Origin of the sequence: Bradyrhizobium sp. (assembly GCF_035484855.1) — a bacterium.
GTDB lineage: Bacteria > Pseudomonadota > Alphaproteobacteria > Rhizobiales > Xanthobacteraceae > Bradyrhizobium.
In genome coordinates this window covers 113,621-157,678 of the sequence record NZ_DATHOP010000025.1, presented here as the reverse complement: position 1 = coordinate 157,678, position 44,058 = coordinate 113,621, and the positions used below count along the sequence as shown (strand labels likewise).

The window sequence follows — 44,058 nt, the reverse complement described above, 5'->3', positions numbered from 1 at the left end:
CAGCACCAGCCAGCTCAGGTTGAGGAAGAAGACGCTGTAGAGATAGTCCCCGTGTTCGTGCGTCAGCTCAGCCACCATCGCGCTCAACCTCCATAACCTGCGGCACGCGCTTCTTGCGCCGCACCAGCCACCACACGCCGGCAAGATCGAGGATGCCGACCCACAGCCGGTCCCACATGCCGTAATTCGAGACGCCGTGCCGCCGGTCGCGGTCGATGACGTCGACATAGACCACGTCGAAGCCATCGCGCCGCACCAGCGCCGGCAGAAAACGGTGCAACCCGTCGAAATAGGGCAGCGCGAGGAAGACGTCGCGGCGGAACGCCTTGAGGCCGCAGCCGGTGTCGCGCGTGCCGTCGCGCAGGATCGCGCCGCGCACGCCGTTGGCGATGCGCGACTGCAGCTTCTTGAAGCCGGTATCCTTGCGCCCTACCCGCTGACCCGCCGCAAGGCCGGTGCGCTCGCCGCCATGTTCGATCGCCGCGATCAACTGCGGCAGAAACGCCGGATCGTTTTGGCCGTCGCCGTCCAGCGTGGCCACGATGGCGCCACGCGCGGCGCGCACGCCGCTGCGCACCGCCGCCGATTGACCGGCGGACGCCGCGTGACGGATCTGGCGCAGATTGCCGCGTGCCTTCATCTCCACCGCCAGCCGGTCGGCGGTGGCGTCGGTCGAACCGTCATTGACATAGATGATTTCGTAGTTCCACCGGCCGTCGAGCGCGGCTGCGATTTCCGCGATCAGCGGCAAGATGTTTTCGGCCTCGTTGCGCACGGGAACGACGACGGAAACGACCACCGCGGCTGTGTCAGGGGAAGGCAAATCGACACTCAATCGTTGGAGTTGGCCGGCCGCCCGCACCTTCGGGCCGGCGGTTGCGGCGTCCGCTTCTTATGGGGCTGACGGGCCATGGGCAACCCTTTTGAGATGGCGGGAAGCGCTTCGAAACGGCACAATTTCGCCATCCCGCCGGATCGCAAACAACAGGCAGCGCGCGGCGAACCAGTAGCGCACCAGCATGGCGCCGATCACCCCGATCAACGCCCCCGCGACGACGTCGCTCGGATGGTGCGCCAACAGCACCAGACGGCTCGTCGCGATCAGGAGCGCATAGACGACCATTGCCACCCGCGCCCGCGGCCACAGCGCGGCAACCGCGAACGCCAGCGCAAACGCCGTGATGGCATGTGCGGATGGAAAGCTGAAATAGGCCTCGGTGCCGGCGAACGGCCTGAAGTTGAACGGATTGGCCTTGCCGCCCACGAACGGCCGGCCGCGCCCGACCACCCATTTGATCAGTTCGCCGGCCAAGAGCGGCAGCAGCACCGCGAAAAACAGGAACTGCAGTCGCGTGCCGAAACTCAACAGCCGAAGGCGCGACGCTCCCTCAAGCCGCGGAGACACCAGCGCAACGATCAGCAACATCGCCGCCAGCGGACACAGCACGTTGGCGTCCTTGCCGAAGTCGGTCAGGATGCGCACCGGCCACAGACTGGCCGCGCCGCGCGGCGGCATCAGCGCGATCTCGGTTGCGTCGAAGCCAGCCATCAGCGCGATGACGGCAGCGCCCCCGACGGCGGCGATCAGCAGCATCTGTCGCGCGAGCCGTCGTGCCGCGACGGCCCGCCGGGGATGCGACGGCGGGCGCGCCAGTTGGGTGACCGAGCGCCGCGCCAGCGTGAACAAGCCCGCGAGATAATTGGTGGGGTAGCCGATGCCGGCCTGGGCGGACATCCTACTCCGTGCCTTCGGAGCGGAAGATCGCGATCGAGATCGCCTTGCCTTGCGAGATGTTGTAGCCGTCGACCCGGGCGGCAACATTGTAGCGCAGCCCGATCGCCTCGGCGCGCTGAACAAAGCCGCGTTCCGAGCGGCTCTCCACCAGCGCGAAGCGGCAACTGCCCTGCCCCAGGAAATCGGCGGCACCCGAACCGTCCGTCAGCACCGTCGAGGTATCGGTCATGAACACCAGGCTCGGCTCGTGGAAGCCGGCGGCCGCAGCCTTCGGTCCGACGCAGACCACGTTGCGTAGCGCGTGCGCAATCTCCGCGCTTGGGAAGAGTGGTGTCAGCGCCGGCACCACGACGCCGTAGACGGCGACCGCCATGAACATCGCCGCGGCAACCGCGTTCAACAGCGAGCGCTCGGCGCGGTTGTCGTCGTAGAGCCACCAGGCAAACAGGCCGAGGATCAGCGCCACCGCCACGAACGGCCAGGCCAGAAAGACCGGCTGGCGCGTCAGGGTGATCGCGCCGACCACGGCGATCACCGAGGTCACAGCCGGAATCGCAAACCACCAGGCGGCGCCGCGCCGCAGCCACGACCGCGACAGCACGCGCCGCTCCAGCGCGCCGACGGTGAGGATGGCGATCGCCGGATAGAGCGGCAACACGTAGTGGGGCAGCTTGGTCAGCACCAGTTCGAACAGGATCCAGGATGGCACCAGCCACGCCAGCAGAAACTGCGCGCCGGGCTCGCGCCGCGCCCGCCACACCGCCGGCGCCGCCATGGCGGCGAGCGGCGCACCGGGCCAGAACGTGACCCAGAACAGCAGCAGATAGAGGCCGGGCGGCGCACCATGAGATTCCTGGGCGGCGAGCTTGCTCAGCATGTCGCCGCCGATCGAATCCGTGAAAAACGCGTCCCCCGCGCGCCAGAAGATCGCGACGAACCAGGGCAGCACCAGGACCAGCATCCACATCAGGCCCCATACCGGACGCAGCCGCCAGAGCCATGTGGCGGAGCGGTCGAGGATCGCGAGCGTGCCGATCGCCAGCACTACGAACATCAGGATCAACGGCCCCTTGAGCAGGATGCCGCCGGCCAGCGCCGTCCAGAAGATCGCGGGCCAGGTCCAGGGCGGATTCGCCGGATCCTCGCCGCGCTGCCAGGACAGGTAGGCGCGCGCCAGCGCGCCCATCGCCGCGACCACGGTCAAGAGCAGCATGGCGTCGGTCTTGGCGAGCCGTGCCTCGGCGCCGAGCAGAACCGAACTGGCCATCATGAGACCGGCGAAGATGGCGCCGTGCCGGGTCACGAACGCCAGCGCCGTCCAGTAGGTCAGGAGTACCGCGCCAACGGCCCCGATCAGCGAGGGGACCCGGTAAAGCCAGATGCGCAGCTGCGCCTTCGGCAGCCCCATCGCGGATGCGGCTTCGACCGCGGCCGATTGCATCCAGTAGATGCCGACGGGCTTCTTGTAGCGCACGTCATCCTGGAAACGGATATCGACGAAATCGCCGGTTTCGACCATCTGCTTGGTCGCCTGCGCGAACCGCGCCTCGTCGCGGTCGATAGGCGGGATGGTGAAAAAACCCGGCAGGAACAGCAATAGCCCGCACAGGATCAGGAATATGGCGGCGCGGGCATGGCTGCCGGCGGCAAAATCGATCACGCCTGCAAACCTGCTTCCCGGATTCACCCGGTTCTTCGGCTCGCGCGGTTCTCCAAATCGGGGACGGGCATAGGTCTCGGCCATTGGTTCCGCATACGCCGAAACCGCCATTCCGACAACCGCTTAGGGCATCTCTATTGAATTCTTACGACAACTGTGTCCGCCGCACCCGTGGCGTCGATGACGGTCAGCCGGGTGAACCCGGGACCAGGCGAATCGACCAGGCGCTGCCGCCGGCCGTCGATCTCGCCCACGGCGACGCCATTGACCAGCATCGTCATCGGTAAAACGCCGCCGGCGACCTTGACCGGCATCGCGTTCGCCTGCGCGTCGCCGGAGCCGGCAACATCGATCCGGGAACCGTTCAGGGGGAACTGGATATGCGGGGCCTGCTCACCGCCCGACCGGACCAGTTCACCCACTGGGCGAAAGCGACGCAGCGGCAGCGGAAGCTTGGCATTGCTGGCCAAAAGCGTCCCCTTGGGCGGCTTCGGCAGCGGAACCGGCAGCTTTCCGGTCCGGGCGAACGCGTCGAACAAGATCGGAGCCGCGGCGGTACGGCCGATCAGGCCGGGCACCGGGGCGCCATCGGGCCGTCCGACCCAGACGCCGATCGTGAGGCGGCCGTCAAAGCCGACCGACCACGCATCGCGGTAGCCGTAGCTGGTGCCGGTCTTGAACGCGATCCGGTTGCGCGGCGCGTTCTCCGGCGGCGGCGAGCCGATCAGGACGTTGCCGACCTGCCAGGCCGCGACCTGGTCCATCAGCCGCAAGGTATCGCCGGGCTCGCTCGCGGCGAGTTCGCGCAGCGGCCTCGTATTGCCGAGCCTCGCCAGTCCGGAATAAAGCTGCACCAGGTCCTGCAGCGTGATGCCGACGCCGCCAAGGCCCATGGCCAGGCCCGGCACTTCATCCTTCGGCAGCACGAGATTGGCGCCCGCCTGCTTCAGCCGCGATGCAAGCCGGCTCGATCCGACGCGGTCGAGCAGTTCGATCGCCGGCACGTTCAGGGAAAATTGCAGGGCTTTCCGCACCGGAACGGTCCCCTGATAGGTCATGTCGAAATTTTCCGGCGCGTAAGAGCCGAAGCGGATCGGCCGGTCCTCGATCAGGCTTTCCGGATGCACAAAGCCGTCCTCGAAGGCGAGACCGTAGATGAACGGTTTCAACGTCGATCCCGGCGACCGCACCGCGCGGGTCATGTCGACCTGCCCCGCCCGCCGGTCGTCGAAATAATCCGATGAGCCGACCCGCGCCAGCACATCGCCGCTGGCGTTGTCGACGGCGAGGATACCGATCGAAACATTCGGACCCAGTGCGATGGCGCGGTCGTGCGCCAGCGCTTCGAGCACCTTCTGCAGGCTCGCATCCAGCGTCAGCTTGATGATCGGCGCATCTTTCACCGTCGTGATCGCCTGGTCGGCCGAATGCGGCGCCAGGATCGGCATCGGCTTGCGCAGCCGCGGCACCGGCACAGCCTTGGCCTGGACGGCGTCCTCCTCCGTCACGATGCGCTCGTCGACCATGCGGTCGAGCACGCGGTCGCGGGCGTCGCGCGCGGCTTCGGGAAAGCGATCGAGCCGGCGGGTCTCGGGCGATTGCGGCAAGGCCACCAGCAGCGCCGCTTCGGCGGTCGACAGCCGCTTCGGCTCCTTGCCGAAATAGGCGATGGAGGCGGCGCGAATGCCCTCCAGATTGCCGCCATAGGGCGCCAGCGTCAGATACAGATCGAGAATCTGGTCCTTTGACAGTTGCCGCTCGATCTCGATCGCGCGGACCATCTGGCGCAATTTGGCGTAGACCGAGCGCTCCCGCCGCGGCTCCAGCAAACGCGCCAATTGCATGGTGATGGTGGACCCGCCGGATACGATGTGGCCGCGGCTGACGAGCTGCAGCGCGGCGCGGCCCAACGCCAGCGGATCGACACCGGCATGGGAGCGGAAGCGCCGGTCTTCATAGGCGAGCAGCAGTTTCAGGTAGCCGGGATCGACCTCGCTCTTCGCATCGACCGGCAACCGCCAGCGGCCGTCGGCCATGGCATAAGCGCGCAGCAGCTTGCCATTGCGGTCGACGATCGTGGTGGAGACTTGCCGCACCTGCGCCAACGGCAATGGCCCGAGCGAGACGACCCATGCCGCGAAGACGGCGGTGGCAATGAAGATGAATGCGAATGCAATTGCCGCGAACCGAATGACGCGCCGTCTACCAACGCCGTCATGGCAGGGCTTGTCCCGGCCATCCACGTCTTGCTTTGCTGCGGCGACAAAAGTCGTGGATGGCCGGGACAAGCCCGGCCATGACGAGGAGGTATGAGGGCCGACTTCGCTCATTTCGCCGGACGCACCTCGACCGATCCGGTGCTGCTGCGGCCGTAGCGCGAGGGATTGTACATGTCCTCGACATAGGCCTGCGGCAGCACGTATTTGCCTGGAGAAACCGCGCGCACCACATAGGCCGCCGTGAACACCGCCTTGTCGTTGGCGGCGCGATCGATAGCGGCGGTGAAGCGGTCGTCACGGAACTCGGTATTTTCCGGCTTCGCGCCGTCCTCGATCCAGTCCAGCGTGCCGGTATCGCCCGAGGAGACCAAATGCGGATTGTCGATCTCGAAGCCCGCCGGGAGATAGTCCGACACCATGATGTGTCCGAACTCCGGCTTGGCCTCGGTGACTTTCAGCACCACCGCGAAACGGTCGTTCTGCTTCGCCTTGGTGACGTCGGCGGGCTTGCCGTCGAGCGTGAAATAATTCCGCTCGATGACAAAGCCGTTGGACGCCGCGGGCTCCGGCGTGATCGGCGAACCGCTGACGGAGACCACCGCCTGCACCGGCCCATCGCCGGTGTTGGTGATCTTGATCGGCTGGCCGGCCATCTCGGCGGCCTTGTAGCTGCGATAGAGCGCGGTCTTGACCCCCACCCCGTTGAGATCGAGGCTCATGGCCTCCTTCGACAGCGCCCGCGAGGCCAGCACCAGCCAGGCATTTTCCTGGGTCGAGGTGTACGGCGTTAGTCCGCGCGCCACTTCGACGCGGGCAACCGCCTGCGTCAGCGTGGCCCTGGGCGCGCTGCCTTCGCTGGCGAGCGAGACCAGGGCTGCGGCATCGCGCAACGCGCTGCCGTAGTCGACCCGGCCATATTCCAGCACCGGCTTTGGCGCGAGGCTTTCCAGCGCGGCGGCATAGACCCGCTCGGCCCTGTTCTTGTCGCCGACCAGCGCCAGCGCCGCCGCCAGTTGCGATTTTGCGATTGAAGTGGCGAGGTTGTTGAGCTTGGTGTCGGCGAGATAGCGCAGGTCGCCGATCGGAGCGGCGCCATTGCGCGCGAGCACGTAGAGCCCGTAAGCGAGGTCGCGGCCACCGTCCTTCTCGGGTTCGTTGGCGTTGACCACGGAGTTGCGAATGCGATCGAGCGCGCTCTTGAACAGCACGTCCGGCACCGCAAAGCCCTTTTCTCGGGCACGGGTCAGGAAGTCCGTCACGTAAGCATCAAGCCAGGCATCGTCGCCGCCGGCCGACCACAGGCCGAACGAGCCGTTGGAGCCCTCCCGCGCCAACAGCCGCTCGATGGCGTCCTTGATGCGCTGGTCGATTTCGGTGTCCATCGCCAGATGCGCGCCAGCTGCCAGATCGTTGACGTAAAGCAGCGGCATCGCGCGGCTGGTGATCTGTTCCGAACAGCCATGGGGATAGCGGTCCAGCGCCTTCAGGATGGTCGCGGCATCGAGCGCGGTGGACTGGCTGACCGACAGCGAGACGCCGCCGGTGCCCTGCACCAGGTCGGAGAACATGTCGGAGGTGAGTGTCAGGCTCTCGCCTTTGGCGAGGGTACGGATCGAGCGGCGGGCGAGGATTTGGGTGGCCGGCTTGACGTCGAGCGCATAATGCCGCGCCAGCGTCAGTTCGTTCGGCCCCGAAATATCGACGTCGATATCAGCGGTTCCGGCATAGGCGGCATCGAGCGAAAGCGACATCGAGCTGCGCTGTTTCGCGGCCAGTTTGACTGTTGTAGCCGGATTGCCCGATACCTTCACCGGCCCCGTGGTCTTGACGTCGATGGTGTAGTCGCCGGGCGCGCCTTCGACGTTGTCGAGGTCAAAACTCATGGTGCCGTGATCGCCGTTCAGCAAAAAGCGCGGCAGAGTCGCCGTCAGCACCACGGGATCGCGCACCGTGACATCCGATGTGGCGCGGCCGAGCTTGGTCGCGGTCCAGGCTACTGCCATGACGCGCGCGGTGCCCGAAAACTCCGGAATGTCGAAATTGATCTCGGCGGTGCCGTCGGCGGCAACCGTGACGATCCCGGAATACAGCGCGAGCGGCTTTTGCGTCGGCGGGCTGCCCTGCAACTGCGCTCCGGCGTCGCCGCCGGTCTTGAGCTGGCCGCGGGTGCCCTGCATGCCGTCGATCAATTGCCCATAGAGGTCACGGATTTCCGCGCTCATCTCGCGCTGGCCGAGATAGTAGTCATCCGGTGCCGGCGGCTTGTAATTGGTCAGGTTGAGAATGCCGACATCGACCGCGGCAACCACGATCTTGGCGTCCTCGCCCGGGTTCAGTCCGCCGAGTTTCACGGGCAGTTTCAGCGTGGAGTTCGGGCGCACCAGAGCGGGCGGCGACAGGTTGACCTGGAGCGTGCGGGCCTGCTTGTCGATGCCGAACCATTTCAGGCCGATGGCACGGCCGGGCATCCGCGAGGCCGCGACATCGAGCGGGCGGCGGAGCGTCGCCACTACATAGGCGCCGGTGCCCCAATCCTTGCCGACGGGAATCTTGACCTGGGTGGTGCCTTGCTTGACGTCCGATGTCTGGGTCGTCAGCAGCCGGTCGCCGAGCACGTTGATGGTGAGTTTTCCGGCGGTGCGGGCATTGACCGAGACCGTCATGGTGTCGCCGGATTGATATTCCGGCTTGTCGATGGAAGTCTCCAGCAGATCGGGCGTATCGGCGCTGCCGTCGGAATACCAGCCGACATCGAACTGCACCGAGGTCAGGGGACCGTCGGCATCGGTCGATTTGACGTCGAGCCGGTAGCGACCGGGTTGCGGCGACAGCGTGATCCGCGACGGCTTGTCGGCGGCGATGCTCAGATCGCCGTCGGCGACGCGCGTGGTCGATTTGACCGGCTCGAAATCCCACGACGAGTTCTGGCGATACCATTGATAGCGGGATTCGATCTTGAGCAGCTCATAGCGCAACCCGTCGCGCGGCAGCGTCTTGCCGTCGGGCGAGACGAACACGACGTCGAAACCGGCCTTGTCGCCTTCGGCGACGTTCTTGTCGGCGAATAGCGGCTTGACGCCGATCTGCGCCGCTGATGGCGCCACCGGCAGCACCAGTTTGCGCTCGACCGCGCGGCCGCCGGCCTCCGCCATGCGGATGAAGAACTGGGCTTCCTGCGGACGCGTCGAGGTCGGCGGCTTTGAAAGGCTGACCGGGAAGGTGGCAACGCCATTGGCGTCGGTCTCGGGCAGGCCCTCGATCGGGGTACGCTCGTTGCTGGTGGTCTCCTCGTCCTTGACGCCGAACTGGTAGCCGGCAAAGCCCGGTCGCTCGGCGGCCGGCGTGACCAGCATGTCGCCTTCGAGCTGCAGGCTCGAGGCCGGCGCGCCATAGAGGAAATGGCCGTCGACCTTCAGTTCCACTGCTATGTCAGCTTTGATCTGCTTGTCCTTGGCCGACAAGTCGAATTCGATCCGCTCGGGGATATAGTCCTCGACCATGAAGGTGGTTTCGCCGACCGGAGAACCCTTGGGATCGGTGAAGGCCTTCACCCGCCAGGTCCCGGTCGGCACCGCGGAATTCAGCGGCATGGCGAGGCTGCGGCCGCCTGCGCCCTGGTCGGCCAGCATGGCCCGGCGGAATTCGACGCCGTCGGGGCGTTCGATCACCAATGTCAGCGGTCCGCCGGTCACCGCATTGCCCTGGCCGTCACGCAACAGGGCCGTGAGATAGACGGTTTCGTTGGAGCGGTAGACGCCACGCTCGGCATAGACGAAAGCGTCGGCGCCGGCGGGCACTTCCCGCCCCGCCGCACCCCGATCGGATAGATCGAACGCGTTGCTCTTCAGGCTCAGGAAGGCGTAGTCAGTCTTCTCGCCCGACACCGTCAGCATCGCCGGCGACAGGCCGCCCTCGCCGCGCGCCAGCCCCGCCTCGAACAGCACATGACCGGAATCGTCGGTCTTGCGGGTCGCCAAAATCTCGTTGTTGCGCGCCACCAGCCGCACCTCGGCCTTGCCGACCGCATCCGTGGTCGCCAGCGAATTGACGAAGACGTGGATGCCGTCATTGCCGGAGAATGCGGTGATGCCCAGATCGGAAACGATGAACCACTGCGTTGCGAGCGACGAGTCGTCGTCGCTGCCCGGAGTTTTCGGCGCCGCGGTCATGACGTAGACGCCGGGCTGTAACTCGCCGAGCGCCTGGTCGACCGGAAATGCCGTGGTGACGTCCTCGTTCAGCGTGGTCGCGGTGGAAACCTCGCCCGACCAGACCTTGACGCCGCGCTCATCGCCGAGGCTGGACAACTCGTAGCGGCTCAACGCGTGCTGGAAATCGCTGTCGATCACGGTGTTGATCAGGTTGCGGTCGCCGATCCGGAATACGTCCACCTTGACCGCCGGCGTATTGACGCTGACCAGGGGAATGCCGCGCTGGCCGGTGCGCGGCAGCACATAGGCGCGCCCGGTGAAACGCACCAAGGGTTTGCGGTCACGCACATAGATGTTGAATTCGGCCGATTTCGGCAGGCCTTCGCGGACGGTGGAGGGCAGCCCGGCGCGCAGATTGATGTTGTAGCGTTCGCCGTGCTTCAAACCATCGACGCAGAGCTGCTTGCCCTCCGAGGTCAGCGCCGGCTTGTCGTTGCCGGCAAGCGCCAAATACGGCGCGAAATCGGTGCGTTTGGCCAAGTCCTCCGAGAACTGGAAGCAGGCGCGCGGCGAAGCCGAATCGGAATCGACGGTATAATCCAGCAGCCGAAAGCCGTGCTCATCGCGCAGCTTTTCGTATTGGCCGCGGACGTCGGCGACCTCGCGCAGATCGAGCGAGAGCCGCAACGCGTCCAGCGCCGGCCGGAACAAATGGCGCTCGCTCAGGGCGCGGCCGAGCACGGCGAGCGCGTCGGCTTCCTCGCCTGAGTTGCCGGCGCGCTGATAGGCGATATAGGCCGCGGTCGAGGCGCGCTCCAGAAGGAAGGTGTGCTCGCTGGAATTCGCCGGCGAAATCTGGAAAATCACCCGGGCAAGCCTGAGCCAGTTGCCGCTGTCCTCCGGTGCGACGGCGGCGATCTGGCCGAGAATCTGCAGGCCGGTGCGGAAATCGCTGCGCCTGAAGGCGGCATCGGCGTCCGTCTTCAGCGTTGCGGTGGATTTTGCGACGGGGCCCGCCTCGCTCTTGATCTGGGCTTCCAGCTTGATCGCGGAATCGGCGAGATCGTCGCGTTTGAAGGCCTTGTCCGCCGCTAGCGCCGAGCAGAGGCCAAGCGCCAGCGTGGCGCAAAGTATCGCGGCGCGAACCAAACCGATCATGATGGAGCTCCCAGGGCTGCGGACGAACGCCGCATATGATGCAGAAGTGCGCTAAAAGGTGACGGACTGATGGCGGCGGAACCAGCGAGCGAAAAAGTCGCATGCAACATTTGTCGAAAGCCAAAATCCCGTGGCCGCCGCCGGTCAACGGCGGCGCAGCATGATGTCGAGGGCAAACCGAACGGTCCACCACTTACGGCTTTGTCGCGGGAGGCCGGAAAACGGTTCGGGACCGACTTGGCCGGGAAGCGGATATCGTCCCCTGCGTCGCAGGTCCGAAGCTTGCGGGGATCGGCATTCGTCAGGCTCGCTTGTCGGTTTCGGTTGGTCATTGGGAGCAACTTCCTGAAAATGCATTCGTGAACCGAGATCAGGGGCCGAACCTGCGCACCCCCTCGCGCTACGAACCGTGACTGGATGCTTCTGCTTGTTCGCAAGCGACGGCTCCGAGCGGTGCAGACCCATGCTTGGCGTCCGAGGTTTGTCTCGATGCGCGTACGACATCTCGCCGTCCACGCCGCAATCGTAAATTAACCATGTTGATTGCGGCCACCTCAGAGAATGGCGCTTCGCCGCATTGTTCGGATGAATGCGCGGTGAATTCGCAAAAACCGTCCCGCGGCGCCGGCGGCGTAGCCAAATTCTGAAAGTTCGTGCTAGATTTTGATGAATTTTGGGATTGCAGGACATGAAGCAGGAGACGGCGCACGGCTCCAAGCCGGACAAGAAGGCAATCGCCACCGCCATCCAGCGCCATCTCGACGCCAACGGGCTGGCGCGCAAGGATCTCATCCGGGAGCATCTGTCCAAGTCGTCGATCGAAAAACTGTTTCAGGGTGACTTCACGGAACGGACCCTCGACAAGGTCGAGGGCATTCTCAAGGCGAGTTTTCGAAAGCCGTCCGGCAAGGAAACCGCGGACAGATCGGTCGGCGGATACGTCTTCGACGCCGTCGAATATCTGCAGGGCGACTATCTCTGCGTTCGTCCGATGTTCGCCAACGCGGCCAACTTCAACGCCTATCTGGTCACGATTTCCTGGAGCGAGGAGCGGAAATGCCTCGTATTCGAGGAGAAGTCGCGCTTCGACGAAAAATACCGGCAGCAGGGCACGGTCCATATTCCGTTCGGCACCGCCTACATGAATCTGGTCAGTTCGAGCGCCGGCAACGTGCGGACCATCCTGCTGTCGCTGCCGGATTCCGACGACTTGATGCGCGGGATCATCCTGACGCTGAGCAATCCCAAAGGCTCGGTCTACATTCCCGTCGCCTCCCCGATCGTGCTGCGCAAACTTGGCAAGGCGGAAGTGCCGGAGCTCGGCATCATCACGGAAGATCGTCGCTGCCACGGCGAATACCAGTCCTTGCTGGCGACGGTGCTGACCGAGGAGTTCGGAATTTTCGCGGTTCCGCAGTCGTCCGGCCAACGCAAGGGCGGCGCGGGCCGCTAGCGTAGCGCATGATGTGTTGGCGTTGGATCGACCCGTTCCGCAAGCGCGAGGCACGAACGATCGCGTGGCCCGGACCCGGCATAGGGTCCCTCAGCCGGGCACGGCAGGGCCTGCACAAAAAATCGCGAAAACGAGCCCATGCAAAGTAGAGTGCACCCCGGCTCCCAGCCTCTCGCTGCGCTGCGTCCGGAGCAGGAGAAGAAAAAGGCCCTAACCTGATCTCATCCCGCTCTGGCCTCGCCCGGCGGGCGGCTCACCGCCCGAGGCTATCGCAAGATTTCCGGAAAACGGCTCGGAACGGGCTTGGCGGCAAAGCGGATTTTTCATACTGGCAATGGTATAACGCCGCCAACGGTCCCATAGCTCAACTGGATAGAGTAACGGATTTCTACTCCGTGGGTTGCAGGTTCGAATCCTGCTGGGATCGCCATCGGCAAAAAATTGCCGTGGGATTTCCATTACTTGCTTCCCGTTTTGTCCAGCCGGCTCGAAGGGCTGGACAATTCCTGTTCGCGTTCCGCCCCGATCTGCATGCTCATCGCCTGCCGTGCGAGCCGCTGCTGATCGGAGGCGCGCGTGTAGTGCGCAACTTCGGCAAGCGAGCGATGTCCGGTGATGGCGCGTATCTGATCGCTACTGCATCCGGCGTTCGCCAGTCGCGTTGCTGCCGCCTTGCGCAAGCCGTGCGCCGAACATTGCGGCAGGCCCGCTTCGTTGCAGCGGTCGCGAAACCAATTGCCGAAGCCAGCCGACGTGAACGGCGCGCCGCGTTCGGTCGTCAGAAATGTGAGATGCGAGCGCGACGCCGACGCCAGCACTTGCGCTAGATCGGGATGCATCGGGATCGTCAACGCCGTGTCGGTCTTTTCCTGCCGCAACGTGATCGCGTTGTCTTTCATTTGCTGCCAGCCCATGCGAACCACGTCACCGCGTCGCTGCGCGGTGTAGAGCAATAGCGACATCGCGAGCCGCGCCCGCGAACCGATGGGATGGCGTTCTTCGAACTGCGCGATTTCGGCTTCGTTCCAGCTATGGAAGCCTTCGCCACTGGCGCGATACTTCTTCACGCCAATCGCCGGGTTGCTGTCGATCATATCGATGCTGACGGCGTAGCCGAGCAGCACTCGCAGCACCTTGAGCAGATTGTTCGCAGCGTGCGGCGTGTTGGCTTTCGATCCGATGATCTGGATCAGATGCGCGCGGCCCAAACCCTTCACCGACTTATCGCCGTGCGGCTCGCGGAAGTTCTCGATGATGTTGCGGCGCATCACTTGCGTTGACGGCCTCAGCGCGCGGAAATCAGGTGACTTGTAGTAGCTGACAACGAGCGCGTTGATGGTATTCGGCTTGGTGCGCGATGCGCCAATCTCGCCAGCGGTCGCCAGCACCTTGACGCCTTCAAGCGCCGCGGCGTACTGGCGCATGAAATCTTCCGACCACGGCGGGCCGGTCAGGTAGGTGGTGAAGCCATCCTTGCGAAAGCGCACGCGCCGCGTGCCGTGGCGATCCGCGTTCCAGCCGCAATGCTTTGGAAGTCCGCTTCTAGTTCTTAACATTGCTCAGAACCTCATCCCACGGGTTGCTCGCCGTAGCGTCGTCCGCCTGACCGACGATGACGCTAATCTTGCCGGTATCGGGATCGACTTCATAGCGCGCGACCTCAATGCCCGCCTTCGCCACTTGCTTCGCGACGCTGACTAGCGACGGCTTGCGCTTGCGCTTGCGGATGTTCGGCGCAGCAGTCAGCTCAGGGAAAGTTCGTCGGACGGCTTCGTAATCAAGCGGGACAAAACTGGACCTCTCGAATACCACCGTGCGATCCTTGGCTTTTTCTGCCACGTGGTATTGGAAGCCCGGATCGGTCCAGTAATCGAGCAAGATGGCAACCTTTCCCACGCTGTTCATCGGCCTGCCCCGGTTATGTCCGCTCCAACGCGCGGGTCTCGCGGCGCTCGGCGTCCATTCGGCTTCTGACGCTGCGGACAATTTCAGAGTTTTGGGACGCGCCTGTCCGCTGGGCTTCCTTCTCTAGCCATTTCGTCACATCAAGCGGTAATCGGACCGATCGGAACACGACGGAAGCGGCTTTGGCGGCTTTCTGTTTCCTAACCATTTTTTGACTCCCATAATGCCACTGGGATACCCAGATGATACTAGCACCGTTCCGCACCGTGCTGGTAACCGTATTACGTCGGTTTTGACTGATTGGCAATGTTTTTGAGGGGATTTGAGCGTATGGCGAAAAAACAACCGAAACGGCCCGGGCGCGGGTCGGAACAATTTGTTTTGCGTTTGCCAGATGGAATGCGCGACAAGCTGCATGAACTGGCGAATGCCAATGATCGGTCGGTAAACGCGGAAATAGTCAACCGCCTTGAAAAATCCATGGAACACGGCGGCCCATTCCAACAGCTTCAAGAGAGGGTGGAATATCTCGAGGAGCGGCTAGAGAATCTAGAACACGAATTTAAGCACAGATACGACGATCCGAATCCGGACGACTGACGAAAGGCGAGGGTGAAGACGTGTCGCTTATTCACATTCGACAAGTCGCTGTACAATTTCGCCGTGCGATAGAGCGCTGCCGTACACAATTGCCAATTCAATCTAGAGATTTTCCGCATGGCGCATGCGGCGACGCTGTACTTCTGCTCGCAAAATTCCTGCAGGAAAATGGCCATACGGGTTTCTGGTATATTTTAAGGATGCGCGAAGACTGTTCTCATGCTTGGCTGCAACGGGGCGATCTCATCGTGGACATCACCGCAGATCAGTTTCCCGACCAACGTAAATCCGTCATCGTTGCATTGAACCCTGGATGGCATAGGACGTTTGAGCGCGATCTTGACGAAAAGGAACAGGTCGCAGATTTCGAGCAATATGATCCCCGCACGGTGGCGGAGATGCGCCATGCGTATCGTTTATGCATCTCGCGCCTCGAAAGGTAGCGAATCGCGCGGCCCTTCAGGGGGGCCCGCTGGTGCGCGTTTCCCTGAGCCCGTGAGCGGGCCGCCGGGCCACCGGACACGTTTCCGCATCTTCCCGTGCGTCGATCCTGCGCTGCGGCGGAAGTATCGCTATTGCCTTCACCTTCCGGTTGCGAAACAATCCAATCGGTTTTGGGGGATTGCAGAATGCGTATTTTGGGAATCGTGGCGCTAGGCGCCGCGCTGGCAGGCTGCGCCTCATCGGGCGTTCAGGTGACACAGGAACAGGCGCAAAGTTTCCAAGTAGGTAAATCCACCTATGGCGATGTCGTGGCCGCGCTCGGCCAGCCGACCACAACGACAATGAGTTCGGCGGGGCAAAAATATGCGATCTATTCCTACGCCGCCGTCTCGTCGCGGCCTCAGAATTTCATTCCCTACATCGGACCGCTCGTCTCCGGTTACGACACGAAATCAAGCGCAGTTACGTTTGCTTTTGATAACCGCGACGTCCTCGTTAACATGACGTCGACGCAGAGCAATCTAGGAACCGGCGCTAATTTAGCCGCGGGCGCCCCACAAGGTCCGACAGCGCAACCGCGGTAAAAGGGCCGCGTCCAAATCGCAGACAATTGTGTCCCGGCGCGCTGGACCCTTGCAGGGGAATGACGCGGGGCCGGATGACCCGGACCCCGCGCCTCGCTATCCTAGATGGTGCCAACCAACCTAGGGAGCGAAATCATGACGGAAGTGGAAGGGATCATAAGGATTGAGACGCCGTTGAGTGTCGATCACGTAATGACGCGAGAGGGATGGTTCGGGCTGGAAATTGCTCAGGTGTTTCAGGGAGACTCCAAACCAACAATTCTCCGCGTGACGCTGACGAAAGATCGTCTTCTAGCGCTTCTCGCACAAATCGAAGCCACGCGGCAGCAGTTCGATTTCCCGTTGCCCGCAGTATTCTCTCAGCAACAAACGCGCCAATGAATTTCAGCATGACAAGCGCTCCCGTCGTCTGCATTGAAGGCGGCGCGGCGATCGGATGCCAGTCAACCGTAACCGGGAGAGGGTCAAAGGAAAAAATGCTCTCCCCCCGATGCCGCGCCGCCTCTGCCGAACCGTTTCATACCCTGGCCCTGCCGTAGCAAAGCCGCTTCGGTCCGGCTGTCCGAATCTCTCATGCGCCAATGCGTGCGCGACGATCCTGCAGATAGGCCGTCGCGCCCTCTGGAGTCAGTATCGCTTTCGCCATCGCTTGCGGCGCTGTCAGCGTTCCGTCGCTGGCCCTTAAGCCCGCGGCAATCTGCTTCAACTTAGCGAGCCCTGAATCTGAACCAGGAGGCGGCGCGGTCGAGCCCTCTGTCGGCGCCACGTAAGACGGCCCTTTTGCCGATTTATAAGCAGCGTAGAGCGGTCGCCCGTCGGGATCTTCGATGAATTTCGCGAAAGCCTTTTCGATGGTCTCTCCTGGCTGTCTCCGCCGATTGGCATGCTTGCGTAACTCCGCGTACCACTCGCTCTTGGTCTTGTTCCCGGGCGCGCTCTTTGCGAGAGCGATCGTCGTTTCGAGTTCCGCATCGTGTGGCATTGTCGTTGCTCCTTTCAATGGGCCGTCGGTTATTCGACGGCGCCGCGTTGCAGTTCGAGGTAGCGGTTGACGACCATCGCGCGAAGGTTCGCACTTGGTATGGCCAGAAGCTGCGCACTGGACAGAACGTCGCCGCGTTTGAAAACGCGGCCACCGATATCAAGCCGGCGCAACACGTTGGCCTCGGCGATGGCGATATCATCTGGCACCGCAAAGCTTGCTTCACGTTCGAGGGCTCTCAGGCGCTGCGCACGGTTCATTCGTCTCGCTCCATCAACATTCAAAATAGCCGCTGGCCACCAACAGAACCGGGGAAGATTCTTGGCGGCCCGCTCGAACAGACGATAATCGACACTCCCGACGTCACCACGCCCGATCCGCGCGAGCTTAGCGCCATCGAACCCATTGCGGCATTAGCTTCATCATCGTGACCTCGTGCAGGATGATCGACCCGATCGCGCGTCGTCGTCTGGCGTCTTTCTAAGGCGCATATTTCTGATAAGAGGCGCGGCGCATCCAGGAGCCTCGCCCTCCCAGCGGAAAACAACGGCAACGCTTCGAGATAGATTTCGGACCTATCGCGATCGCTGTGCACGTAGCGGATACCCTGAGAGGCCCAGCTCTGCACGGCCCATTGTGCGCTATACCGATCGCCAGTGACTTGAGAAATCCCGTATTGCTTGGCGACCGCCGCCATGTCGGCGGTGACGCTCTGGGGGTTGAACGGCGCGCGGCGCGAGACCAGACAATCCAAAACGATCTTGTCGCCGATCTTTGAACTAATCGCCATGGCGTAAGAATCGGAAACCCCTCCGCTGACATCGGCAAAAGCGTGATATCGAACGCCGGGAACGCGCGGCCTCACAAGCACGCCGCGATCGACGGCGGCCTCGACAAGCTCGCGAGAAATGAACGCCGCTAGATCGTCGCGCCACTGCGAACCAAATTCAGCCGCGGCGCGCTGCGGGTCGTCGGCATACGCCTTCGCGACCACCTTTTCGGACAAAGCCGGGTTCATCGTCCGGGATGATGCGAGCCAGCAAACATCTTCCGCGTCGTCGACGCCGAACAACTCTTTCCACCTTCGGTGCATATAACCGGCTCTGCGACCGACCGACGACGCCAGCATGAGCAGCCCGCCGCCCGGCGTCATCGACATGGCGGGCAGCGCGGCTGCCACAACGTCCTCGTCGCTCGATGCCGCGCCCTCGCGGGTGTCCCAATAACAGCACTCCGAGCCGAGCACGGCAATTGCCGATCGACCACGGACAAGGCTTGCGTCATTGGTCACGATTTCCAGTGTCGCGCCGGAGCGAAACTCAACCATTTCGTCGCTCGTCCGCGTGACCTCTGCCGCGAGCATCGGCGTCGCCAGCAAGCCTTGGCAGTAGCGCCGCAGGATTCGCGCCTGCTTTTTGTCGGCGCCCAGCAAAATCACGCTCGCCTGTTCGCCCGCGCTCATCACCGATCGCCAGCTTCCGCAAAGTGAAGCGCGCCACACCGCGACGGCAGACTCGAATCTGTCCTTGCCCGCCCTGCGGCCCGCCAACATGATCAGCCGGTTCACGGGCCCAGTCGGTAACGTTTTCCTGCCCGTACATTCGTGGAAAAGCTCTGCCTCGCGGCTGTCCAGTTCCTCGCCGCTGATAACCTTCGCCACCGCGTGCCACGGCCAGAAGCTCGGCGCCTGGAACGGCCCACCGAGCAGGTTCGGATCGCGCATCGCTTGGGCCAGGCTGCGCTTCACGGCGCCTCCTCGCTTTCGGCGAGATAGGCGTCAAGGGCGGATGGCGTCCCTGCCGTGCGACGGGAAGCCCTCGCCGTGATCGGAGCCAGGATGCGCCGCGCCTCGGAACTCAATCGGATCGTGTCGTCCGCATTGACCGGCTCGCCGCGCACCAATGACGCCTGCAGCAACTCCGCCTGCAGCACCATCGCCGCCGCCGTCCTGATCAGCGCCTTTTCCGTCTCAGTAAGGTTGCCGCCCGCTTCCTTCTCGAAGCCGTCGCACAGGTCTCTAAAACGTCGGCCGCTCGGCGTGCGCATGTCCGTGCCAGCGAGCACCCATCGCCCGTTCGTCACGCGCGATTTGTTGGTCACCGATCCGGCCGCGCGTCGTTGCGGCGCGGGCTGCGATGTGGCTGCGAACGGCTTGTGAGCTTCGTGCATCGTCTAGAAATGACACGCCACCCCGCTGATGCAAGCTCACCTCAGCGTCGTGGGATGGCCTCAAGTGTTGAGCGATACTGAGGAGTGTTGAGGAGTGTTGACGCACACTGAAAATATATTTGCGCGGCGATGATCAAAGCACGCCGCTCCTGATCCACATGCGCTCTGGCGTCACTTCACCGCGTCCGCAAACGCCCGCCGTGACACAGAAACGGGCGCCGATGCGTTCGGATGATTCGGGCGAAGATCATCTGCCCGATCTGTTGCGACGCTGTGCGGGCTTCCCGCTGTGCGGGCTTCCTATGGCGTGATGCGATCTAACGCGCGCCTCACTTGCGTCGCGTTCCACACCCCATGACCGCGCGCTGTTGTGATTCCGGCCTCGTTCAATCCCGCTGCAAGAGCACGCAACGACACAGCGCCAGCCGCCTGTAGGTTTGCGATGGTCGGCGCGATATCCGCCGCCCGATCTGTCGCGCGCTTCTGGATGGCCGCCGTAGCGATGGCGCGCGCCCTATTCGATGGCTTCACGCCACGATCGCCGCCGAGCTTCGTGCCGCGCTGCTTGGCGGCGGCAAGCGCCGCCTTCGTGCGTTGGCTGATCATGCCAGCCTCAAGCTCTGCCACCGCAACCATTTGCTGCAACAGAAACCGGCCGGTCGCGCCTTCGATCTGCGGCAAATCGGCGAATCTGACATCAACGCCAGCCTCAAGCAGGCGGCCCAGGAACGCTACTGAGCGCGTCAGACGATCAACCTTGCTGACGACAAGCGGACAACGATGCAGCCGCGCTGCCGCCAGCGCCTTGTCCAATTCGGGGCGATCAGAGAGCTTGCCCGATTCGGTTTCGGTATAGTCCGCCACGATCCGCCATTCGCCACCGTTCAAATAGGCGGATACCGCCGCGCGCTGCGCCTCGATCCCGAGCCCGCTCCTGCCCTGGCGATCAGTGGACACGCGATAGTAGGCTACAAACTTGCCCTGAGATTCCATTGCCCGCCCCTGTTTCAAACCTATCAACGACCGTTGACCGTTACGTTACAAGGCGCTTCGGATGCGTCAAGAGCACCGTTCTGACCTCCACAGAGGGCCACGCCGATACAATCTGCCGCCCTTTTTAAAGCGGACGACGTGTCTGCCTGGGGCGGTTACGGTAGTTTGATCCGACAGGCTGCCGTGTGAGACACATTGCTGCGCTGTTCGCCTGTGGGAAAGAGGAGCGCGCGCTATGCCAGATATCGGAGCTTTTAGTCAGACACTAAGCACGGTCCTAAACGGCGGACTGGGGCTTGCAATCTTCGCTGCCATTGCAGCATTTGCGTTTGCGCCAACGCTCGTTGTCATTTCGAGCAAAAGCGTCTTTTGGATCGTGTTCGTCATCGTTTTAAATCTGATGGCAATTGGGCAGGTTGTATTCGCGATCGTGTCGTCGCAGAGCGCCCTTATCTCAGCCATCGTTGGAGCGTTCTCGACTTTGCTGTGGTTTGTTACTCTGATCGTCGCAGGGCTTGGAACGATCACAAAGCAGGGCGAGCGGCGAGAGATGCTGCTTATAAGTCAGGAGAAACGCCTGTACGACATCGATTGTCGCCTTTACGCCTTAGAGCCTAAGTAAGCGTCCTAGATCGCTCGATACGTTTCGGCCTGCTTTTTCCAAAGGTCGTTCTGATCTGACTTCAGCGCGTAGATCGTGTTCCTGCCTGCGATCTTAAACACGACTATCTCGCCATGGGCGATGCGCGCTCGGACTTGGCCTTCCGTGATCCCGTACCATTGGGCGACCTGCTCGATGCCGGTCAACAGATCACAATCTGGGGCGGGCAGCGCTACGGGCTTCGCCCGCGCTGTCTCCATCACGGTGCATCCTTGTCTATCGCCCGCGTGGCCGCTTGGGGTGTCAGCACGTACCCGCCCGCGCCGTCCGGTTCGATCAAGCCTAGCCCTTCAAGCCAGGTCACGGCATCGACGTCATCCGGGCATTGCGTCGCGTTTGCCAGACGACCGATCGTCTGCAATGTCTCGGCCTGCCGGGCGGCAGCCGCCACCCGCTGCCCCATGATCTCCGCCGCGCGATCGAGCACGGCGCGGGACGTTCCAGCGACGAGATCCCCGACGATGGCGAGGATCCGCGCGTCAATTTCCGCTTGGGCCAGGCCGTCGAATTTGAGCGCGCACAGTTCGTTCGCCAACTGCTCAACTTGGGCGTCGGTCATGGCTGTCCTTTTCCGCTTAGGATAAACATCCGCGCGCTCCGAGCAGCGAGCGGCGACCATGCGTCGTTGCGGCTGCTCACGACGATAGCGGGCCATACGTCCCGAAAGCCTTCGAGAAATTCGACCAGCATCGCGGCTGCGGTTTTATCCTCCATGCCGTCGATCGTCGTCAATGTGTCCGGAAGCTCGTCCCAAAATTCGTTCATCTCGCTCGCTCATCGTGCGCGCTGGCGCGCTCTTGCTCGTCGGGTCATTTCTGCTTTCGCCTTTTCGATTCTCCTGTTTTCTAGAATCCTTGCCTGCTGGTGAGACCCGAGCGAGGGCATAGGACGACCAGCCCCACCGAAAAACGGTGAGGTTGGTCCCTATGCCCTGTGCGATCTTGCCTGCCGGAGCCGACCGTCGCTTTGGGCGATGATCTCGCGACGCCGCGGATCACCTTGGTGCCAACTTGACGGTGCAATACGTCGCACCGGCGATCAGCCCTCGCACCTTTCGGACCGGGCCTTGTCTTCGATCGCGCCCCACAGTAAACCGTGCCATCTGCGTGATGGTGGCGCCGCTGCCGTAACTACATCCGACCAGCGCCATTTTGACGGGTCTGACCCTTCCGAGGTCGGACCCGTTTTCGTTTTCTCTCAGGTGGTCTGCGAAGCCCTCCTTGGATGAATCAGAACGGCGTAGGTTGCGGATTTGCGATCTGGAAATATCCCGATCAGCTCGCGCCCAGGCGTCAGCGCGGTGCATTCCCGATCACCGTCGATCAGGTAGCCGATCGTCGTTCGCCCGACGCAGACGGTGGCGCTCGGATCACTTTTGGAGTAATCAAGCGCCAGCGCGCGATTAAGACGTGAGACGTCCGCCACCGGTGCGCCGGTCGCGCGGACGTTTTGCTTTTTGAGTTTGGGGTTACGCAAGACGCGCCCCCATAGGTGCGGCACCGCCTGACTGTGCGGTGTGCGGTGGAAGGCTGGACAATTCGGGAAATACCCGAATGAAGCCGGAAGCGCCCTTAAGGGCGGCTGGACAAGCTAAGTTCTTGTGGCGTACCGAATGCCGATCCCTGCTGGGATCGCCAGCTCAGGGCTTCGTGTCCGTTCGCAAGCTTCCGCAGCCTTTCGTAACCCTTACGTCAAACCGAACGGCGCAAAGTTGTGGCGCTATGATTGCCGGTTGCGCGACAGCACCGCCAAAACCGCCTCCTTCGGTGCCTACCCGCTGGTCAGCCTCGCCGCCGCCCGCAAGCTACACACCGCAGCCGGGGTGACGGTCAGCGGCTCGGCCTCCAAATCGTGAATTTCCCGCCGACGCGGGTTTCCCGATGTCAGGGCTGACCGGCAAGGACGATCTTCTGCACGAGGCTGCCGCCATCAGACCGACAAATGATCCAGGTTATGCCGCATGCGCGCCGCGTCATCTTCGACATAATGCAGGCGAACGACCGCTTTGCGCCACAAAAGCGGTCAATCAAGAACTGATAAGCTTTTCGCTATTTCCTATCAGTCCGCCGACTGACTCCGTTCCGTATGAAAACTTATCAATGACTTGCCCAAGTTCATGGCGGATAGTTGTTGTTTATCCAGGCCGTGAATGCGTCGATAAACGCTTTAGGAAACGGTTCGAACGGGGGCGGTGGCATGTTCGGCGGATCGCCGATTATCTGACCGGCGATGATGGCCGCGTTTGCCTTGACATCCTCATAGCTGGCAAGATCCAACCGCCAGGCCATCTGGCCGCGGTACTTGAACAAGGTCGGTGCGATATCGTTGGCGAACGAGACCGTGGTCATGGGGCTGCTCCTCAGGTCAATTTGATCTTCCATACCTTGCCAGAGCCGCGCGTCGCCTCGAGCCCGCGCTCCCCCAGCATTTCGAAGCGGCCGAAATCGACCACCAACAATATTCCGTCGGGCATCGCGACGATGTCGATCGGCCGCTCGAATGGCCCGGCCGGCAGCGCGTGTTGCGACCAGTCGCGCGGATCGATCCGCAACAGACCGCGACCGACCTGCGGACCGGTCGGCGCGGTCATAGGCTTCTCGTCGCCGAACATCGCTACGATCAGTTGACCCTGCCACCGCCCCGGTTGCGGCAGAATGGCGAATTTCGTCGCCGCTGCATTGACCGCAAACTCCACCACGGGCCGCCGCGGCAGCGGAAGGTCTTCATGACCTGCGAGGATAAACCGAGGCTGCGGGCCACGTTGCGGCCTGAAGGATGGATCGGTGACGGGGCGTCCGCAGACAAAGTCGGGCCAGCCGTACCAGCCGCCCGGTTCGACCACATACAGACAGTCCGGCGCATTGCCGATCGGGCGGGACCCACGATCATCCGCCCCTTGATCGGTCGCCAGCAGGCGTCCGTCGGGCAGGAATCCGAGGCCGTAAGCATTGCGCAGCCCCCACGCCACCAGCGCGAGCTCCGAGCCGTCCGGCCGGCAACGCAACACCGCGGCCGTGCACGGCACCCGGCCCGAGAGCGCAGCGTGCCGCGCGCTGGTATCGCCGAACGGCGAGAAGGCCGCGGTCGCCGTGCGACGGCCGGGCTGAAATGGATCGCCGGTGTCGAACACCTCACCCGCCAGCGTGACGTCGAGGCCCGGAAGATCGCAAGGGTGAGGCAGCTGTTTGAGCCAGGCCAGATCGTAGGCGTCGAGCCCGACCACACCGGAATTCGTCATCGCACCTTGGCTGAAGTAGAGCCATCCATCGGGCCCGACCGCCACCATGTTGACATGATAATTGCCGCGACCCGGCAGATCGTCGAGAACGGTTTGCCGTTCGCCGCCCGGCCTCCAGCGGCTGATACGGCCCGGAAAGCCGCCTTCCGAAATCAAAAAGCCGCCATCGTGCCAGGTGAGACCGTTCACCGGCGCGCGCAATCCCTCGAGTACGGACGTCGAGGATCCATTCTGTCCGATCCGCACGATACGGCCGCCCGGCCGCGCGCCGGCGAATGGCAAGCCGCTCTCGGCGACATACAGCGCACCGTCATCCGCAAACGCGGCGCTGGTCGGAAAGTCCAGGCCCTCAGCCAGCGGTTCGGTCGCAAGCGGACGGGCCGCCCGACTTTCGAGCGCGACGCCGGCCGGTTCAGCGAAGGTTTCTTCGGCGCGACATTGCATCGCTCAGGCAATCCCGGCAACGGCTAGTCCCGTCAGCATCAGAGCCGAGACCAACGTGCCCGCTCGCGGCGAAAGCGGGAATAAGGCGCTGCCCGCGGCGCAAGCCGCCGCCAGCGCGCCAGTCAGGCCGCTCGCGGCCACGACCGACGCAAATGAAACAGCGGTTCCTTCCAGCCCACTGCCTGCGACGAGATTGTCGATCCCGAGCAGCAACGACAATCCGATGAGTGCCCACGAGTTCGCCACGAACTCTGCCGGCCGGCACTTGATCCAGGCAAGGCCGAGTAACGCGACAGCCAGCGTGGCCAGCACGCCGGCGCGCGCCGCGTCAGCCGTCATCATTGCCGGTAGCCACCCCCGGCCGAGTCCCGCGGCCCCGAGCAGGGTCATGCTTGCCTCGGCGAAGCCAAACGCGAGGCCGAGCAGCGCAATGCGGCGCGGCCCGAGCCGCAGCGGTCCTAGTGCGCAGGCGACGGCGATATTGTCGAGACCGAGTGTGCCCATGGTCATGTCGAAACACCTCCCGACCCGTCAGTGATCCCATAAATGCGCAGCACGCCGCCGTCGCCCCCAAACACCAGGGCGCCCGCGACCACGTAGTTTCCGCACACGGCCGGACCCATGCAGTAGCCATAGCCGCCGTTGAATCCGCCGGTCTGTTCGCCGAGCCGATCCTCGAACAACAGCGTCCCGTCGCTGACACTGAAAGCGTAGAGCGAGACGTATGTGGTCGCCATGAATACGACGTCGTTGACCACCGCCGGTGAACTAAGTCCGGATTCGGAACTGTTGGTGTAGAGCGGTGGCCGCGCCTTGGCGTAGCGCGGCGGGTTGCCCCGGTCGACCGGCCAGGCGTCATCCAGAGTGTTGTAATCCAGGGCGCGTATAAACGGCGTGTTGTCGGTATCGATGCCGGCAGCGACCGGATGATAATTGTTGCCGCCGATGCCGACGAAGATCTTGCGGCTGCCCGGATGGATCGCCGCGGTGCTGTAGATGCCGGAATAGTTCTCGCCATCGTCAAGATCTGACCGCCTGTTCGCAATGCGCGGGTTCTGCACGTTGGTATCCGTCTGCTTCTTGTCTGGATGCGGATCGACGGTCGGGATCTGCGTGCCGTCATTGTAGGTGGGCAGCAACTGCCGGCACTTGATGGGCGCAAGCGTATCGGCGTCGAGCAGATGAAACGAGCCGTTCTTGCATCCAACCCCGACCACCCGGCGTCCGTCGAGATCAAACAGCGTGGGCGAGGCGCCGACGTCGACATCGATATCGCTGTCGCGATAGTTGCTCTCGCGCGGTATCTGATAGAACGCCTTGAAGGCGCCGGTCGTGGCGTCGAGAGTGAGTAATCCGTTGGACCAGCCCGGTGTCGGCAGCCGGCCGTCTGGCACGCCGTTGCCGGTCGGACAAAACAGACGATTCAGCTTTTCATCATAAGCGATGCAGCCCCACACCGAGCAGCCGAGTGTCAGCGGTGTTCCGTAATAGACCGTATAACCGGGCGGTAGCGTGATGTCGCGCACGACCTTCTCAGGCAGCTGGTTGGGTTGGTTGATCTGCCCGCAAACATACTGATTGGTACAGAACACCCACACCACATTCCCGGTCGCGGCGTCGAGACAGAAGACGAAGCTGTTGAGCTGCGGGTTCTCACCCTCGCCGATGCCGAGATAGATGCGGCCGTTCACGACCAGCGGCGCCGACCAGCCCGCGGCGGGCGGCGGCTCGTTGTTGATGTCGGTACCGGGCTCGAATGTCTTCACGGGCTGGTTGTGCTTGAGGTCCCGGTTACGTAGATCGGTGACCCAAACGAGCGATAGGTCCGCCGTTGTCAGGCAATAGAGCTTGGCGTTAAAACCAACGAAGTACACCTTGCCGGTTTTGCCGTCGCCGAGAACCGTCGGGGTCGATCCCATGCCGCAAAAGCCGTGCGTATCGCGTTCGTTGAGCTCGACTTTCCACGGAAACCTTTTCACCGTCTGACCGGACTTGAGGTCGATCTTGAGAAGCGTGCCGCCCTGCTCGCCGGGGAAGTCCCGGGAATTTGCCAAGCCGACATAGATAAATCCGTCAGACACGGCAGGCACGGAGAGAATGGAGCCGCCGACGTTGAGCGTATGCAGGACGCCGAACTTGCCGCCGGATAAGGCCGCCGCGTCAATCGCGCTGCCCGAGCCGACATACCCGGTATGAGCGGGATCCCCGTGATACATCCACCAGCCACTGCTCGTTGCCATCGTCCTGATCTTTCTCTCGACGGTTCCGCTACTTCGACCGCAACACCAGCGACCAGCTGAAATCGGCGTTGCCCACATTGTAGTGGCATTGCATGCAGCTGTTGCCGCCCGCGCCCACCGCATCGCTCTGCGACTGGAAGAATGTCTCCATCGCGGTGTTGACCGCATTGTTGACCGGGAACGGACCACCGGCATCCTGTGGGTAGACGCCTTGGTTCTCCTTCGGCTTGAACTTGCTCTGTGGCACCGGCGCCGCCGGCCATTGGGTAATGACGAGTTGGTAGTTGGCCCAGACCGTGTTCGCGAGCGCCTTGCGATAAAGCTTGTTGATATCGACGGTCGATTGCCCCGCCGGCGTCGTCGGGATCGGGTTGAGCCGTACAACCTGCGCCTTATTGCGGTCCTTCGAGGGGACCTCACGCTTGCTTTCGGGACGGTTGGCCCAGCCACCGACGGTCTCCGGGCTGTTCGTGCCATTGTTGAGCGTCATGGAGCCGGCTGATTTCGAGCCATCGTCGTTGGGAACGTTGTCGACCTGCTCGAAGCTCGACCAGATCCATTGCGCGAACCCGTCGACCTTGTGGCCGATATGGAATGCGATCAGTCCCATGGTCACATCACGACAGGAGGGCTGGCGCTGCGACGTATCCAAAATCTTGGCCTTCACCGTGTAGTAGCGCGACGGATCGTCGGAGCCGGTCATCTGCTTCCACGCGGCCTTGAGCATGACTGCGCCTTGCCGATACGGCTGGGCGGAGCTGATCGGCATTGCGATCGGCGCCTTCTGCTCGGCCGCCATCAGGTTCTTGGCGAGATAAAGTCCATTGCCGCGGACAAAGTCATATTGGTCGGCGTTGAAGCGGATTTCGTAGTAGACATAATTGTCGTTCTGATCGACCAGCGGATAGGAGAAGGCCTGATCGACGTCTTGAAGCAACGTTCCGGATTTGGCCGCCATCAGCAGGATCTTGGTTCCGGGCGCGGCCGGTCCGCACACCGTATTCGTCGTCGCGCTGCTGGCAAAGGCGACCGGCGTCACATTATCGACGCGGTAAAGTTCGAAGGCCTCACGATAGGTGTCCCACACGGTCGGATAGGCCGCGCCGGCGCCGAGGAACACCTTCGGGTCGTCAGGCGATTTCGGTACACCATGCCGATCGGGAACGGCCGGCCAGTTGAGCGCGATGAAAGAGCGCCAGGAAAAATCATCGAAGAACGGACGGGCCTGCTCGGGCGCGGTCACGTTGGGGGAAATATTCACAACGACCGGCAGTATGCCGCTGAACGACGCAACCGAGCCTGAAAATGGCGGACCTGCCGAGCCGGACCGAGCCGGCACGGCCTTCTGTTCGGCCCTGGTTTCCCGATCGCCAAATAGCGCGCACGGAATCATGATCGCAAGCGCGAAGGCAGCGAGCTTGCCGGCATGCTGTCGGATTCGAGTGTGAGCCATCACGCCGCTCCCGCGGAGTCCTGCCGATCGCCGCTCGTCAGGCTTCGCATCGTCCATACCCTTCGGTTGCATGTCAAGACTTTATCGCCCCGACACAACCCTCGATTGTGTTTCTTCCAGCGTGGTCATATCATCTCACGCAACCTCGAAGCGTGCAGCCTTTTGGACCTGGCAGCCTGGCAATATTTCGGGCCGCTACCCTAGGGATCAATAAGGAATCCCGCGATGTTTCAACTGCACCTGCATCTGGCGCGATGCTGCGAGCACTGGCACGAGCGGGTGTCGCCGCGACTGCCCCCGACGTGCCGTTACACGCCGACCTGCTCGGTCTACGCGGCGGAGGCCTTGCGGCGCTACGGCGTGCTGAAGGGAACCATGCTGGCGGTGAAGCGAATCCGGCGCTGTCGACCCGCCTTCCCGCCCGGACATGATCCAGTGCCTTGAGACCGGCAATCGGCGGATGGCCGTGCCTTCGGCGGATAATGTAGCTGACGGGATCACTACTGAAAGATCATCTTGATGATCTGCGACAGCATGGCCCAGCATCCGCCGGGCACCTGGTCTACGCCGAGCACCAGGGCGAAGCTGTCGCCCTTGATGCTCCCCCACCCGGTGCAGGCGTCCCATCCGGGACCGGACTGATATCCGGTCACGCCGTTGTAGCTGTTGTTGCCGTGGTCGTTGATGTCGTCGTAGACGGCGGGATTGGACGCGCCGAACTGGTAGAGATATGGGTTGAGATAACCGACCGTATTGCGGGGATTGCCGGACGTCGTGGTCGCGAACTGGCTGTTGATGATGGCGATCAGGGCCGCGTAAAGCGGGGCGACCGCGCTGGTGCCGGCGAGCAGGCCGACGAGGAAGTCCTGCGACCCGTCGATGCCGGTTTGCGACGCTGGGGTTCCGAGCACGATCAGATCGTAGCCGCTGGCGCCACTGGCGTTACCGGCAATATCGGGCACCGCCCGTCCCGCGGGCGCGGCGCCGTTGATCCTGATGGCGCTCTGCCAGGGGTATTGACTGCTGTTGGTGAAGTGCGTGCTGACGCCGCCGCCGGTCGCGCCGAAGCCATCGTTCCAGGTATTTTGTTGAAGCGGCGAAAGCTGCGAGATCGAGGTCCCGCCACAGCACGTCACCCAGGGATCGGATCCCGGGTAGTCGACATTTATTCCAGGCCAGTCTTCGCCTTGGGTCGGATCGTCGCTCGCCCCGTCGTCACCGGAAGCCGCGAACACCGTGATGCCCATGGCCGTGGCGCCTTGAAACAGGCCGCTGATGCTCGAAATCACGCTCGTGGGCCACGCCACCTCCGGTTCGCCAAAGCTGATGCTCAGCACACTGGGATTGTGGGTGGAATCCATGATCGCGGCGGAGAGGGTCGTATACCAGCCCATCTCGTTCGGAATCGGGCCGTTGTCCCCGCTCGAAAATCCAATGCCGAAGTACACCGCGATGGTGGCTCCCGGCGCCACCGACGCCGCCACGTCGACATCCAGCAATGCCTCGAGCACGCCCGGATTTATTTCCCCGGCCGCATAGGGTTCGTTCGATCCGTACGCGATGACGATCGAATTCGGTGACGCGGGCTTGCCGGTGGCCTTCGATACGTAGGCCGTGACGTCGCTGACTTTAAAACCCGCGCCGAATTCGATGATGCCGATGGTCTGGGGACGGGCCGGGTTATAGTCGGGAAAATTGTAGGCCTGGGCAACCTGTGTCGGCGTCAGCGTCAGCGAGCTTCCGCCCGGTCCGCCGCCTCGACGGCGCCCAAGCCTTCGATTGTCGAGCCCAAGCACGGCCTCGATCACGGGCGCGATCCGGCTATCGATCCGCACCGGCCCGTCGTGCCCCCGATGTGTTTCGCCGCCACTCGCAAATTGCTGCAGTTCGACGCCGAAAGTCCGATTGGCCGCCTCGACCGTGCCGGAAACAATGACGGACCGCTTGGCGGCGCTGGCTTCGACAACGCTGAATCCGCACGACCGCGCAAACGCCGCGACCTTGTCGACGTCTTCCTGGTCGGCGCCATAGGTCGCCGCGAATTCAGCCCGCGACAGGTGCCGGCGCTGCAGCGGCGGGGTTCGCAACCAATAGGACTGATCGGGCAGAGCCGGCGATCCGACACGGCTTCGCACCACGATCGCCAGATGCAATGTCGCCGCCGGATCGGACGGACCGATCAGCCGCGAAGTTTTCGCACGAGGCCGCTCGCTGTTCTGCAGGATGGCCCGCGGGGATTCGGTTTCGGCCATGGAAGTTTCTCCTTCGCGCCGGCGCGACGTTTCGAAACAGCTTCCACCACGATGCCAGTTGGGTTAGCATTATACACGTCTAAATTGTGTCAGAAAAACGCCGGACCGTTGCAGGGACCAGCTGAATACCCACTGGTACTTTGAAGTTCACGACCCCGAACGTGGTCGTCACTCCTGTTTAAGCCATCACCTGTTCTCAAATCTATCGGACCTACGCGCAGAGATGCGACGCAATCCGGGCATGAAGTTTCGCGTGCAGCTTCCGCATTTCCTCAGTATCGAAGACCGGGGCGAGTTCGAAAAACTCAATCCACAACGCTTCTAAAGAGACCTGACCGCTTGCTACCGCTTACGAAGCGTTCAGCAAGCCGCTGACACCAAATTATTTGGTAAAGTCTCATTAACCAAGACGCGGCATTCTGGAGTCCGATAACCGGGAACGAAAAAAGGCTCCAGAAATTCTTCCTGAAGCCTCGTTTCGTGTCTAGATATCATGGTGGCCAATGTTCTAAGGCCTTGGCTAGGAACTAAAGAACGGCGACGATCAGCCATACGATCGCCTCCGGTAGATTGCCCCTCATAGATACTCCACCTCACGTATCCCAACCCGCGCGGTGCGCACGAAAGAGGGCTTGGGTCGAGTGCCGGAAATAGCGCATTGAGCGCCAGGGCGTCTTGGCCCAGAAACTGGCCCCTGGACGCTGCAGGTGAGCCGACGATGGCCTGCACGCCCTACGCCACGCCTGCGCTTCCCTGTGGATCGAGCAGGGCCACAACCCGAAGCAAATCCAGATCCTCATGGGCCACTCGTCGATCAAAGTGACTTTCGACACCTACGGCCATCTGTTTGCCGACAGTAAAGCCGACCAGCGTGCAGCCGAGCGCGTGGAATTTCGCCCTCTTGGAGCTTGATGGGACACCGTTGGTACACGAAACGTCTAAGCTATTGGTAACGCTTAGGTCGGAACGGATTTCTACTCCGTGGGTCGCAGGTTCGAATCCCTGCTGGGATCGAAGGCCAATTGGTCCGCTGAGTGCGAAACGGCGCCAAATCCGCGCTCACCTCTCCGTGATATGTGAGACACTTCACACCCCAAGGTTGTTCATCGACCTACTGTGCTGCACCGACCCCGTCCGCGGCGGTCGCGACCTGGAGGCCGCAAATGATTGCTGTCGCCAACAACACGCGTTGTGCGCTCGCCGGCGTAGTTCGTGCCTCTGGCGGCCGAAGCGCCGGTCGCCCGCCCGGCTCGGACCTACCGTCACCTTCACAAACGACGACGAACGAATCCTAAGAGGAGGTTGTCCATGCAACGGCTAGCCCTGCGACCGTCCGCCTTTGCCGCTTGCGTCACGCTGTTGGTCTCCACCGGGGTTGCCTGGGGCGCGAGTTGCACCTTGCCCTGCCCGGCGGGAAAGGATTGCCAGCTGGTCATGCCGCTCACCTTCGACGCCGAGCAGGCCGTCCTGACGGCGACCCGTTCGCTGGAACTCGGCGACGGGTCGCGCGTGATCGCCGGCCGCCAATCCGATGGCGAACCGAATGGCGCGGTCGCGAACCTCGGCAAGACGAAGACGACGGTCGGCAGCAATGCCAGCCTCGGCGGGTTGTTCAGCAATGCCAATGTCAGCCTTGCCGCTGCGGCCGTCGTCAGTGGGCCGCTCAAGACCGGCGGCACCCTGAGCAACCCCTCGGGTGCGACCATCAAGGGCACCGTCACCACGCACACGCCGATCCCCATCGACCAGCATGGGCTGGCGACGGTGAGCTTCACGGCCGGAACGACCAACGTGACGGTGCCGAGCGGAACCACGCGCACGCTTGCCGCGGGAAGATACGGTGCGACACAGGTGAACGCGGGCGGCACGCTGTCGCTGTCGGCCGGCACCTATTACATGACGTCGCTGGCGGTTGCGTCGGGAGCGACGCTAGACCTGAACGAGACCGATGGCGCGGTCATCATCTACCTGCAGAACACGTTCACCTTCGCCGGCAAGGAGGCCGAGACCGGCGGCGAGGGTCATGTGCTGGTCGCGATCTTCGGCTGCGCGTCCGACGTGCTGTCGGCGGCGTTCCGGGGCACCGTGTCGGCGCAGAGCGCCTTGCTCTCGCTGAAAGCAGTCGGGTTCGTCGGCAAATTCCTCGCCGAAGAAATCGAACTTGGCCCGAAGTCGAGCGTGACAGGCCTGCCGCCCACGCTACCGACCCCGCCACGCTCGGACAAGCAAACCATCGCCCACCTGCCGCCGCGGTTGCCGGCGCCGCCGAACAAGGGTCCGGGCTGCTATCAGATGACGCGGAACGGCTGGCAGAGCATCCCCTGCACGCCCAACGAAATCATTGACCAGAAGTTCGGCCATCCCGACGCGCAGTTGTCGATGACGTCGTCAGCGATTCCAACGCTGGTCTACGGTCAGCTCGCGGTCACCGTTCCTGCCGTTTCCTCGGAGCAGAACGCGTTCCTCGCCTCCACCGCAAGCATCAAAAACTGCACCAGCAGCGGGGCCGCCGTGCCTAATCAATGGAGCATTCAGAACAATACCAACCAATGGTCGATCCCGAGCACCTCGCCGTCCCGCTCCGCCGACTCGGCCCAGACCCAGTTCGTGATCTCGTCGAACGGAACCAACAGCGCCATCTGCATCTGGAATATCGAGGTATCGACCCAGGACTATTCCCATAAGACCTGCTTCATGTCCCCTCCGGCGCAGCGCGCCGGCGGGCTCAAACCGTTCGATTTCGGCAACCTTGCTGCAAGCGTTGCCGGTGGCTTCATTTCGCTCGTAGGGGAGTTGAGCTGGGTGTCCCCCGGGACATCGAATCTGTTCGCCTTTGTTGCGCCGGACACCTACAACCTTGGCAGCAATTGGTCCGCGGTCAGCGGCGGTCTGCTCGGTTTAAGCAATTGCTCGCAGGCGCAATTGACCAAAGCCCAAGTCGTCACCGAGATCGCTGCTTCGACCTGTGTGGGCGATACCGACGCCACCAGCCCCACCTGCCCGCCCCCGCTGCTGCAACCGAACGCGAATGTGTTCACCGGCGGCATCGGCACCGTCGAGACCAGCAATCTGGTCGCGGTCGGCACACCCACCGTCAGCTATCCCAATGACGACCTCGCGGTGACCTCCCAGGTCAGTTCGACCAGCGGTAACTGCGTCGGTTCGGGGCTGGCCTACGTGAAGGACAACGATGCCGATTTCGGCGCCACACCCTCCAACCTTGGCAATCAGGTGTTCTGGGAAAGTCCCGACCTCTTCCTCGTGCCCCGCGGCACGCCGGTCGATCTCACCTCGGTCTCCACCGAAACCACGATCACGCCGGGCGGCCAGTTCGACGTCTGGGTGCGCGTCCACAACGATCTCGGCTGCGCCAATGTGAACAACGTCACCACGATGGTCTATCTCGCCGATCCGGCGGCACTCTCGATCCAATGGAACGCGATCACCAACAACAAGTATGTCGGTCCCAACGGCGGGACGACCGGCGTTACCGCGCCAGCCGGCGGCGCCGCCTTGATCGGCCCGATCCCCTTCACCGCGCCGACCAGCGGCATCGGCGACGGTCACAAGTGCATCATCGCGGCGATCCAGGGCACCGGCGAGGCGGCGCCCGCCAAGCCGTTCGACGCCCCGGATTCAAATCAGGTGGCGCAGCGCAACGTTCAGTTCGCCAGCCCCTGCATCTTCCCGCTCACCAATGGCACCGCGTCGACCGGAAACGTCGATATCACGCTCTCGGTCACACCGAACACCGGCACCAAGCCGTCCCTGACGTCCGGTCCGGATGTCCAGGTCAGCTTCGACGATACCGACTCGAGCTGGTTCAACGTCTGGAACAGCCAGCCGGGGAATGGTTCGACCTTCCAGGTGACGCACTCCGCGTCCACCAACCAGACCGTCGTACAACTGGCCTCGTTCAGCGTGACGCTCAACCAGGTCCAGCTCGCGGCCGGTCAGACGCGCAACGCCACCGGGACGACGGTCCTGCCACCCGGCTTCCCCACCGGGATCACGTTGCAGATCGGGGCGCAACTGTCGGAGACCACGAGTGGTGGCAGCACGGTCGTGGTGTCCAACGGCGGCTCCTGCGTGACGCCAGCGCCGCCGACGGTGAGGTAGCAATCGAGACGCGGGTGCGCTCGGCTTGCCGAACGTTCCCGCTCAATAGCAGGCGCGCGGATCGGCCTGCACGTATTGTCCTGACGGATACCGGTAGTAGCAGTTGCCCTGGGCCATCCAATAACCGGGCCGAGCTGCTGCCGTGGCGCCCGCGATCGCGCCGGTCGCGCCGCCGACGATGGCGCCAGCGGCAGCGCCGCTCGCCCGCCCCGTCAGCAGGCCACCAAGCACGCCACCCACAATGGCGCCGCCGACCGCGCTGGCGCCGGGATCGGGCGGAGGCGGCGGTGGCGGCGGTTCGTAGGCCACCGGCGGCGGTGGATAGGCGCCGCCGGGTGGCGGCGCATAGGCACCAGGCGGCGGCGCGTAGCCGTCGGCGACGGGCGGTCCATCGATATCGTCGGCGAAATCCTCCGACACATAGGTCGGCGGGCCGTCCATCTGTTGCGGGTAGAAGTACCACACGCCTCCGACGTCCCACCACCAGCCGTCGCGTCCATTATGGACCTCGTGATGCCAGCGTCCGCCTTCCCAGGCGAGGCGGCCGCGATAGGGGTGTCCACCGAAATTGCGCGCCGGCAAATTTCCGCGCGCGAAATGAGCGCCAGGTGGCCCGCCGTGGCCGACCGCGGGTCCCGGATGTCCCATCGCGGGCCCCGGATGTCCGACCGCCGGTCCCGGACGTCCGGGAGCCGGCCTTGCGGCCTGCGCGGGCCTTCCCTTGTTGGGCGGTTCCTCGGCGCGAACCGGCAGCGCAACGGCCACCAGCACCGAGATCAACGAAAATGCGATTTTGGATCGACAGGACGCGTTCATTTTTCATGCCCCTCTCAGCCGTGTCTTGCAACTTATCTTGCAATTCAGGCCCATTTTCGCGTCGATTGACGCCCTACGAATAATGCAGACTGCTTCGCCGGCTTTGTCATGTTACAAATACGTAAGATCGCGGCGATTTTTCGTCGTCTCGCCTGTTCACATTTCATTGGGCCGGAATAACGGCACAGTTGGTTCGTCCCGTCATCAGGCAATCCTGCAGCTTGCTGGCCGCGGTCAGCTCATGCGCGAGCCACAATCCCGTCACCAGCAAGACCACCGCGATCGCCAGTCCGGCGATCGCGCCGCGCCGGTTTCCGCCTTGTTCGGGGTCTGTCATGGTCAGCTTCGCGGCCTGGATGAATAGATGCGGGCTGCTATAGCGTTTTCGAGCGAAGCGGTCACCGGTTCGCGTCAAGAAAAGGCGGGGCCGAAATCCGGCGAATTCAGGGGCAGCGGGGGCAACGAGCAGCCGCCGGCCGTTGGCCGGCCGGTTCATGCCGCGCCGACTGTTCGATGGCCGCGACATCAGATGAGGCCTTTGTGGAACGTGCGGCGCCGGATTTTCCGGGGTTTTCGGCACCGCGCCGAGGGCAGCCCAAGCGCCAGTTTTCGCACGACATTGCGCCGGCTGTTCGATATTTGATGGCTTCCCGGCGCGGACGGATGTACACCGCTCCCGATCACGAAAGACGTCCTGGATTTGCATTCGGCCGGGATGCGGGCGCAACAGCCATCGGCTCACGACCAACCATGAAAGTGACAAGGCCTTTTCAATGAGCGGATTCAAGGAACCTAGCTTCGCGGACCGTCAGAAGGCGGCGCAGGAGGCGAGGCAGAACATTCTGAACAAGTTTCGCAGCCAGCCCGGTGTCGACGATCCGACGGTGGTGCAGCGGCGCGCCGAGCGCGAGGCGCAGGCCGCCGAGCGCGCCAAGGCCAAGCTCGCCCGCGACGCCGCCAAGGCCGAACAGAAGCGGCTCGCGGAAGAGGCCGCCGCCGCCGCCGCCGCGCAAGCCGCGCGCGAAAAGGAAGAGGCCGCAGCGAGGGAAGCAGCGCTTGAGGTCGAACGCAAGGCCGCGCGCGACGCGCGCTACGCCGCGCGCAAGAAGAAGCGAAAATAGCCGACGGATTTTTAAGGCGGCGGCGCATCAGCGAAAACACACGTCACAGGCCCGCCCGCGAAAAGCCGGGGCGAGCCTGAGGGGCGCGGAGCGAGCAACGCTTAGTTGCCCTTCTTCATGCCGTCGTCCTTCTTCATCATGCCGTCCTTCTTCATTCCGTCGTCTTTCTTCATGGTGTCCTTGGACATCGTGTCCTTTTTCATCGTGTCCTTGGACATGGTGTCCTTCTTCATGGCGTCGTCCTTCTTCATGGCGTCCTGCGCGAAGGCGGCAGGCGCAAGTGCCAGGCTGAGCGAGAGAACGGCGGCGGACAGGCCGAGCGCGACGCGGGTGCTGATGGTCATGGGTTGGTCATCCCTTTGAGAGGCGTTGAAAGCGACTTGTTGAAAGCGACTTGATGCCGCTTTATTCAGGACGCTGCCCCGAGGGCGTTTGTTACCGGCGAGGCGAAATTTTTTCCGGCATGGACTATTGGCGCGCGTTTCGGGGTTGCAATCAACGTCGACCAAAAAGCGCTATTTCGTCTTGTTTCGGTCGAACTGTCGGCCAGTGTGCGCCGCAACAGGGGAACAACGTCCGTTCCTCGAACTATGGAACTAGAGCAATCTCGGGCCAAGGCGGGCTACAATCCCCGCAAGGCCGCTCGAACCGCGCCACCAAAATCTCCCAGGGGGAAATCCATGATCACGCGCCGCCACGTCCTCATATCCACGCTTGCCGCGCCCGCCATTTTGCGTTTCGGGACGGGAACGGCGAACGCCGCGACCGCGCTGAAGATTTCGCATCAGTTTCCCGGCGGCACTATCGACAAGGGCGATTTCCGCGACCGGCTGTGCCGGATGTTCGCCGCCGAAGTCGCCAAACGCTCCGGTGGCGAGATCACGGCCGAGATTTATCCGAACTCGTCGCTGATCAAGACCAACGCGCAATTCTCGGCGATGCGCAAAGGCGCGCTGGATATCAGCCTGTATCCGATGCCCTATGCGGGTGGTGAATTGCCGGAGACCAATATCGGCCTGATGCCCGGCCTGGTCGCCACTTATGATCAGGGCCTGGCCTGGAAGAAGAATCCGATCGGCAAGGCACTGACGGACTTCCTGGCCGACAAGGGCATCATCCTGTTGACCTGGGTCTGGCAGGCCGGCGGCGTCGCCAGCCGTTCGCGCCCCATCGTCGCCCCGGAAGACGTCAAGGGCATGAAGGTGCGCGGCGGCTCGCGCGAGATGGACATGGTGCTGCAGACCGCGGGCGCTTCCGTGCTGTCGGTGCCGTCGAACGAGATCTATGCGGCGATGCAGACCGGCGCCTGCGATGCCGGTATCACCTCCTCCACCAGCCTGATTTCGTTCCGGCTCGAGGAAGTTTCCAAATCGCTGACTTCGGGCGCGGGCGCGTCCTACTGGTTCATGCTGGAACCGCTGATGATGTCGAAGTCGATTTTCGACGCCCTGCCGAAGAAGCATCAGGACATCATTCTGGCTGTCGGTACCGAGCTGGAAGCGTTCGGCAAGAAGGGCGCGCAGGACGACGATATCGAAGTCGCCAAGGTCTATGAGAAGGCCGGCGCCAAGGTCAGCGCGCTCGATGTGGCGACCGTCGGCAAATGGCGCGACATTGCGCGGGATACCGCGTGGAAGGACTATGGCGCCAAGACCGCGACCGCGGCCAGCCTGTTGAAGCTCGCCTCCGACGTCTCCGCATGATGGATGCTCCGGTCGGAGATCCGGATGATTTTTCGAAGGCCGCCGCGGGCAATGGGCTCGTGGCGGCCTTCGAGCGTACGCTTTCCCTTTGCAACACCGTCATCGTTGTCCTGGCGGCATTGGCGCTGATCGCCGCCTGCGCCATCCTCAGCTACAGCGTGCTCAGCCGGGCGCTGTTTCACAGTGCCAATTACTGGCAGGACGAGGCGGCGGTGTTCCTCCTGGTCGGCGCGACCTTCATGACGTCTGCCTATGTGCAATCACAGCGCGGCCATATCGGCATCGAAGCCTTTGTCGGCCTGTTGCCGCCATTCGCCAACCGGATCAGGCTCTGGCTGGTCGACGTCGCAAGCTTGCTGTTCTGCGCCTTCTTCGCATGGAAATCCTGGACGCTGGCCTATGAGGCCTGGGACGAGGGTCAGGTTTCCAACTCGATGTGGTCGCCGCCGCTGGCCATCCCCTACTGCCTGATGGCAACAGGCATGACGCTGTTGTGCCTGCAAATCCTGCTGCAGATCGCCACTCCGCTCGCAGGTAGCGCGCGCCGATGACCGTGCTTGGAATTGGCATCTGCTACGGGCTTGCCACGCTGTTTGCGATGTTCTCGGGCATGCCGATCGCCTTTGCGCTGGGCGCGGTCGCTGTGGTGTTCATGGGCATCTACATGCCATCCGCCTCGCTCGATACCGTGACCGAGAACGTCTATGAGGAGATGGCCTCGATCACGCTGTTGTCGATCCCGCTGTTTATCCTGAAGGGCGCCGCGATCGGCCGTTCCCGCGCCGGGCAGGACCTGTATTCCGCCTTGCACGCCTGGCTGCACCGCGTGCCCGGAGGCCTCGGCGTCGCCAATGTGTTTGCCTGCGCGCTGTTTGCGGCGATGGCCGGATCCTCACCCGCGACCTGCTCGGCGATCGGCTCGGCCGGCATCCCCGAGATGCGCAAGCGCGGCTATTCCGGCGGCTTTGCCGCCGGCATCATCGCCGCCGGCGGCACGCTCGGCATCCTGCTGCCGCCCTCGATCACCATGATCCTGTTCGCGGTCGCAGCCGAAAAGTCGCTGGGAAGGTTGTTCCTCGCGGGCATCGGACCCGGCCTGCTGCTAGTCACGCTGTTCGGCAGCTATGCCGTGATCCGCTTCCGCAAGGAATATGCCGCCGCCAGCGCGCTTTACGAGAAGACCGGAAGAGAGTCCGCGATCCTGCATCGCGACGATTTCACCATGGCGGAGCGGTTCAACGTCCTGCCCCGCGTCATCCCGTTCGTCCTGCTTTTGACCGGCGTCATGATCGCGCTCTACGGCGGCTTTGCGACGCCGTCGGAAACCGCGGGCCTCGGCGGACTGCTGGCGCTGGTGCTGATCGCGGCGATCTACAGCGTGTGGCGGCCGTCCGATCTGGCGCCGATCCTGAAATCGACCATCCGCGATTCCACCATGCTGATGATGATCATCGGCATGTCGCTGCTCTACACCTACGTGATGAGCTATCTGCACATCTCGCAATCGGCCGCGGAATCGATCGTCGCCATGCAGCTGCCGCGCTGGGAATTGCTGGCGGCGATCCTGGTGATGGTGGTGGTGCTCGGCTTCTTCCTGCCCCCGGTCTCGATCATCCTGATGACCGCGCCGATCATCCTGCCGCCGCTGCGCGCCGCCAGCTTCGACATCATCTGGTTCGGCGTCGTCATGACCATCGTGATGGAGATGGGCCTGATCCATCCGCCGGTCGGGCTGAATATCTTCGTCATCCGCAATGTCGCACCCGACATTCCCCTGAGCGAAGTGATCTGGGGCACGCTGCCATTCGTGCTGTTGATGATGGCGGCGGTGGTGACGCTGTGTTTCCTGCCGGAAATCTCGACCTGGCTGCCCAACCTGGTGATGGGACCGGACGGGGGAAGGTGATCCGTAGGGTGTGGGCAAAGGCGCTCTTGCCCCGTGCCCACCCTCGAAATCTAAAATATCGAAAACAACCCCATGCAAAGCAGCATGACGGGGCTTGACAGACTTTTAGGTGATTTGCCCGTCGGGCCGATTTGTCGCGGCTACGCATTGAGATTTCGCTTGCGCGCCAAGCGGAGCAGCAATCGCTGGCTCGCAATGACGGCGGATTACGCTTCGCCAATCCGCTTGCGCGCGCCAGTCTCTATTATCCAGCCAGCACGGAGTGAACGTCCGTCCGGTCGAAGTCCCCACCCTTGAAGAGCAAAGGCTGGGAACGGACTTTGGCCAGCGCATAGACCGCACAATCGATGATATTCAACTGAGCCGGATGGCCCTGCCCCTTGCCGAAGCGACGAAATGCATCGAAAGCGGCCGTGGCCATTTCGTCGTCCAGCGGCACCACAACAATTCCGCGGTTCTTCAGCAGCTCTTCGAACAGATCCACGGCGTCCAGTCCGAAGTGAGCAAACAGGACAATTTTGGTTTCCAGGACCGCCACCGATGACATCAACAGGATTTCGGCGCCGTGCATGGCCGCCTGAAAACGTGAACTGTCCTGTTCATTCGTGATGGAGGCGATGATCGCGGAGGTATCCAGAACCATCAGGACGGCAACCCACACCATCATAACCCACGATTTCATCCACCGGCCGGGAATCCAGAACCTGCATTCGGGAAACCCGCTCGAAGAACGCATCCAGCGCAGCCGTTCGGTCGGCGGGCGCGGGTGGCGCAACACGGGACAGACGTTCCTCAACCGCACGCTCCAGCGCAGTTTCGACATCTTCACCGGTAAGACGAGCAAGCCGTTGCGCGAGCTGATCAACCCTGGCGGAACGAATATTCATGGACCACCGACAATCATTTGAGAGCGGCAGCAACATACCATCATTTGGGGCCTAATTCACGCCCATTCATTCGAAAGGCGAACTGGTCGCTGATCCACCGTTTTCCTGGTAATGGGGCCGGATGGGGCGGTAACAGGCGGATAAGAAACTTTCCATTCGCTATTCGCCATTCGCTTCGAAGTCCCTTCCTCACCCCGCCGCCGGCTCCACCTCGGCAAGTTCAACGCCTTCCGCAACGATGTCGCCGACCTTGCACTTGATCGCCTTCAGCACGCCGGCGAACGGCGCGCGCAACGTCTGCTCCATCTTCATCACCTCGAGCGTCAGGATCGGTGCGCCCTTCTCGAGCTTCGCGCCGACTTCGGCCAATAGCGCCACCACGGTGCCCGGCAGGGGTGCTGTGATCTTGTCTTCGCCGACCTGTTCCTCGTCGTCGCCGCCGAACGGATCGACCCAGTGCAGTTCGAAGCGGCCGTTGCGGGTCCGCAAGTAAAGTTCATGGCCCTCGACGACTGCGAAAACCCGCGATTTGACGCCATGGAGCGTCAGATCGAAGCCGCCATCGGCGGTGGTCGTGAACTCAAAGGAAAGCTCGCGCTCCCCGATCGACCATGTCGCCGGACCGTTGCCATAGTGCAGGCAGATCGTGTGCTCCGCGCCCTGCCCGTGCCGAAATTCGAACACCCGCCGGCGCCGGCCCACCGGCATCCAGCCCGAAGTCCGCCATGGCGAATGCGCGTCAGCCAAGGCAGCCTGCGATTCCTGGATCAGGATCGCGGTTGCGGCCGCGCAAAGCTCGAGGTCGTGAGGCTCCGGAGCCGCCGGCGTCAGCTGCTTCAGTTCGCGTTCGATGAAGCCGGTGTCGATGGCGTTGGCGCGCACGCTCGCGTGCGTCAACAGCGCCGACAGGAACGGAATGTTGGTGACGACGCCGCGGACGTCGGATTCCTCCAGTCCGCGATTGAGCCGCTCGATGGCGGCCTCCCGCGTCGGCGCCCAGGCGATCATCTTGGCCAGCATGGCGTCGTAATGCGGCGACACCGCATCGCCCTCGCGATAGCCGGCGTCGATGCGCAAGCCACTCGTTTCCTCCGGCATGCGCCAGGTCCTGATCTGGCCTACCGACGGCATGAAATTCCGGTGCGGATTTTCGGCGTAGACCCGCGCCTCCACGGCATGGCCATTCAGCTTGATCTCGTCCTGCTTCAGCGGCAATTTCTCGCCGAACGCAACCCGCAACTGCCATTCCACGAGGTCGATACCCGTGATCAGCTCGGTCACGGGATGCTCGACCTGCAGCCGCGTGTTCATCTCGATGAAGAACACGTCCCGGCCGTTGGAGACAAATTCGATGGTGCCGGCACCGACATAGTCGACCGCAGCCGCGGCCTTGCGCGCCGCGGCGCAGACGGCCTCGCGCTGCGCATCGTCGAGCGTCGGCGACGGCGCCTCCTCGATCACCTTCTGATGCCGGCGCTGCAGGGTGCATTCGCGCTCGAACAGCGACAACAGGTTGCCGTGGCTGTCGCCGATCACCTGCACCTCGATGTGCCTGGGGTTTTCGACGAATTTTTCGATCAGCATGCGATCGTCGCCGAAGGCGGCCTTGGCCTCGCGCTTGGCGCTGGTGACCGCGGCGGCCAGCTCGTCCGCCGACCGCACGATCCGCATGCCGCGGCCGCCGCCGCCGGCGGAGGCCTTGACCAGCACCGGAAAGCCAACCTTTTCGGCAGCCTTGGCCAGCGTCCCCTCGTCCTGGGCTTCGCCGTGATAGCCGGGCACTAGCGGCACGCCGGCTTGCTCCATCAAGAATTTTGAACCCGACTTCGAGCCCATCGCCGTCATCATGGCGGCGGTGGGGCCTACGAACACGAGGCCAGCATCGAGGCAGGCTTGCGCGAATTCGGCATTCTCCGACAGAAAACCGTAGCCGGGATGCACGGCCTCGGCGCCGGTCTTGCGCGCCGCCTCGATCAAGGCAGCGATGTTGAGATAGCTGTCGCGCGCCCGCGCCGGCCCGAGCAGCACGGCCTCATCGGCGAGCGCGACATGCATGGCGTCGCCGTCGGCATCGGAATAGACCGCGACCGTGCGCAGCCCCATCGCCTTTGCGGTGCGGATCACCCGGACCGCGATCTCGCCGCGGTTGGCGATCAGGAGCGTGCGAAACCGCCGGTACAGTCTGGGACGATCCATCATCACATCCTGAACAGGCCGAATTTCGTCGGCTCGATCGGCGCATTCGATGCCGCCGATAATCCGAGGCCGAGCACCAGGCGGGTGTCGGCGGGATCGATGACGCCGTCATCCCACAGCCTCGCGGTGGCGTAATAGGGACTGCCCTGCTTGTCATATTGGGCGCGGATCGGCTCGCGAAACCTGTCTTCCTCTTCCGCCGACCAGGCCTCGCCCTTGGCCTCGATATTGTCGCGCCGGACCTGGCTCAGCACCATCGCCGCCTGTTCGCCGCCCATCACCGAGATCTTCGCGTTCGGCCACATCCAGAGAAAACGCGGGCTGTAGGCGCGGCCGCACATGCCGTAATTGCCGGCGCCGTAGGAGCCGCCGATCACCACGGTGAATTTCGGTACCGCAGCGGTCGCCACCGCCGTCACCAGCTTGGCGCCGTCGCGCGCGATGCCGCCGGCCTCGTATTTCCTGCCGACCATGAATCCCGTGATGTTCTGCAGGAACAGCAGCGGGATATTGCGCTGGCAGCACAATTCGATGAAATGCGCGCCCTTCAGCGAACTCTCGCTGAACAGGATGCCGTTGTTGGCGATGATGCCGACCTGATATCCCCAGATATGGGCGAAACCGCAGACCAGCGTCTGGCCGTAAAGTTTCTTGAATTCGTCGAACTCGGAGCCGTCGACCAGCCGCGCGATGATGTCGTGCACGTCGTACGGCTTGCGCCCGTCGGCGGGAACCACGCCATAGATGTCCTGCGGCGCAAACAAGGGCTCGCGCGGCTCGCGGATGTTCACGCCGGCGCGGTCGGGCTGTTTCAGCGTGGCGACGATGCGCCGCGCGATGCCGATGGCGTGCGCATCGTTCTGCGCATAGTGATCGGTGACGCCCGATTGCCGCGAATGCACGTCGGCGCCGCCGAGTTCTTCCGCCGTGACCACTTCGCCGGTCGCGGCCTTCACCAGCGGCGGTCCG

43 protein-coding genes and 1 tRNA gene (1 of these 44 running past the window's edge) are annotated in these 44,058 nt (G+C 63.1%); 15 read left to right on the top strand and 29 right to left on the bottom strand.

Going from position 1 to position 44,058, the window contains the following annotated elements; all coding sequences use genetic code 11:
* Positions 1-67: 67 nt before the first annotated feature.
* The 5 genes from VK804_RS02825 to VK804_RS02805 all read right to left on the bottom strand — a co-directional run bounded on the left by VK804_RS02825 (position 68) and on the right by VK804_RS02805 (position 10,923).
* The gene (locus VK804_RS02825) at positions 68-823 is read right to left on the bottom strand and encodes a glycosyltransferase family 2 protein (protein ID WP_325367590.1); all 756 of its coding nucleotides are present in this window, start codon (positions 821-823) and stop codon (positions 68-70) included.
* 69 nt (positions 824-892) lie between these two features.
* A complete protein-coding gene (locus VK804_RS02820) occupies positions 893-1,735 on the bottom strand; it encodes a phosphatase PAP2 family protein (protein WP_325367588.1) in 843 nt (280 codons plus the stop codon).
* Position 1,736: 1 nt separating this feature from the next.
* A complete protein-coding gene (locus VK804_RS02815) occupies positions 1,737-3,479 on the bottom strand; it encodes a glycosyltransferase family 39 protein (RefSeq protein WP_325367586.1) in 1,743 nt (580 codons plus the stop codon).
* A 50-nt stretch (positions 3,480-3,529) separates the two neighbouring features.
* Positions 3,530-5,725 carry a penicillin-binding protein 1C gene (gene pbpC, locus VK804_RS02810; RefSeq protein ID WP_414642700.1) on the bottom strand — a complete coding sequence of 732 codons (2,196 nt, stop codon included), beginning with the start codon at positions 5,723-5,725 and terminating at the stop codon, positions 3,530-3,532.
* Positions 5,722-10,923: an alpha-2-macroglobulin gene (locus VK804_RS02805; protein WP_325367582.1), complete on the bottom strand. Its 5,202-nt coding sequence runs from the start codon at positions 10,921-10,923 to the stop codon at positions 5,722-5,724. Before VK804_RS02805 ends, pbpC begins: the two co-directional genes overlap by 4 nt.
* 688 nt (positions 10,924-11,611) lie before the next feature.
* On the opposite strand from VK804_RS02805, the gene VK804_RS02800 reads away from it, so the two are divergent.
* The gene (locus VK804_RS02800) at positions 11,612-12,376 is read left to right on the top strand and encodes a hypothetical protein (protein ID WP_325367580.1); all 765 of its coding nucleotides are present in this window, start codon (positions 11,612-11,614) and stop codon (positions 12,374-12,376) included.
* Positions 12,377-12,729: 353 nt separating this feature from the next.
* Positions 12,730-12,806, top strand: a tRNA-Arg gene (locus VK804_RS02795).
* 28 nt (positions 12,807-12,834) lie between these two features.
* Here the strand turns inward: VK804_RS02795 and VK804_RS02790 are convergent.
* Complete coding sequence (locus VK804_RS02790) at positions 12,835-13,932, bottom strand: tyrosine-type recombinase/integrase (RefSeq protein WP_325367578.1); 1,098 nt, start codon at positions 13,930-13,932, stop codon at positions 12,835-12,837.
* Entirely contained in the window at positions 13,919-14,281 is a 363-nt protein-coding gene (locus tag VK804_RS02785) for a hypothetical protein (protein WP_325367576.1), read from the bottom strand. The genes VK804_RS02790 and VK804_RS02785 overlap by 14 nt, the downstream gene beginning before the upstream one ends.
* Before the next feature lie 330 nt (positions 14,282-14,611).
* Here VK804_RS02785 and VK804_RS02780 point away from each other — a divergent pair, with 330 nt between their 5' ends.
* The 4 genes from VK804_RS02780 to VK804_RS02765 all read left to right on the top strand — a co-directional run bounded on the left by VK804_RS02780 (position 14,612) and on the right by VK804_RS02765 (position 16,290).
* The gene (locus VK804_RS02780; RefSeq protein WP_325367574.1) at positions 14,612-14,881 is read left to right on the top strand and encodes an Arc family DNA-binding protein; all 270 of its coding nucleotides are present in this window, start codon (positions 14,612-14,614) and stop codon (positions 14,879-14,881) included.
* Positions 14,882-14,901: 20 nt separating this feature from the next.
* Positions 14,902-15,324, top strand: coding sequence for a hypothetical protein (locus VK804_RS02775; protein ID WP_325367572.1), 423 nt, complete (start codon positions 14,902-14,904; stop codon positions 15,322-15,324).
* A 186-nt stretch (positions 15,325-15,510) separates the two neighbouring features.
* Positions 15,511-15,909 (top strand): hypothetical protein, encoded by a 399-nt coding sequence (locus VK804_RS02770; RefSeq protein WP_325367570.1) that lies wholly within the window; start codon positions 15,511-15,513, stop codon positions 15,907-15,909.
* A 135-nt stretch (positions 15,910-16,044) separates the two neighbouring features.
* Positions 16,045-16,290, top strand: a complete 246-nt coding sequence (locus VK804_RS02765; RefSeq protein ID WP_325367568.1) for a hypothetical protein — start codon at positions 16,045-16,047, stop codon at positions 16,288-16,290.
* A 190-nt stretch (positions 16,291-16,480) separates the two neighbouring features.
* Here the strand turns inward: VK804_RS02765 and VK804_RS02760 are convergent, their stop codons facing one another.
* The 5 genes from VK804_RS02760 to VK804_RS02740 form a co-directional block, all read right to left on the bottom strand.
* On the bottom strand, positions 16,481-16,891 hold the full coding sequence (locus tag VK804_RS02760; protein ID WP_325367566.1) for a hypothetical protein: 411 nt from the start codon (positions 16,889-16,891) through the stop codon (positions 16,481-16,483).
* Between the two features lie 29 nt (positions 16,892-16,920).
* The gene (locus VK804_RS02755; protein ID WP_325367564.1) at positions 16,921-17,151 is read right to left on the bottom strand and encodes a hypothetical protein; all 231 of its coding nucleotides are present in this window, start codon (positions 17,149-17,151) and stop codon (positions 16,921-16,923) included.
* A 20-nt stretch (positions 17,152-17,171) separates the two neighbouring features.
* Positions 17,172-18,638 carry a hypothetical protein gene (locus tag VK804_RS02750; RefSeq protein WP_325367562.1) on the bottom strand — a complete coding sequence of 489 codons (1,467 nt, stop codon included), beginning with the start codon at positions 18,636-18,638 and terminating at the stop codon, positions 17,172-17,174.
* Positions 18,635-18,991 (bottom strand): hypothetical protein, encoded by a 357-nt coding sequence (locus VK804_RS02745; RefSeq protein WP_325367560.1) that lies wholly within the window; start codon positions 18,989-18,991, stop codon positions 18,635-18,637. The genes VK804_RS02750 and VK804_RS02745 overlap by 4 nt, the downstream gene beginning before the upstream one ends.
* A gap of 369 nt (positions 18,992-19,360) precedes the next feature.
* Complete coding sequence (locus tag VK804_RS02740; RefSeq protein WP_325367558.1) at positions 19,361-20,053, bottom strand: recombinase family protein; 693 nt, start codon at positions 20,051-20,053, stop codon at positions 19,361-19,363.
* 235 nt (positions 20,054-20,288) lie between these two features.
* Between VK804_RS02740 and VK804_RS02735 the strand changes: the two genes are divergently transcribed.
* Positions 20,289-20,675 carry a hypothetical protein gene (locus VK804_RS02735; protein ID WP_325367556.1) on the top strand — a complete coding sequence of 129 codons (387 nt, stop codon included), beginning with the start codon at positions 20,289-20,291 and terminating at the stop codon, positions 20,673-20,675.
* Between the two features lie 5 nt (positions 20,676-20,680).
* Here the strand turns inward: VK804_RS02735 and VK804_RS02730 are convergent, their stop codons facing one another.
* The 4 genes from VK804_RS02730 to VK804_RS02715 form a co-directional block, all read right to left on the bottom strand.
* Complete coding sequence (locus tag VK804_RS02730) at positions 20,681-20,917, bottom strand: hypothetical protein (RefSeq protein WP_325367554.1); 237 nt, start codon at positions 20,915-20,917, stop codon at positions 20,681-20,683.
* On the bottom strand, positions 20,914-21,273 hold the full coding sequence (locus tag VK804_RS02725) for a hypothetical protein (protein WP_325367552.1): 360 nt from the start codon (positions 21,271-21,273) through the stop codon (positions 20,914-20,916). The genes VK804_RS02730 and VK804_RS02725 overlap by 4 nt, the downstream gene beginning before the upstream one ends.
* Positions 21,270-21,479, bottom strand: coding sequence for a hypothetical protein (locus VK804_RS02720; RefSeq protein WP_325367550.1), 210 nt, complete (start codon positions 21,477-21,479; stop codon positions 21,270-21,272). The genes VK804_RS02725 and VK804_RS02720 overlap by 4 nt, the downstream gene beginning before the upstream one ends.
* Before the next feature lie 432 nt (positions 21,480-21,911).
* Positions 21,912-22,139, bottom strand: a complete 228-nt coding sequence (locus tag VK804_RS02715) for a hypothetical protein (protein ID WP_325367548.1) — start codon at positions 22,137-22,139, stop codon at positions 21,912-21,914.
* Positions 22,140-22,326: 187 nt separating this feature from the next.
* On the opposite strand from VK804_RS02715, the gene VK804_RS02710 reads away from it, so the two are divergent.
* Positions 22,327-22,569 carry an Arm DNA-binding domain-containing protein gene (locus VK804_RS02710; RefSeq protein WP_325367546.1) on the top strand — a complete coding sequence of 81 codons (243 nt, stop codon included), beginning with the start codon at positions 22,327-22,329 and terminating at the stop codon, positions 22,567-22,569.
* A gap of 259 nt (positions 22,570-22,828) precedes the next feature.
* Here VK804_RS02710 and VK804_RS02705 read toward each other — a convergent pair whose 3' ends face one another.
* Genes VK804_RS02705 through VK804_RS02685 form a run of 5 tightly spaced genes read right to left on the bottom strand, consistent with a single transcriptional unit; the run spans position 22,829 to position 28,089 of the window.
* Positions 22,829-23,062: a hypothetical protein gene (locus VK804_RS02705; RefSeq protein WP_325367544.1), complete on the bottom strand. Its 234-nt coding sequence runs from the start codon at positions 23,060-23,062 to the stop codon at positions 22,829-22,831.
* An 11-nt stretch (positions 23,063-23,073) separates the two neighbouring features.
* Entirely contained in the window at positions 23,074-24,396 is a 1,323-nt protein-coding gene (locus VK804_RS02700; RefSeq protein WP_325367542.1) for a hypothetical protein, read from the bottom strand.
* 3 nt (positions 24,397-24,399) lie between these two features.
* Positions 24,400-24,906: a hypothetical protein gene (locus tag VK804_RS02695; protein ID WP_325367540.1), complete on the bottom strand. Its 507-nt coding sequence runs from the start codon at positions 24,904-24,906 to the stop codon at positions 24,400-24,402.
* On the bottom strand, positions 24,903-26,636 hold the full coding sequence (locus VK804_RS02690; RefSeq protein ID WP_325367538.1) for a hypothetical protein: 1,734 nt from the start codon (positions 26,634-26,636) through the stop codon (positions 24,903-24,905). The genes VK804_RS02695 and VK804_RS02690 overlap by 4 nt, the downstream gene beginning before the upstream one ends.
* Positions 26,637-26,664: 28 nt before the next feature.
* Positions 26,665-28,089 (bottom strand): hypothetical protein, encoded by a 1,425-nt coding sequence (locus tag VK804_RS02685; protein WP_325367536.1) that lies wholly within the window; start codon positions 28,087-28,089, stop codon positions 26,665-26,667.
* 225 nt (positions 28,090-28,314) lie between these two features.
* Here VK804_RS02685 and yidD point away from each other — a divergent pair, with 225 nt between their 5' ends.
* Positions 28,315-28,533 (top strand): membrane protein insertion efficiency factor YidD, encoded by a 219-nt coding sequence (gene yidD / locus VK804_RS02680; RefSeq protein WP_325367534.1) that lies wholly within the window; start codon positions 28,315-28,317, stop codon positions 28,531-28,533.
* Between the two features lie 56 nt (positions 28,534-28,589).
* Here the strand turns inward: yidD and VK804_RS02675 are convergent, their stop codons facing one another.
* Positions 28,590-30,341, bottom strand: a complete 1,752-nt coding sequence (locus VK804_RS02675) for a S53 family peptidase (protein WP_325367532.1) — start codon at positions 30,339-30,341, stop codon at positions 28,590-28,592.
* Between the two features lie 723 nt (positions 30,342-31,064).
* Here VK804_RS02675 and VK804_RS02670 point away from each other — a divergent pair.
* Both VK804_RS02670 and VK804_RS02665 read left to right on the top strand, forming a co-directional pair.
* The gene (locus tag VK804_RS02670; RefSeq protein ID WP_325367603.1) at positions 31,065-31,253 is read left to right on the top strand and encodes a tyrosine-type recombinase/integrase; all 189 of its coding nucleotides are present in this window, start codon (positions 31,065-31,067) and stop codon (positions 31,251-31,253) included.
* A 396-nt stretch (positions 31,254-31,649) separates the two neighbouring features.
* Positions 31,650-34,460, top strand: a complete 2,811-nt coding sequence (locus tag VK804_RS02665) for a hypothetical protein (RefSeq protein WP_325367530.1) — start codon at positions 31,650-31,652, stop codon at positions 34,458-34,460.
* A 42-nt stretch (positions 34,461-34,502) separates the two neighbouring features.
* Here VK804_RS02665 and VK804_RS02660 read toward each other — a convergent pair whose 3' ends face one another.
* Complete coding sequence (locus VK804_RS02660) at positions 34,503-35,276, bottom strand: hypothetical protein (protein ID WP_325367528.1); 774 nt, start codon at positions 35,274-35,276, stop codon at positions 34,503-34,505.
* Between the two features lie 163 nt (positions 35,277-35,439).
* Positions 35,440-36,063 (bottom strand): hypothetical protein, encoded by a 624-nt coding sequence (locus tag VK804_RS02655; RefSeq protein WP_325367526.1) that lies wholly within the window; start codon positions 36,061-36,063, stop codon positions 35,440-35,442.
* Here VK804_RS02655 and VK804_RS02650 point away from each other — a divergent pair.
* Positions 36,050-36,397 (top strand): DUF6481 family protein, encoded by a 348-nt coding sequence (locus VK804_RS02650; protein ID WP_325367524.1) that lies wholly within the window; start codon positions 36,050-36,052, stop codon positions 36,395-36,397. The genes VK804_RS02655 and VK804_RS02650 overlap by 14 nt on opposite strands.
* A 101-nt stretch (positions 36,398-36,498) precedes the next feature.
* Here the strand turns inward: VK804_RS02650 and VK804_RS02645 are convergent, their stop codons facing one another.
* Entirely contained in the window at positions 36,499-36,741 is a 243-nt protein-coding gene (locus VK804_RS02645) for a pentapeptide MXKDX repeat protein (RefSeq protein ID WP_325367522.1), read from the bottom strand.
* Between the two features lie 336 nt (positions 36,742-37,077).
* Here VK804_RS02645 and dctP point away from each other — a divergent pair, with 336 nt between their 5' ends.
* The 3 genes from dctP to VK804_RS02630 are packed head-to-tail and all read left to right on the top strand — an operon-like array spanning position 37,078 to position 40,006.
* Positions 37,078-38,100 (top strand): TRAP transporter substrate-binding protein DctP, encoded by a 1,023-nt coding sequence (dctP, locus tag VK804_RS02640; RefSeq protein ID WP_325367520.1) that lies wholly within the window; start codon positions 37,078-37,080, stop codon positions 38,098-38,100.
* Positions 38,097-38,651 (top strand): TRAP transporter small permease, encoded by a 555-nt coding sequence (locus VK804_RS02635; RefSeq protein WP_325367518.1) that lies wholly within the window; start codon positions 38,097-38,099, stop codon positions 38,649-38,651. Before dctP ends, VK804_RS02635 begins: the two co-directional genes overlap by 4 nt.
* Complete coding sequence (locus VK804_RS02630; RefSeq protein ID WP_325367516.1) at positions 38,648-40,006, top strand: TRAP transporter large permease; 1,359 nt, start codon at positions 38,648-38,650, stop codon at positions 40,004-40,006. The genes VK804_RS02635 and VK804_RS02630 overlap by 4 nt, the downstream gene beginning before the upstream one ends.
* A gap of 244 nt (positions 40,007-40,250) precedes the next feature.
* Here the strand turns inward: VK804_RS02630 and VK804_RS02625 are convergent, their stop codons facing one another.
* The 4 genes from VK804_RS02625 to VK804_RS02610 form a co-directional block, all read right to left on the bottom strand.
* Positions 40,251-40,649 (bottom strand): type II toxin-antitoxin system VapC family toxin, encoded by a 399-nt coding sequence (locus tag VK804_RS02625; protein WP_325367514.1) that lies wholly within the window; start codon positions 40,647-40,649, stop codon positions 40,251-40,253.
* Positions 40,606-40,893, bottom strand: a complete 288-nt coding sequence (locus VK804_RS32930) for a type II toxin-antitoxin system VapB family antitoxin (RefSeq protein WP_414642699.1) — start codon at positions 40,891-40,893, stop codon at positions 40,606-40,608. Before VK804_RS32930 ends, VK804_RS02625 begins: the two co-directional genes overlap by 44 nt.
* Before the next feature lie 189 nt (positions 40,894-41,082).
* The gene (locus VK804_RS02615) at positions 41,083-43,089 is read right to left on the bottom strand and encodes an acetyl/propionyl/methylcrotonyl-CoA carboxylase subunit alpha (protein WP_325367510.1); all 2,007 of its coding nucleotides are present in this window, start codon (positions 43,087-43,089) and stop codon (positions 41,083-41,085) included.
* Positions 43,090-43,091: 2 nt separating this feature from the next.
* On the bottom strand, positions 43,092-44,058 hold the 3' portion of the coding sequence (locus VK804_RS02610) for a carboxyl transferase domain-containing protein (protein WP_325367508.1). It continues 638 nt past the right edge of the window; 967 of the gene's 1,605 nt are visible here — the last part of the coding sequence; its start codon lies beyond the right edge, outside the window; the stop codon is at positions 43,092-43,094.

Excerpts from the sequence above, each read along its gene's own strand:
- VK804_RS02820 (WP_325367588.1), bottom strand. The coding sequence starts at position 1,735 with ATGTCCGCCCAGGCCGGCATCGGCTACCCCACCAATTATCTCGCGGGC.
- VK804_RS02815 (WP_325367586.1), bottom strand. The coding sequence starts at position 3,479 with ATGGCCGAGACCTATGCCCGTCCCCGATTTGGAGAACCGCGCGAGCCG.
- pbpC (WP_414642700.1), bottom strand. The coding sequence starts at position 5,725 with ATGAGCGAAGTCGGCCCTCATACCTCCTCGTCATGGCCGGGCTTGTCC.
- VK804_RS02805 (WP_325367582.1), bottom strand. The coding sequence starts at position 10,923 with ATGATCGGTTTGGTTCGCGCCGCGATACTTTGCGCCACGCTGGCGCTT.
- VK804_RS02800 (WP_325367580.1), top strand. The coding sequence starts at position 11,612 with ATGAAGCAGGAGACGGCGCACGGCTCCAAGCCGGACAAGAAGGCAATC.
- VK804_RS02790 (WP_325367578.1), bottom strand. The coding sequence starts at position 13,932 with ATGTTAAGAACTAGAAGCGGACTTCCAAAGCATTGCGGCTGGAACGCG.
- VK804_RS02785 (WP_325367576.1), bottom strand. The coding sequence starts at position 14,281 with ATGAACAGCGTGGGAAAGGTTGCCATCTTGCTCGATTACTGGACCGAT.
- VK804_RS02780 (WP_325367574.1), top strand. The coding sequence starts at position 14,612 with ATGGCGAAAAAACAACCGAAACGGCCCGGGCGCGGGTCGGAACAATTT.
- VK804_RS02770 (WP_325367570.1), top strand. The coding sequence starts at position 15,511 with ATGCGTATTTTGGGAATCGTGGCGCTAGGCGCCGCGCTGGCAGGCTGC.
- VK804_RS02765 (WP_325367568.1), top strand. The coding sequence starts at position 16,045 with ATGACGGAAGTGGAAGGGATCATAAGGATTGAGACGCCGTTGAGTGTC.
- VK804_RS02760 (WP_325367566.1), bottom strand. The coding sequence starts at position 16,891 with ATGCCACACGATGCGGAACTCGAAACGACGATCGCTCTCGCAAAGAGC.
- VK804_RS02755 (WP_325367564.1), bottom strand. The coding sequence starts at position 17,151 with ATGAACCGTGCGCAGCGCCTGAGAGCCCTCGAACGTGAAGCAAGCTTT.
- VK804_RS02740 (WP_325367558.1), bottom strand. The coding sequence starts at position 20,053 with ATGGAATCTCAGGGCAAGTTTGTAGCCTACTATCGCGTGTCCACTGAT.
- VK804_RS02735 (WP_325367556.1), top strand. The coding sequence starts at position 20,289 with ATGCCAGATATCGGAGCTTTTAGTCAGACACTAAGCACGGTCCTAAAC.
- VK804_RS02725 (WP_325367552.1), bottom strand. The coding sequence starts at position 21,273 with ATGACCGACGCCCAAGTTGAGCAGTTGGCGAACGAACTGTGCGCGCTC.
- VK804_RS02720 (WP_325367550.1), bottom strand. The coding sequence starts at position 21,479 with ATGAACGAATTTTGGGACGAGCTTCCGGACACATTGACGACGATCGAC.
- VK804_RS02710 (WP_325367546.1), top strand. The coding sequence starts at position 22,327 with ATGCCGATCCCTGCTGGGATCGCCAGCTCAGGGCTTCGTGTCCGTTCG.
- VK804_RS02705 (WP_325367544.1), bottom strand. The coding sequence starts at position 23,062 with ATGACCACGGTCTCGTTCGCCAACGATATCGCACCGACCTTGTTCAAG.
- VK804_RS02700 (WP_325367542.1), bottom strand. The coding sequence starts at position 24,396 with ATGCAATGTCGCGCCGAAGAAACCTTCGCTGAACCGGCCGGCGTCGCG.
- VK804_RS02695 (WP_325367540.1), bottom strand. The coding sequence starts at position 24,906 with ATGACCATGGGCACACTCGGTCTCGACAATATCGCCGTCGCCTGCGCA.
- VK804_RS02690 (WP_325367538.1), bottom strand. The coding sequence starts at position 26,636 with ATGGCAACGAGCAGTGGCTGGTGGATGTATCACGGGGATCCCGCTCAT.
- VK804_RS02685 (WP_325367536.1), bottom strand. The coding sequence starts at position 28,089 with ATGGCTCACACTCGAATCCGACAGCATGCCGGCAAGCTCGCTGCCTTC.
- yidD (WP_325367534.1), top strand. The coding sequence starts at position 28,315 with ATGTTTCAACTGCACCTGCATCTGGCGCGATGCTGCGAGCACTGGCAC.
- VK804_RS02675 (WP_325367532.1), bottom strand. The coding sequence starts at position 30,341 with ATGGCCGAAACCGAATCCCCGCGGGCCATCCTGCAGAACAGCGAGCGG.
- VK804_RS02665 (WP_325367530.1), top strand. The coding sequence starts at position 31,650 with ATGCAACGGCTAGCCCTGCGACCGTCCGCCTTTGCCGCTTGCGTCACG.
- VK804_RS02660 (WP_325367528.1), bottom strand. The coding sequence starts at position 35,276 with ATGAACGCGTCCTGTCGATCCAAAATCGCATTTTCGTTGATCTCGGTG.
- VK804_RS02650 (WP_325367524.1), top strand. The coding sequence starts at position 36,050 with ATGAGCGGATTCAAGGAACCTAGCTTCGCGGACCGTCAGAAGGCGGCG.
- VK804_RS02645 (WP_325367522.1), bottom strand. The coding sequence starts at position 36,741 with ATGACCATCAGCACCCGCGTCGCGCTCGGCCTGTCCGCCGCCGTTCTC.
- dctP (WP_325367520.1), top strand. The coding sequence starts at position 37,078 with ATGATCACGCGCCGCCACGTCCTCATATCCACGCTTGCCGCGCCCGCC.
- VK804_RS02635 (WP_325367518.1), top strand. The coding sequence starts at position 38,097 with ATGATGGATGCTCCGGTCGGAGATCCGGATGATTTTTCGAAGGCCGCC.
- VK804_RS02630 (WP_325367516.1), top strand. The coding sequence starts at position 38,648 with ATGACCGTGCTTGGAATTGGCATCTGCTACGGGCTTGCCACGCTGTTT.
- VK804_RS02625 (WP_325367514.1), bottom strand. The coding sequence starts at position 40,649 with ATGGTTCTGGATACCTCCGCGATCATCGCCTCCATCACGAATGAACAG.
- VK804_RS32930 (WP_414642699.1), bottom strand. The coding sequence starts at position 40,893 with ATGAATATTCGTTCCGCCAGGGTTGATCAGCTCGCGCAACGGCTTGCT.
- VK804_RS02615 (WP_325367510.1), bottom strand. The coding sequence starts at position 43,089 with ATGGATCGTCCCAGACTGTACCGGCGGTTTCGCACGCTCCTGATCGCC.